The 55,674-nt window shown below is 59.5% G+C and carries 55 protein-coding genes and 1 tRNA gene (2 of these 56 cut by a window edge); 31 read left to right on the forward strand and 25 right to left on the reverse strand.

Going from position 1 to position 55,674, the window contains the following annotated elements:
- Window positions 1-325, reverse strand: partial view of a diadenylate cyclase CdaA gene (gene cdaA / locus ASU33_RS05090; protein WP_059068920.1) — the 5' portion only. The gene continues 521 nt to the left of window position 1, outside the view; only the first 325 of its 846 coding nucleotides appear in the window; the start codon lies at window positions 323-325; the stop codon falls past the left edge of the window.
- Window positions 326-329: 4 nt separating this feature from the next.
- Window positions 330-1,211 (reverse strand): dihydropteroate synthase, encoded by an 882-nt coding sequence (gene folP, locus ASU33_RS05095; RefSeq protein ID WP_059068923.1) that lies wholly within the window; start codon window positions 1,209-1,211, stop codon window positions 330-332.
- Window positions 1,212-1,356: 145 nt separating this feature from the next.
- Between folP and ASU33_RS05100 the strand changes: the two genes are divergently transcribed.
- From ASU33_RS05100 to ASU33_RS05130, 7 genes are all read left to right on the forward strand, one after another.
- Entirely contained in the window at window positions 1,357-1,923 is a 567-nt protein-coding gene (locus ASU33_RS05100) for a DUF1599 domain-containing protein (RefSeq protein ID WP_059068925.1), read from the forward strand.
- Window positions 1,924-1,950: 27 nt separating this feature from the next.
- Window positions 1,951-3,054: a BT_3928 family protein gene (locus tag ASU33_RS05105; RefSeq protein ID WP_059068927.1), complete on the forward strand. Its 1,104-nt coding sequence runs from the start codon at window positions 1,951-1,953 to the stop codon at window positions 3,052-3,054.
- A complete protein-coding gene (locus tag ASU33_RS05110) occupies window positions 3,051-4,121 on the forward strand; it encodes an ABC transporter permease (RefSeq protein ID WP_350308176.1) in 1,071 nt (356 codons plus the stop codon). The genes ASU33_RS05105 and ASU33_RS05110 overlap by 4 nt, the downstream gene beginning before the upstream one ends.
- Window positions 4,122-4,290: 169 nt before the next feature.
- The gene (locus ASU33_RS05115) at window positions 4,291-4,842 is read left to right on the forward strand and encodes a shikimate kinase (protein ID WP_059068929.1); all 552 of its coding nucleotides are present in this window, start codon (window positions 4,291-4,293) and stop codon (window positions 4,840-4,842) included.
- A 71-nt stretch (window positions 4,843-4,913) separates the two neighbouring features.
- Window positions 4,914-5,561 (forward strand): sterol desaturase family protein, encoded by a 648-nt coding sequence (locus ASU33_RS05120; protein ID WP_059068931.1) that lies wholly within the window; start codon window positions 4,914-4,916, stop codon window positions 5,559-5,561.
- 179 nt (window positions 5,562-5,740) lie between these two features.
- Entirely contained in the window at window positions 5,741-5,995 is a 255-nt protein-coding gene (locus ASU33_RS05125) for a hypothetical protein (protein ID WP_059068933.1), read from the forward strand.
- Between the two features lie 24 nt (window positions 5,996-6,019).
- Window positions 6,020-6,424 (forward strand): T9SS type A sorting domain-containing protein, encoded by a 405-nt coding sequence (locus tag ASU33_RS05130; RefSeq protein WP_059068935.1) that lies wholly within the window; start codon window positions 6,020-6,022, stop codon window positions 6,422-6,424.
- 81 nt (window positions 6,425-6,505) lie between these two features.
- Here the strand turns inward: ASU33_RS05130 and ASU33_RS21580 are convergent, their stop codons facing one another.
- From ASU33_RS21580 to pheS, 7 genes are all read right to left on the reverse strand, one after another.
- A complete protein-coding gene (locus ASU33_RS21580; RefSeq protein ID WP_173664829.1) occupies window positions 6,506-6,676 on the reverse strand; it encodes a hypothetical protein in 171 nt (56 codons plus the stop codon).
- 124 nt (window positions 6,677-6,800) lie between these two features.
- The gene (locus ASU33_RS05135) at window positions 6,801-7,634 is read right to left on the reverse strand and encodes a helix-turn-helix transcriptional regulator (RefSeq protein WP_059068936.1); all 834 of its coding nucleotides are present in this window, start codon (window positions 7,632-7,634) and stop codon (window positions 6,801-6,803) included.
- Window positions 7,635-7,945: 311 nt separating this feature from the next.
- Window positions 7,946-8,677 carry a DUF434 domain-containing protein gene (locus ASU33_RS05140; RefSeq protein WP_059068938.1) on the reverse strand — a complete coding sequence of 244 codons (732 nt, stop codon included), beginning with the start codon at window positions 8,675-8,677 and terminating at the stop codon, window positions 7,946-7,948.
- Window positions 8,678-9,161: 484 nt separating this feature from the next.
- Window positions 9,162-9,235 (reverse strand) — tRNA-Asn (locus tag ASU33_RS05145).
- Between the two features lie 96 nt (window positions 9,236-9,331).
- On the reverse strand, window positions 9,332-9,766 hold the full coding sequence (locus ASU33_RS05150; protein WP_149867060.1) for a QcrA and Rieske domain-containing protein: 435 nt from the start codon (window positions 9,764-9,766) through the stop codon (window positions 9,332-9,334).
- Between the two features lie 44 nt (window positions 9,767-9,810).
- Complete coding sequence (locus tag ASU33_RS05155; RefSeq protein WP_059068940.1) at window positions 9,811-10,668, reverse strand: 3-hydroxyacyl-CoA dehydrogenase NAD-binding domain-containing protein; 858 nt, start codon at window positions 10,666-10,668, stop codon at window positions 9,811-9,813.
- A 75-nt stretch (window positions 10,669-10,743) separates the two neighbouring features.
- A complete protein-coding gene (gene pheS, locus ASU33_RS05160; RefSeq protein ID WP_059068942.1) occupies window positions 10,744-11,784 on the reverse strand; it encodes a phenylalanine--tRNA ligase subunit alpha in 1,041 nt (346 codons plus the stop codon).
- Window positions 11,785-11,929: 145 nt separating this feature from the next.
- Here pheS and ASU33_RS05165 point away from each other — a divergent pair, with 145 nt between their 5' ends.
- Window positions 11,930-12,268, forward strand: coding sequence for a hypothetical protein (locus ASU33_RS05165; RefSeq protein ID WP_149867061.1), 339 nt, complete (start codon window positions 11,930-11,932; stop codon window positions 12,266-12,268).
- Window positions 12,269-12,405: 137 nt separating this feature from the next.
- Window positions 12,406-12,993, forward strand: coding sequence for a hypothetical protein (locus tag ASU33_RS05170; protein ID WP_059068946.1), 588 nt, complete (start codon window positions 12,406-12,408; stop codon window positions 12,991-12,993).
- 57 nt (window positions 12,994-13,050) lie between these two features.
- On the opposite strand, the gene ASU33_RS05175 is transcribed toward ASU33_RS05170, so the two are convergent.
- The 3 genes from ASU33_RS05175 to ASU33_RS05185 form a co-directional block, all read right to left on the reverse strand.
- Entirely contained in the window at window positions 13,051-14,334 is a 1,284-nt protein-coding gene (locus ASU33_RS05175; RefSeq protein WP_059068949.1) for a M16 family metallopeptidase, read from the reverse strand.
- Between the two features lie 94 nt (window positions 14,335-14,428).
- On the reverse strand, window positions 14,429-17,011 hold the full coding sequence (locus tag ASU33_RS05180; RefSeq protein ID WP_059068951.1) for a TonB-dependent receptor plug domain-containing protein: 2,583 nt from the start codon (window positions 17,009-17,011) through the stop codon (window positions 14,429-14,431).
- Window positions 17,012-17,092: 81 nt separating this feature from the next.
- Window positions 17,093-17,719 (reverse strand): hypothetical protein, encoded by a 627-nt coding sequence (locus tag ASU33_RS05185; protein WP_149867062.1) that lies wholly within the window; start codon window positions 17,717-17,719, stop codon window positions 17,093-17,095.
- 125 nt (window positions 17,720-17,844) lie between these two features.
- On the opposite strand from ASU33_RS05185, the gene ASU33_RS05190 reads away from it, so the two are divergent.
- The 4 genes from ASU33_RS05190 to ytxJ all read left to right on the forward strand — a co-directional run bounded on the left by ASU33_RS05190 (window position 17,845) and on the right by ytxJ (window position 21,037).
- Window positions 17,845-19,824, forward strand: a complete 1,980-nt coding sequence (locus ASU33_RS05190; protein WP_059068956.1) for an alpha-ketoacid dehydrogenase subunit alpha/beta — start codon at window positions 17,845-17,847, stop codon at window positions 19,822-19,824.
- Window positions 19,825-19,903: 79 nt separating this feature from the next.
- On the forward strand, window positions 19,904-20,347 hold the full coding sequence (locus tag ASU33_RS05195) for a hypothetical protein (RefSeq protein WP_149867063.1): 444 nt from the start codon (window positions 19,904-19,906) through the stop codon (window positions 20,345-20,347).
- A gap of 12 nt (window positions 20,348-20,359) precedes the next feature.
- The gene (locus ASU33_RS05200) at window positions 20,360-20,698 is read left to right on the forward strand and encodes a hypothetical protein (protein WP_059068959.1); all 339 of its coding nucleotides are present in this window, start codon (window positions 20,360-20,362) and stop codon (window positions 20,696-20,698) included.
- On the forward strand, window positions 20,699-21,037 hold the full coding sequence (gene ytxJ, locus ASU33_RS05205) for a bacillithiol system redox-active protein YtxJ (protein WP_059068961.1): 339 nt from the start codon (window positions 20,699-20,701) through the stop codon (window positions 21,035-21,037). It begins immediately after the preceding gene.
- A gap of 101 nt (window positions 21,038-21,138) precedes the next feature.
- On the opposite strand, the gene ASU33_RS05210 is transcribed toward ytxJ, so the two are convergent.
- Complete coding sequence (locus ASU33_RS05210; protein WP_059068963.1) at window positions 21,139-21,546, reverse strand: OsmC family protein; 408 nt, start codon at window positions 21,544-21,546, stop codon at window positions 21,139-21,141.
- A gap of 93 nt (window positions 21,547-21,639) precedes the next feature.
- Here ASU33_RS05210 and ASU33_RS05215 point away from each other — a divergent pair, with 93 nt between their 5' ends.
- Complete coding sequence (locus ASU33_RS05215; RefSeq protein WP_149867064.1) at window positions 21,640-22,437, forward strand: hypothetical protein; 798 nt, start codon at window positions 21,640-21,642, stop codon at window positions 22,435-22,437.
- Window positions 22,438-22,598: 161 nt separating this feature from the next.
- On the forward strand, window positions 22,599-23,501 hold the full coding sequence (lipA, locus tag ASU33_RS05220; RefSeq protein WP_059068969.1) for a lipoyl synthase: 903 nt from the start codon (window positions 22,599-22,601) through the stop codon (window positions 23,499-23,501).
- Window positions 23,502-23,585: 84 nt separating this feature from the next.
- On the opposite strand, the gene ASU33_RS05225 is transcribed toward lipA, so the two are convergent.
- Window positions 23,586-26,003 (reverse strand): T9SS type A sorting domain-containing protein, encoded by a 2,418-nt coding sequence (locus ASU33_RS05225; protein WP_149867065.1) that lies wholly within the window; start codon window positions 26,001-26,003, stop codon window positions 23,586-23,588.
- A 198-nt stretch (window positions 26,004-26,201) separates the two neighbouring features.
- The gene (locus tag ASU33_RS05230) at window positions 26,202-26,810 is read right to left on the reverse strand and encodes a DUF4136 domain-containing protein (RefSeq protein ID WP_059068974.1); all 609 of its coding nucleotides are present in this window, start codon (window positions 26,808-26,810) and stop codon (window positions 26,202-26,204) included.
- 214 nt (window positions 26,811-27,024) lie between these two features.
- On the opposite strand from ASU33_RS05230, the gene ASU33_RS05235 reads away from it, so the two are divergent.
- Both ASU33_RS05235 and ASU33_RS05240 read left to right on the forward strand, forming a co-directional pair.
- Entirely contained in the window at window positions 27,025-27,318 is a 294-nt protein-coding gene (locus ASU33_RS05235; RefSeq protein ID WP_059068976.1) for an SH3 domain-containing protein, read from the forward strand.
- Window positions 27,319-27,405: 87 nt separating this feature from the next.
- The gene (locus ASU33_RS05240) at window positions 27,406-27,702 is read left to right on the forward strand and encodes a hypothetical protein (RefSeq protein WP_059068979.1); all 297 of its coding nucleotides are present in this window, start codon (window positions 27,406-27,408) and stop codon (window positions 27,700-27,702) included.
- Window positions 27,703-27,837: 135 nt separating this feature from the next.
- On the opposite strand, the gene gcvP is transcribed toward ASU33_RS05240, so the two are convergent.
- Complete coding sequence (gene gcvP / locus ASU33_RS05245) at window positions 27,838-30,756, reverse strand: aminomethyl-transferring glycine dehydrogenase (protein WP_059068981.1); 2,919 nt, start codon at window positions 30,754-30,756, stop codon at window positions 27,838-27,840.
- Window positions 30,757-31,069: 313 nt separating this feature from the next.
- On the opposite strand from gcvP, the gene ASU33_RS05250 reads away from it, so the two are divergent.
- Window positions 31,070-32,305: an NAD(P)-dependent oxidoreductase gene (locus ASU33_RS05250; protein ID WP_059068983.1), complete on the forward strand. Its 1,236-nt coding sequence runs from the start codon at window positions 31,070-31,072 to the stop codon at window positions 32,303-32,305.
- Between the two features lie 73 nt (window positions 32,306-32,378).
- On the opposite strand, the gene ASU33_RS05255 is transcribed toward ASU33_RS05250, so the two are convergent.
- From ASU33_RS05255 to ASU33_RS05265, 3 genes are all read right to left on the reverse strand, one after another.
- The gene (locus tag ASU33_RS05255) at window positions 32,379-33,215 is read right to left on the reverse strand and encodes a DUF1206 domain-containing protein (protein ID WP_078062893.1); all 837 of its coding nucleotides are present in this window, start codon (window positions 33,213-33,215) and stop codon (window positions 32,379-32,381) included.
- A gap of 64 nt (window positions 33,216-33,279) precedes the next feature.
- On the reverse strand, window positions 33,280-33,843 hold the full coding sequence (locus tag ASU33_RS05260; protein ID WP_059068987.1) for a hypothetical protein: 564 nt from the start codon (window positions 33,841-33,843) through the stop codon (window positions 33,280-33,282).
- A gap of 144 nt (window positions 33,844-33,987) precedes the next feature.
- The gene (locus ASU33_RS05265; protein WP_149867066.1) at window positions 33,988-34,581 is read right to left on the reverse strand and encodes a hypothetical protein; all 594 of its coding nucleotides are present in this window, start codon (window positions 34,579-34,581) and stop codon (window positions 33,988-33,990) included.
- Window positions 34,582-34,786: 205 nt separating this feature from the next.
- Between ASU33_RS05265 and ASU33_RS05270 the strand changes: the two genes are divergently transcribed.
- Window positions 34,787-36,325: a tetratricopeptide repeat protein gene (locus ASU33_RS05270; protein ID WP_059068991.1), complete on the forward strand. Its 1,539-nt coding sequence runs from the start codon at window positions 34,787-34,789 to the stop codon at window positions 36,323-36,325.
- Between the two features lie 61 nt (window positions 36,326-36,386).
- Here ASU33_RS05270 and ASU33_RS05275 read toward each other — a convergent pair whose 3' ends face one another.
- A complete protein-coding gene (locus tag ASU33_RS05275) occupies window positions 36,387-36,695 on the reverse strand; it encodes a hypothetical protein (RefSeq protein ID WP_059068994.1) in 309 nt (102 codons plus the stop codon).
- Between the two features lie 130 nt (window positions 36,696-36,825).
- Here ASU33_RS05275 and ASU33_RS05280 point away from each other — a divergent pair, with 130 nt between their 5' ends.
- Window positions 36,826-37,281, forward strand: coding sequence for a DUF6799 domain-containing protein (locus ASU33_RS05280; RefSeq protein ID WP_059068996.1), 456 nt, complete (start codon window positions 36,826-36,828; stop codon window positions 37,279-37,281).
- 14 nt (window positions 37,282-37,295) lie between these two features.
- Here ASU33_RS05280 and ASU33_RS05285 read toward each other — a convergent pair whose 3' ends face one another.
- Window positions 37,296-39,335 (reverse strand): WG repeat-containing protein, encoded by a 2,040-nt coding sequence (locus ASU33_RS05285; protein WP_059068998.1) that lies wholly within the window; start codon window positions 39,333-39,335, stop codon window positions 37,296-37,298.
- Between the two features lie 127 nt (window positions 39,336-39,462).
- Here ASU33_RS05285 and ASU33_RS05290 point away from each other — a divergent pair, with 127 nt between their 5' ends.
- Together ASU33_RS05290 and ASU33_RS05295 are read left to right on the forward strand one after the other, a co-directional pair.
- Window positions 39,463-39,864 (forward strand): hypothetical protein, encoded by a 402-nt coding sequence (locus tag ASU33_RS05290; protein WP_059069000.1) that lies wholly within the window; start codon window positions 39,463-39,465, stop codon window positions 39,862-39,864.
- Between the two features lie 85 nt (window positions 39,865-39,949).
- Complete coding sequence (locus tag ASU33_RS05295; RefSeq protein WP_059069002.1) at window positions 39,950-40,960, forward strand: hypothetical protein; 1,011 nt, start codon at window positions 39,950-39,952, stop codon at window positions 40,958-40,960.
- Window positions 40,961-41,057: 97 nt separating this feature from the next.
- Here the strand turns inward: ASU33_RS05295 and ASU33_RS05300 are convergent, their stop codons facing one another.
- Complete coding sequence (locus ASU33_RS05300) at window positions 41,058-41,516, reverse strand: RlpA-like double-psi beta-barrel domain-containing protein (protein WP_059069004.1); 459 nt, start codon at window positions 41,514-41,516, stop codon at window positions 41,058-41,060.
- Between the two features lie 442 nt (window positions 41,517-41,958).
- On the opposite strand from ASU33_RS05300, the gene ASU33_RS05305 reads away from it, so the two are divergent.
- The 8 genes from ASU33_RS05305 to ASU33_RS05340 all read left to right on the forward strand — a co-directional run bounded on the left by ASU33_RS05305 (window position 41,959) and on the right by ASU33_RS05340 (window position 51,823).
- Window positions 41,959-43,155: an SMP-30/gluconolactonase/LRE family protein gene (locus tag ASU33_RS05305; protein WP_059069006.1), complete on the forward strand. Its 1,197-nt coding sequence runs from the start codon at window positions 41,959-41,961 to the stop codon at window positions 43,153-43,155.
- Window positions 43,156-43,406: 251 nt separating this feature from the next.
- The gene (locus ASU33_RS05310; protein WP_059069009.1) at window positions 43,407-46,259 is read left to right on the forward strand and encodes a 2-oxoglutarate dehydrogenase E1 component; all 2,853 of its coding nucleotides are present in this window, start codon (window positions 43,407-43,409) and stop codon (window positions 46,257-46,259) included.
- Between the two features lie 116 nt (window positions 46,260-46,375).
- Window positions 46,376-48,043, forward strand: coding sequence for a 2-oxoglutarate dehydrogenase complex dihydrolipoyllysine-residue succinyltransferase (odhB, locus tag ASU33_RS05315; protein WP_059069010.1), 1,668 nt, complete (start codon window positions 46,376-46,378; stop codon window positions 48,041-48,043).
- A gap of 458 nt (window positions 48,044-48,501) precedes the next feature.
- Window positions 48,502-49,212: a Crp/Fnr family transcriptional regulator gene (locus ASU33_RS05320; protein ID WP_078062894.1), complete on the forward strand. Its 711-nt coding sequence runs from the start codon at window positions 48,502-48,504 to the stop codon at window positions 49,210-49,212.
- Window positions 49,213-49,572: 360 nt separating this feature from the next.
- Entirely contained in the window at window positions 49,573-49,953 is a 381-nt protein-coding gene (locus ASU33_RS05325; protein WP_059069014.1) for a hypothetical protein, read from the forward strand.
- 206 nt (window positions 49,954-50,159) lie between these two features.
- On the forward strand, window positions 50,160-50,600 hold the full coding sequence (locus tag ASU33_RS05330) for a hypothetical protein (protein WP_286130412.1): 441 nt from the start codon (window positions 50,160-50,162) through the stop codon (window positions 50,598-50,600).
- A gap of 85 nt (window positions 50,601-50,685) precedes the next feature.
- Window positions 50,686-51,357 carry a carboxypeptidase-like regulatory domain-containing protein gene (locus ASU33_RS05335; protein ID WP_059069016.1) on the forward strand — a complete coding sequence of 224 codons (672 nt, stop codon included), beginning with the start codon at window positions 50,686-50,688 and terminating at the stop codon, window positions 51,355-51,357.
- 34 nt (window positions 51,358-51,391) lie between these two features.
- Window positions 51,392-51,823 (forward strand): hypothetical protein, encoded by a 432-nt coding sequence (locus tag ASU33_RS05340; protein ID WP_286130413.1) that lies wholly within the window; start codon window positions 51,392-51,394, stop codon window positions 51,821-51,823.
- A gap of 255 nt (window positions 51,824-52,078) precedes the next feature.
- On the opposite strand, the gene ASU33_RS05345 is transcribed toward ASU33_RS05340, so the two are convergent.
- From ASU33_RS05345 to ASU33_RS05355, 3 genes are all read right to left on the reverse strand, one after another.
- On the reverse strand, window positions 52,079-52,444 hold the full coding sequence (locus ASU33_RS05345; protein ID WP_059069019.1) for a group III truncated hemoglobin: 366 nt from the start codon (window positions 52,442-52,444) through the stop codon (window positions 52,079-52,081).
- A gap of 255 nt (window positions 52,445-52,699) precedes the next feature.
- Window positions 52,700-53,113 carry a group III truncated hemoglobin gene (locus tag ASU33_RS05350; RefSeq protein WP_059069020.1) on the reverse strand — a complete coding sequence of 138 codons (414 nt, stop codon included), beginning with the start codon at window positions 53,111-53,113 and terminating at the stop codon, window positions 52,700-52,702.
- A gap of 43 nt (window positions 53,114-53,156) precedes the next feature.
- Window positions 53,157-53,642 carry a hypothetical protein gene (locus ASU33_RS05355; RefSeq protein WP_059069022.1) on the reverse strand — a complete coding sequence of 162 codons (486 nt, stop codon included), beginning with the start codon at window positions 53,640-53,642 and terminating at the stop codon, window positions 53,157-53,159.
- A 254-nt stretch (window positions 53,643-53,896) separates the two neighbouring features.
- Here ASU33_RS05355 and ASU33_RS05360 point away from each other — a divergent pair, with 254 nt between their 5' ends.
- Window positions 53,897-55,674, forward strand: partial view of a heavy metal translocating P-type ATPase gene (locus ASU33_RS05360; RefSeq protein ID WP_286130414.1) — the 5' portion only. The gene runs 676 nt beyond the window's last position; 1,778 of the gene's 2,454 nt are visible here — the first part of the coding sequence; its start codon is at window positions 53,897-53,899; its stop codon lies beyond the right edge, outside the window.

Here is a 55,674-nt window from a genome sequence, read left to right on the forward strand (position 1 = left end):
GCCACGGAAACATGCGCACCCGCTCAAGACTAGTTGCCTTGCCGATGTTGAGCAGAAAGCGCCGAATTTCTTGCTGAAACAGGATGATGCCGGCCAGCACGCCCACACTCATGAACTGACCTAGGATGGTGGTCAGCAGCTCCATGCCGGCGGCTTTTACCACCAAGTAGAGCAAGTAGATGGACAAGAAACCCAGGAAAATACGCAGCGCCACCGAGCCGGTAAGCAGCTTGTAAATCTGGTAAAACAGCACCGTGACCAGCAGCACGTCTACGACGTCGATCCAGCCGATGCGCAGGAAGCCGATGGAGACGGGAGGAAACACGGGATTACGAGCTTAAAGTATTCTGAACCAAGCGCACCAGCTGCACAGCTTCCGCTACGTCGTGCACGCGCAGCAGGTTAGCGCCGCCCATCACCGCTAGGGTGTTGAGCACTAGGGTGCCTGGCAAAGCCGCCTCGGGCGTGAGACCTAGGGGCTTCCAGACGAGGGTTTTACGGGAGAGTCCTACCAACAGCGGCAAGTCCAATATGTTGCGCAGTTCGGGCAGGCGGCGCAGCAGCTCGTAGCCTTGCTGCTGCGTTTTGGCAAAACCGAAGCCGGGGTCGAGCACCACGTCGGCATCGGGCCACAGGGCGCGCAGGGCCGCTACCCGGTCGCGGAAATAGCGCACCAGCTCCTGCACCAGGTCGGTATCGTAGTGGGTAAGCTGCGTCATGGTTTGCGGCGTGCCGCGCATGTGCATCAAGATGTAGGGCACCCGCAAACGCGCCACCGTGGCGAACATTGCCTCGTCGAGCAGGCCGCCGCCGATGTCGTTGATGATGTCGGCGCCGGCTTGCACGGCCAGCTCGGCCACGCGGGCCCGAAACGTATCGACAGACACGAAAGCCTCCGGAAAGTTGCGCCGCACAGCTTCCACGGCCGGTAGCAAGCGGGCAAGCTCCTCATCGGCAGGTACATCATTGGCGCCGGGGCGCGAGGAGTAACCGCCTAGGTCGAGCACGGTGGCACCGGCCTGCAGCATGTGCTCGGCGCGTTGCAGCAGCTCGGTCTCGGCCTGCAGGCGGCTTCCGGCAAAAAACGAATCGGGCGTAACGTTGAGGATGCCCATTACCTGCGGGCGGCCCAAATCGAGCACGCGGCCGCCGGGGCAGCGCAGCGTCTGCCTCACCCGAAATAGCGTATCTTGCGCAACCAGGGCCTTCATGGGTTCAGGGCTTAGAGCAGCAGGAATTAGGGTTTGGCAGAAACCAACAAAGCGTTGCCGCGCGCAACGCTATTAGCCCTGCAAAGAAAGTTCTAAGACCTTAGCCCTAATACCTCCGCTCTGTTCTAAAAATAGCTTTTTCACGTTGAACGACCAAACCCAGCTCCAATACGACCGCATCATTGAGCGGTGCCGGGCGCTGTTTCTGGCCAAGACCCACGACTACGGCACGGCGTGGCGCATCTTGCGTTTGCCCAGCATTACCGATCAGATTTTCATCAAGGCGCAGCGCATTCGCTCCATCCAGGAAAAGGGTACGCAGCTGGTGCAAGAGCCTATCGATGATGAATTTGTGGCCATCATCAACTACTGCGTTATTGCCCTGATGCAACTGCGCCTGCCCACCGATGCGCCCTTGGAGCTGGAGCCGGCTTTTGTGGCCGATGCCTACGACCAAGAGGTGGTCGAAAACCGCCGCTTGCTATTCGCCAAAAACCACGATTACGGCGAGGCGTGGCGCCAAATGCGCGTGTCGAGCATCACCGATATTATCCTGATGAAGCTGCACCGCACCAAGCAAATTGAAGATTTGCAGGGCCGTACGCTGGCTTCGGAAGGCGTAGATGCCAATTACCGCGATATGCTCAACTACGCTGTATTTGCGCTAATTCTGCGCGGTGCCGCGGAACACTCAACTGCCGCCGCAGTTTAAGGCTTTGATTTAAGCTCCATCTAACCCATGCGCACCTTCGTCCGACTCTGCTGGCTGCTGCTCGGCGTGTTGTTTATCTTCTCGGGCCTTGTAAAGCTGAACGACCCCATTGGCACGGCCTACAAGCTCGAAGAATACTTCGAGGTATTCGCCGTCGATTTCGGCTCGTTCTTTCTGGCTTTCAAGAGTATTGCCCGCACCCTCAGCATCACCCTCAGCTCCTTGGAGGTGGTATTGGGCGTGGCCCTGCTGCTGCGCTGGAACCTGCGCTTCACCTTGTGGTCGTTGTTCGTGCTGCTGGTGTTCTTCACCTTCCTCACGTTCTACTCGGCCTTCTTCAATAAGGTAACCGACTGCGGCTGCTTCGGCGACTTCATCAAGCTCACGCCGTGGCAGTCGTTCTCCAAAGACGTGTTCCTGCTGGTACTCTGGGTTATCGTGTTCCTTAACCAGCGCTACCTGCGCCGCGTGTTTGCCAAAGGAACCCTCGGCACCATGTACATCACGTTTGCCGGGGCTGTGGCCGTGGGCATTGGCGTGTATGCCCTAGGTCACTTGCCGTACTTCGATTTCCTGCCCTACAAAGTGGGCAACAACATCGGCAAGCTGATGCAGCCCTCGGCGCCGCTGCGCTACAAGTACATCATGGAGAAGGGCGGCCAAAGCCAGGAGTTTACCGAGTACCCCACCGACACTACCTGGAAGTTTAAGCAGATGGTGGCACTGAACCCCGAAGACGGTCCGAAGATCATCGACTTCCGGGTGTGGGGTGCCGACCAAGCCGACGTAACCCCGGAAGTGCTGAAAGGCAACAAGCTGCTGCTGATTGTGCAAGGCGTGGAAAAGGCCGACCGCGACCGGTTCGAGCAAATCAACGCTACCCTTGCCGGGGCCGATTCGTCGAGGAAGAAGATCGAGTCCATGATCATCACCAGCAGCAGCCCCAACGAGTTCGATGTGTTTCGGCACGAGGTAAACCTCTCGGGCAAGTACTACTTCGCCGATGCCACCGTGCTGAAGTCGATGATTCGCTCGAACCCCGGCTTTATGCTGCTGCAAAACGGCGTGGTGAAGGGTAAATTCCACTACCACGACATCCCCGACCGCGAAAAGCTGGAGGAACTGCTGTGAGCCGCATTCTAGGTTTTGTGCTGCGCCGCCTTGCGCACGGCCTGCTGATTTTGGTGGGCGTGGCGCTTACGGTGTTCGTGCTGTTTCAGGTACTGCCCGGCGACCCGGTAGCCCTGCTGGCCGGCCAACGCTCCGACGTGGCCACCCGCGCCGCCATTGCCGCCGACCTAGGGCTCGACCAACCCTTGCCGGTGCAGCTCGTGGGCTACCTCAACGATGTGTCGCCGGTAGGCGTGCACGCCCGCGACTCGGCCAACGTGGCGCGCTACGGCGGTGTTACGCTGCTGCCCCTAGGTGGCGAGCAAGCCGTGGTGCTCAAGAAGCCCTACCTGCGCCGCTCGTTCCAGTCGAACAAGGATGTGCTTGATATTCTGCTCGACCACTTCAGCGGTACGCTGTGGCTGGCCTTGGCGGCCATGCTGCTGGCCGCCGTGTTGGGCATTGGCTTTGGCATTGTAGCGGCACTGCGGGCGCATACGTGGGTCGATCGGGCGTTGCTTACGGTATCGGTGCTCGGCATTTCGGTGCCGTCGTTTGTGGCCGGTATCCTCATCGCCATGACGTTCGGCTTTTACTGGAGCCGCTACACCGGCCTTAACCTCACCGGCCAACTGTTTGAAACCGACCCCTTCACGGCCGAGTCGCATGTGGTGCTGCGCAACTTGGTGCTGCCCGCGTTTGCCCTAGGTATTCGCCCGCTGGCCGTAATTGTGCAGCTCACGCGCAGCTCCATGCTCGATGTCATGTCGCAGGACTTTGTGCGCACGGCCCGGGCCAAAGGGCTTAGCAAGCGCCGGACGGTGCTGCACCATGCCTTGCAAAACGCCCTCAACCCCGTGGTAACAGCCGTATCGGGCTGGTTGGCGTCGCTGATGGCGGGCGCGTTTTTCATCGAATACATTTTCAACTGGAAGGGCCTGGGTACCGTTACGCTCCGCGCCGTCGAGAACCTCGACTTCCCGGTGGTAATGGGCGCTACCATCTTCGTGGCCTTCCTGTTCGTGGTCATCAACATCGCCGTGGATGTGCTCTACGCCGTGCTCGACCCGCGGGTGAAGCTGGGTTGAGAATTTGCCCGTCTGTCAGCCTGAGGCACTAGCCAAATCGAAGATCGACATAGCCAAGAACCCTCTCAGGGCAGACGGTAGCTACTTCACCTAGTGCGTCCAGGCGGGGAAGGTGCTTGACTACACTGGCTTTGCTCTCCGCTGCTCAGGATGAAACTTTAACCGCATTATGGCCTCGCAATTCAACTTGCCGGGTATCTCCCGAATTCACTTGGTAGGTATGCCCGGCGCGGGCAAAACCACCCTAGGTCGGGCGTTGGCAACGCTCTACAGCTTGCCCTTTCGCGACCTTGACGAGGAAATTGTGCAGCGCCAAGGCCGGAGCATCCCCGAGATATTCGAGACCGAGGGCGAAGACTACTTTCGCCAGGTAGAGGCCGATACCCTGCGGGCCGTGGTGGCCGAGCACGAGCGGCTGGTGCTGGCCACCGGCGGCGGCACGCCGTGCTTTCACGGCAACGCCGAGGCGCTTACCCAATCGGGCGTGGCTGTATGGTTGGATGTCCCCGTGGAGGAGCTACTCGCCCGGCTGCAGCACGCCGCTGGTACCCGCCCGTTGCTGGCTGCCCTGCCCGACGCTGACGCTTTGGCGCAGCGCCTGCGCCAAACATTAGCGGCCCGCGAGCAGTTTTACGCCAAGGCACAATTACGCTGCGCGCATCCGGCGTGCACCCCCGAAACCGTGCACCATATGCTGACACGTTTTCTGCATAGTGCCTAAAACCTTATAGCTGGCCCGGCGTTTGTGCGTTCGTGGTTACTTTTGCCCTCTAATCTTTCTCTACCACTCCTATGGAACAAAAGGCTGCTCCTGCGTCGGGCCAACTGCACAAGCCCAAGCACAAAGGTTCGGCGCGTTTGTTTGAGAACCCCGTGCTGGAGCGCATGACGCACACGCACATTGCCGCGCCCCTCTCCATCTTCTTCGCCGTAGCGGCGGTTAGCCTTTACTACAGCCTTAGCCAAGGGCTGCTCACGGGCCTGTCAGCATTTGGGCTATTCCTGGCAGGCTGGTTTGCCTTTACGCTGGTGGAGTACCTGATGCACCGCTTCTTGTACCACATGAAGGCCGATACACCGGGCAAGGCCAAGTTTCAGTACACCATGCACGGCGTGCACCACGAGTTCCCGAAGGACAAGACGCGCCTGGCCATGCCGCCCATCCTGACGGTATTCGTAACGTCGTTGCTGTTCTTCATCTTTCGCTTTGTGTTCGGCAATGCGGGCTTTGGCATTTTGGCGGGCTTTGTGTTTGGCTACGCGCTGTACCTGTTTGTGCACTACGCCATCCACGTGTATTCTCCGCCGAAAAACTTCCTGAAGTTTTGGTGGCACCACCACGCTCAGCACCACTACCGGCAAGATGAAGTAGCCTTTGGAGTGTCTACCACCATCTGGGACCACATCATTGGCACCATGCCCGAAAAGCGCGGCAACTAACCGCTGAGCTTAAAGCAATAATGGAAACCCGGACGGGTTTCCATTTTTATTTGTACAAACCTCGCACCGGAGTAGGCAGCGCCACTGCGGTATTGGCAAGCAAAGAGAGTATCAGTTAAAACGCGGCCAGCTTTAATCACTTTGGCGCCACAGGCTCCACCGACCGCGCCCTAGGTGGCGTGGCTTCGTTTACGGTGAGCGGCACGGGCTACGTAGGCATTCGCTTCAAAAACAACGCCGGGGCTACCATCCGCAACTTGGCCATTTCGTTTGCCATTGAGCAGTGGTGCAACTCGGGTCTGGGCGGGGTGTTGCCCGTCGAACTGGTAGCATTTAAAGCCGAGCGCCTAGGTGCTGATGTACGCTGCGCCTGGCAAACCGCTACCGAGAAAAACAACCGCCAGTTTGTGGTAGAGCGCTCCATTGATGGCTAGCGCTTTGAGGCTGTTGGTACGGTAGTGGAAGCGGCCATCTCTACCTCGCTGCGCAACTACTCCCACCCCGATGCGGCTGCTTTGCCGGTGCTGAACTACTACCGCTTGCGGCAGCAAGACACGGATGGCACCACGGACTACTCGCAGGTAGTGGCCGTAGGGGCGTACAAGCGCTGCGAGACCAGTATTGCTCTCACGGCAGTGCCCAACCCCAGCAACGGCCAGTTCGAGCTATTCGCCAACAAGGTGCTGAGCACTCCGGCGCAGGTGAGCGTGTACTCGGTGCTGGGCAGCAAGGTGCAGCAGGTGCAGTGGGCTGCCGGGGCCAAGCAAGCGTACATCGACCTAGGGCAGCAGCCCGCCGGCGTGTACTTAGTGCAGGTAGCATTGCCTACGGGTGTGCAAACCGTGCGCGTGCTAAAGCAGTAGCCGCACCGCATCAGCCAAAAAACAAGGCCGGTTCTGTAGCAGAACCGGCCTTGTGTGCTGAAGAGCTAAGTGCAATTAGTACTAGCGCCGAATGCGGCGCAGCACCCACAGCACTAGTATAATCAGCAGCACTACCACGATGATGCCCGTGTAGGCGCCTGCTTTGAATATGTCGCCTACCAGCTCGCAGCCGGTAAGCGGAAGCAGCAGCAGGCACAGCACCAGCGGCAGCCAAGGAAGATTGCGTTTCATGACAGTATGGGGGAAACCGTTGGACTACGAGCCGCCGCACTTGGGCGCTCGTTGATGTTTCCGCATACTAGCCCGGCTGGCAAAAGGTTAGGCTTAGCCCTAGGGCACACTGCCGGGCGCAAGCCTAGCTGCGCGTACTGCTTTGGGTGCGAAAAATTCGGTCGAGCACGCGGCCGTCGGTTTGGTACTGCCGCGGAGTTTCGCCGGCAAAGTCGCGGTAGTCGCGGATAAGGTGCGACTGATCGGTGTAGCCAAAGCGCAGCACGGCATCGGCCCAGGTGGCGTCGGGCTCCTGCAGGTAGGCGTGCGCTGCCCGAAAGCGAACCAGCCGGGCAAACGTTTTGGGCGGCATGCCCACCTCGCGCGAAAAGCGCCGCAGCAGGGTACGCACCGATACCTCGAGTTGCAGCGCTACATCTTCTACCTCCAGCTGGCCTTGGCTGCGCATCAGCAAGGCCGCGGCTTGCCCGCCGAGGCCCAATGTAGCTTGCTGCTTGGCCAGCTGATGCAGAAAAAAAGCGTCGGCGGCGGCACAGCACCCGGCAAAATCCAGATCGGGCCTTAATTGCCGCGCAATGCCATCGGCCATCGGAGCACCTAGGGCCTGGTGCAGCGGCACGGTGGCGTTTTGGTAGCGGCTGACTTCGCAGCGCAGCAAATCGTAGGCGCCGGCTGGCGTCAGCTGCACAATAAAGCCCCGAATGGTGCCCGTGTACTCGTTGCCGCCGCTGCGCGTAAGCTGGCCTACAAACCCGGCCGGCGGCGCTATTTGGTTGGCGGCTGGCCCATCGGTTATGCGAATCTGGCCTTCGTGAAAAAGCACGATGGCAGGACACCCAATGGGTATGATGCGCGCGGCATACCGCTGATCGGGCGGCAAGGGCACAAATACATCGGCGTAGCCAACAATGAACGGCTGTAGAGCAGCCGCCGGCGGTACGGTAACCGGCTGCGACATAAGCGAAAGCAGTATAGAAGTTTCCTGGTGTGAAGAATAGCTTCTGATTGCTGTACACGTCCGCAGCCTAATTGTTTAAATCAGCTAGCGCCTTATAAGCCGAAAACCGGGCTATGCTGCTCGGCAACCCCACAACTCACAAAATAAAACCCCAGCCCAAAGGGCCAGGGTTTTAAGGTGGAGCTATGTCGGCAATGCTGCCGAAAACGAATAAATACCTCTGTGCAAAAAGGATGCCGTTGCTAATTGCTGCTGCTGAGGTTGGCCGCCAGCCCTAGGTGCTTGGCTGCTTATTGAGTGCCAGCAGGTACCTAGGCTGCGTCGCCGTGGCTTAAATCGAGCAGCCACTGCGGTGGCTCAGCCGCTAGCGCCAGGGCGCCTAGATTCAGCCAAGCTCCTGCCCGATCGAGCACTACCGAATCGGAAGTCACGACAACATCCGTGGTATCGGCCAACACGCGGTCGGGGTTCATGACTACCTCGGCCGTCCAGGAGAAGCCGAGCGCGGGCCCCAACTCGCGCAAGCGCGCCGCCAACCGGCCACTGTTCGACACGGGCTGATCGAGCAGCCACCGCACCGGGCCAGGAGCCAGTGGCAGCAGCGCGGCGGCGGCTAGGCGTATGGCTCTATCGGTTTCCTGCACGGCGCGGTAAGTGCCGTGTATGCTCGATAAGTCGCGCAGGGCGCCGTCGCGGCCGCGCAGTACCACTCCGCCGCTCAGGGCCGTTTCGAGGGTAATGAGCAGGTTGAAGCCGTCGATGGATACGGGCCGGCCGCCTAGGTGGACAGCGGGCAGTTGTGTAGCGGCACGCTGGGCGTATTGCTCATCGGTGCAGGCCGCGCGCCCCGCAGCCCAGCGCTGCCGTTCGGTTAGGGCATATCGGTCGCCTACCAGCTTCAGGGTGGCACCGGGTGGGTAGCCGCGTGTTAGCAGCCACGACAGCTCGCCCACGGCGCGGCACAGCACCGGCAGCCACTCGGGCGCAAACAGCTTGGCATCGGAAGGGTGGGGGCCGCGGTGGCGGGTATCGGCTGGGCGCATAGGGCGTGGTGTACGTAGGCAATGCTCGTGAAAGCTTGCGTACGAAATCGTCCCTTTTGCAGTAAAACCAAGCTCCAGCGGCCTGCGCCAGGTAAGGCCGTCCACAAACCAAAGCATCTTACTAGGTAGTTCGAGCAGTGGTGCCCAAAGTAGCGCAATAAACCGCTAGGTTTGGCCGAGTTGCCTTATTTACGCTGCTTGCTCGGCCAAGCCTCATTCTTCAAAAGTACGCTGATACGGAGTCTTGCCTAATGCGTCGTTATGCCAGCGCTTGGCTCTTTTGTGGCCTTCTGAAGGGCTCCTCGCGAGCAAGTTCAATGCCCAGCGACAGGCTCGGTGCGGCGGCTTCTCTGCTGAACGCTATGCTCCTGGGACGTGCTGGCGTTGGCGCCCGGTAGGTGCGTTGTGCTGTTCTCAATTCAGCAAGCCAAGGGCTATGGGCAATAAAAATGCCCACCGGGTTGCGGCGGGCATTTTAATTTTGCGCTCCCTCCTGGGCTCGAACCAGGGACCCTCTGATTAACAGTCAGATGCTCTAACCGACTGAGCTAAGGAAGCGGGTCGCAATTGCTTAGTAGCTGATTGCGGGTGCAATATTACAGCGCGTTACCGGTTCTCACAACCCTTCTGCAATAATTTTTTTCGCAATACAGGTTAGTTGGTGATGTACAGCAAGTTGCCGGATAAGGCGGTGCTGTATTGGCGCAGCGGTCGGCGGGCCGGACCGCTGGTTACTTGGCCGCGCATATCAAAACGTGAGCCGCAGCAGGAGTCGGCCATGAAGAAGCCCGACTTGTCGACGGTGACCTTGGCGCAGGCGTTGTACGGCTCGTAGGGGCAGTTGCGTTCGAAGGCGAGGTACTGCTGGGCGTTCTGCCGCACCACCACAAGGCCGCGTACGCCGCCGCCTAGGTAAACGTAACCGTTGTCGAAGCGCAGGGCGGAGTACTGCTGGTTGGTGAGGTTGAGCTGCTCGCTGACAACCGCCGACGGAATGCCGGGCTCGGCCGCGGTATTGGAGGAGCAGGCCGCTAGCCCGGCAGCTAGCAGCAGGGCAGAAGGCAGGCAGAAACGCAGAAGAGAATCCATACCGGTACTAACGTGCGCCCAGGTAGTTTATGTTCGGGCAGCGGCTAGTATTGGTAGAAACCGCGACCCGACTTGCGCCCGTGGTGGCCGGCATCCACTTTCTGCTGCTGAATGCGGTTGGGGCGAAACTTGGGGTCGTAGTGGAAAGCTTCGTAAAGCGAACTGGTAACGGCAAAATTGGTGTCAACGCCAATCAGGTCCATCAGTTTGAAGGGACCCATGCGGAAACCTGCCGATTCCAGCAGCTCGTCAATGGTTTCGAGCGGGGCTACGTTCTCTTCCAGCGCCTTCAGGCTTTCAACATAGTAATGCCGGGCCACGCGGTTCACAATAAAACCAGGGGCATCGGCGGCCAGCACAGGTTTCTTGCCTAACGCTACGGCGAGTTGGCGCACCCGTTCGCTTACTTCCGGCGCAGTGGTAACGCCCGAAATAATTTCCACGAGCGGCATCAGTGGGGCCGGGTTGAAGAAGTGCATGCCCACCACGCGCTCGGGGTGCGGCACCGGGGCAGCCAGCTGCGTAATAGGGAAGGTGCTGGTATTGGAGGCCAGAATAGTGGCGGTACTGTTGATGGCTGCCAGGTCGATAAACAATTGGTGCTTCACGCTCATCTTTTCCACCACGGCTTCAATCACGATATCGGCCTGCACTTTCTCCAGGTCGTGGGTGATAGCGAGGCGCTCGAGAGCGGCGTCGCGGTCGGTAGCGCTCATCCGGCCTTTTTCCACCAGCTTACCTAGGCCCGCATCGATGCCCTGTTGGCCCCGCAGCAGCATGTTCTGGCTTACATCGTAAAGCAAGGTGCGGTAGCCGGCTTGCAGGCAAAGCTGGGCAATGCCCGCACCCATGGTGCCGGCGCCAACCACGGCGATTGTTTGGAGTGCAGCAGGAGAGGTCATAGCAGGGGCAAAAAAGAAAGCGAGACGCAAGATATTGCGTCTCGCCTCAATGCAGCAGGCAAGTGCACCTAGGGCTTAGTGAATAGCCTCGAACTGGCGCAGGAAGCGCATGTCGTTTTGGGTGAACAAGCGCAAGTCTTTGATCTGGTACTTGAGCATGGTGGGGCGCTCCAGGCCCATGCCGAAGGCAAAGCCGGAGTAGCGCTCGGGGTCGATGCCGCAGTTGCGCAGCACGTTCGGATCGACCATGCCCGCGCCCATAATCTCGACCCAGCCGGTGTATTTGCAGATGTTACAGCCCGCACCTTTGCAGATCAGGCACGAAATGTCAATCTCGGTGCTGGGCTCGGTGAAGGGGAAGTACGAGGGACGCATCCGCATCTTCACGTCCTTGCCGTAGAACTCCTGCGCGAAGTAATAGATGGTTTGCTTCAGGTCGGCGAAGCTCACGTTTTCGTCGATATACAAGCCCTCGATCTGGTGGAACACCATGTGCGCCCGGGCCGAAATGGCCTCGTTGCGGTACACGCGGCCCGGCATGATGCTGCGGATGGGCGGCTTCTGGCTTTGCATCAGGCGCACCTGCACGGTGCTGGTGTGCGTGCGCAGCAAGCGGTTTTGCTCTTCCTCGCCAGCAGCGGGCACGAAGAACGTGTCCTGCATTTCGCGGGCGGGGTGGTTCTCGGGGAAGTTAAGGGCCGAGAAGTTGTGCCAGTCGTCTTCGATTTCGGGCCCTTCGGCCACGTTGAAGCCGATACGCGAGAAAATGCGCACGATTTCGTCGCGGGTGAGGCTCAGGGGGTGGCGCGTGCCTAGGGCACCCGGCACGGGCGGCAGGGTGTAGTCGTAGCCCGGGTCGGCGGGTTGGCTGGCGGCTTCGTCCTCGAGCTGCTGGCGGCGCTGGTCAAACTTATCCTGCGCCAGCTGCTTCAGCTGGTTGAGCTGCTGCCCCACGGCGCGGCGGTCTTCGGCCGCTACCGTCTTGAGCTGGTCGAACAGGTCGGCCAGGCGGCCTTTACGGCCCGTGTAGGCAATGCGAAACTGATCGAGTTGCTGCGCCGTCGAAACGTCGTAGGCCTCTATTTCCTCCCGAAGCTGTTGAATCGTGTCCTGCATAACAAGAGCAAAGATAGGTTGCGGGTGGGCTTTTGCGGCCCTAGGTGCACAATTGCCCGGCGAGCCGCGCTAAACCATTGACCCTTTGTGGCGCGGGTACGTATCAGGCTGGTAAGCATTTTATTCACCTAAACCCGCCCGTTGCATGGTACGCCGTTTACTTCTGCCCTTGTTCCTGATGCTAGCTGGCGTAGTAGCCGAGCTACCAGCCGAAGCTCAGTCCCGCACGGGCCGTGGTTACCGCGCCCGCACACAACCCCGCTCCTCCGACGACGTGAAGCTGGCCCCCGGCATGCGCCTAGGTAGGCCGCTGGCCCTTACCACCGATTACATGGGCCGGCCCATCAAGCCCAAAGCCAAGCTCACGTCCACGCCTGTAAAATCGAAGGTTACGGGCGCCACCTCCATGTCGGCCAGCAGCCGCGGGGCGGCCACTCCTGCATCCAATGCCAAAGCACCCGTCGCCAAGCCACGCCGGCGATGAACTGTTTTTGGAAGGGTGCGGTTGCGCATGAAATTGCCAATTGGCGCAGCGGGTTAATGAACTGATTGTCGGGCTTGTACCTGCTTAACCAGAACCGTAAATTCCCTCTCCACCCCCACGTACTCCTTTAACTCGCTATGAAAAGCTTAGCTTTCCTTGTACTAGCCATGGGTTTGACTGCCGTATCGGCCGAAGCCCAGCAAAAAAAGACATCCAGCAAGGGCAACGACGGCTGGGGCAGCTCCAGCGGCAGTGGCTGGGGTAGCTCGAGCGGCTGGGACGCACCGGCACCGAAGCCCGCGGCCAAGCCCAAAACCACGACTACCAAAACCACTACCACCAAGGCCGCTACTACTCCCAACGCTGCTGCTACCAACGGCGCTGCTGCTACGCCAGCCGCAGGCAACGCCACGGCTACCACTCCTGCCAGCGGCACCGGTGCAACGGGTGATGCTTCGCAAGCCATGGGTGGCCAGCAGGGCGCAGCCGGCGCTACGGGCAATGCTGCCAACGGTGGCTTTGGCGACATGGGTCCCGGTGACCGTACGCCCGAGCGCATCGAAGGCATGAGCGTGGCTCCGGGCCGCCCCTTAATGCCCTCCGGCCGCACCCGCTCCGACTACATGGGCCGCCCGATTCAGCCCAAGCCCTCGATGCGCCCCCGCAGCATCGACAACACGCAACAAACCGACCTGCTAAACACTGCCCCCGGCCAGCGCCCCTAGGTGGGGCCCCAACCGGGGGCAGAGCAACACCCAGGGCAACGGCCCTAGGTGGTGTACTTAAGCCGAGGCTGTTTCAGCCTCGGCTATTTTTTTGGGCGCTGCGGCCGGGCGGGCCTGGTAGCGCAAGGTAGAGCAGTTGTCGGAACGCAATACCTCACAAGCAGCCTCCAGCACGTCGGCGGGGGTTACGGCCTGCACGCGGGCGCTTTCTTCGTTTACTAGGTTAGCGTCGCCGATGAGCTTGTAGTAGGCTAAGTTCATGGCGCGGTGCAGCAGTTCTACTTCGCTGAACACGATGCTGGCCTCGGCTTGGTTTTTCACTTTTTCCAGCTCTTCGGCGGTTATTTCCTGTTGGCGTAGTTCCTCTACAATCTCCGTTACGGCCGCGTCGGCTTCTTCCAGGCCCACGCCTTCGTTCAGCTTGCCGCTGATTACAAACAAGCCCGGCTCCAAGGACCCCGATACCGAAGCCGAAATGGAGTTGAACAAGGGCCGCTCTTTTACCAAACGCTGGTACAAGCGGCTCGATTTGCCCCGGCCCAGTACATCGCTCAGCAGGTCAGCGGCTTGGTAAGCATCTTCGGCGCGGCTGGGCATGTGGTACACCTTGTAGAGCGCACTGAGCGGCACATCGGCCTCTACTGTGAGTAGGCGGGCTTCGGTTTGGCGCGGCTCTTTGGGTAGCTGCCGCTCGTAGCGCGTACCGGCCGGAATGGGGCCAAACCACTTCTCGGCCAAGCGTTTTACTTCATCGAAGCTAACTGCGCCGGCCACCACCAAAATGGCATTGGCGGGTGAGTAGTGCTTAGCAAAGAAGTCGCGCACCAGCTGCATGCTGGCGTTTTCGATGTGGCTGATTTCCTTGCCGATGGTAGCCCACTGGTAGGGGTGGTGCTGGTAGGCCAAGGGGCGCAGCTTCAGCCACACGTCGCCGTAGGGTTGGTTGAGGTAGTTCTGCTTAAACTCCTCTACCACCACTTTGCGCTGTACCTCCAAGCCGTTCTCGGAAAACGCCAGGCTCAGCATGCGGTCCGATTCGAGCCAAAAGCCCGTTTCAACGTTTTGGGCCGGAACGGTGAGGTAATAGTTGGTAATGTCGGGCGAGGTGAAGGCGTTGTTTTCGCCGCCTACGCGCTGCAGCGGTTCGTCGTAGCTCGGAATGTTGACGGAGCCCGAAAACATAAGGTGCTCGAACAGGTGTGCGAAGCCGGTGTGTTCGGGCGATTCGTCGCGCGAGCCCACGTTGTACAGCACGTTCAGCACGGCCATTGGCTGCGTGAAATCCTCGTGCACAATGCAGCGCAGGCCGTTGGTGAGGGTGAATTCCTGGAATTGTATCATGAGAAGCGGTAGGTGCGAGCCGGAAAGTAACGTATCAAGAAGATTAACCTACGAAATCGGTAGCAGGTTCGGCCGGAACCCGTGCGCGTGAGGCTTACAGCGTGGCCTGCACGCCCAATACGATTGTGCGCGGCACGGGGTAAGCGCCCGCGTCGAGCCCCGCCTGCTTGCTATCGGAGCCGGCAGAACTTACGTTGGGGTCGTAGCCGCGGTACCGCGCAAGTACCAGCAGGTTGTGGCCGCCGGCCCATACGCTCGCTTCCCGCGCTGCCGTGCTCCATATTTTACAGCGGAACACCAGCGAAGTGAGGCGCAGGTGGTTGCCCGATTGCAGCGCGTAAGTGCTGAGCGGCATATTGTACAAGCTAGCGTCGGCTCCAGGAATACTAGCGTTGGGTGCAGAAGAGCGCCAGCGATTACGCACGCGGCCCGAGGCATTTGCTTCGCCGTTGGGCATATCAAGGTACATCGCCGTAGTGTTCAACACTTGGTAGCCAAACATGCCGTCGAGCTGTGCCTGTACCTTTATGCGCTTAATGCTGACTTCCTGCTGCAGGCTTAGTAGTTGCCGGGGTAAGCCGCTACCCAAAGCCTGCCGGTCGTCGGGCTGAAAGCGGCCGTCGTTGTTGCGGTCGAGGTACCGCGGGGCACCCGTGGCCGGATCGGCTCCTAGGTACTGCCACCCTTGAAAGTTGGACAGCGTTTGGCCAGCGCTAAACTCGTGGTAGCGAAAGCCGAGAGTAAGGGGGCTGTTGGCCTCGAAATGATTTTGGTTAACCGAAGCCGCAACGGTTGAACGTGCCTTTACCTGCCCTAGGTGCCACCGAGCGGCCACCGAAACCTCCACCCCTTGGTTGCGGATGTACTGATCGGCCGATTGGGTGCCAATTGCAATGCTGGTGTTTCGCTGGTATGCGCTAAGGGTGGTTGTTACTTGGTTTTGGCACAGCCCTAGGTGCAGGCCCGCGTCGGTGTGCCTGGTGAGTTCGGTTAGCAGAAAAGGGTAAGCTGCTTGGCCAGGTACGGGCAGCAAGATGAAATTGCTGCTGCCAAAGTCGCCCGCGTTGCTGGTGCTGCCCCAGCCAACCCAGGCATCGAGGTAACTAACAGCATTTTGGTTGGCCAGAAAACCCTCTTGAGCGGCGTGCCAAGTTACTTGCGCGCTTGGCAGCCATTGCCAACGCTTCGTGGGCAGGCCTCGGCTGCTGGCAGTGCGCTGAATACTGGCTTGCAACTCGTAACGGCTGGCATAACTGTAGCTGCCTCGCAGACGCGCACTCATAAAAGTTTGCCCAATGCTGAAAAAGCCGGAGCTACTCGCAATGCCACCGGTTGCGGTACGCGGGTCGACCAACAGGTAGGTCGTAACCGAGTCTGCCGTGGTGTTGCTCTGGTGCATCAACTCCAAATCGGCTGCCACAGCATGGCGTCCGGCAAATTGCCGGCTGTAACGTAGAGCTGGGTTGAGTACCCATTGCCGATAGCGCGAAACCTGCCGCTGCGCCAAACCCAGCGGGTGCCGTTCGTAGGTGTCGTAGGTTTTCTGCCGGAGGTAGTCGCGCTCCAAACTGCCACGCACCTCAAGCTGCAAGTTGGTGCTTAGTTCGTAGCGGGCACCTAGGCGCACTAGCAGCCGCTGCTGGCGGGGCGTGCGGTTGCTGCGCTCAGCCATGGCTATCGAATTGTACTCGCCGGCGTACTGCCCGTCGGGGTTGCGCAAGGGCAGCGTTGGCAGGGCAAGCAGCGTATTCTGCAGGGCGTTGTAAGCTAGCTGGTGCTGATTGGTTAGGCTGGCGCTTACGCCGCCGTCGAGGTGCCAGCGGCCTAGGTCCTGGGCAAGGTTGGTGCGCAAGCTATAGCGCTGCAAAAACGAATTAAGCAGTACCCCACCCTGGCTTAGGTAGTCCAGACCCGTGAAGTAGCGGGTGCCGTGGGCGGTGCCGCCGCTCAGGCCTAGGTGGTGCTCGTGCAGCGGCGCGGTGCGCAGCAGCGCGCCTTGCCAATCCGTTCCCGGCCCGAGGGTGTTTAGTTGAGTGGCCGAGTAGGCAGCCGGCTCATTGGCCTTAGCGGCAGCTTCGTTGGCTAACTCGGCAAACTCGCGCGCATCAAGCAAATCGTAGCGCCGCCGCACCTGCTGCATGCCGCCGTACCCGGTATAGCTTACCCGCAGCGGTTGGTTAGCTGAGCCTCGGCGAGTGGTTATGCGCACTACACCGTTTTGGCCCTGAGCACCGTATTGAGCTGTTTCAAAAGCACCTTTTAGCACCTCTACCGATTCAACATCGCCGAGCGGCAAAGCCAATAATGGGTTGTTGCCGGCTTGCGCTGCTTCGGCCGGCGTAAATCGGCTTTGGCTGCTCGTGTATCCGGAGAACTGATACTGAAATACGGGCACGCCATCTACTACGTACAGCGGTTGCGCGTTATCGCCAAGGCTAGCCGCTCCCCGAATACGCACTACCGCATTGGCGCCTGGTGCACCCGAGTACGGCGTTACCTGTACGCCCGCCACCCGGCTAAGCAGCGGTTGAATGGTGGTAAAAGCAGGCGTTGCCGTGGCGGAGTCTGTGGCGAGAAAAATAACCGAGCTGCGGCGGGTAAGCAGCGAATCGGGTTGCTGGGCCTGGGCAGTAGCGGCACATAGGAATAACGCACACGCGGGTAAAAGTCGAGGCATAGAAAGGATAAAGTGCAAACGACAAGGCGCGAAGATAGGCGCCCATTAGGCCAGATTATTAGTAAACCGAGCACCCGCAGTCTACCGATACCAATATGGGCTGATGGTCACGTTGAGGCCGATGTGGCGCAACTGCTGCGCGCTATAGCGGCTACCTCCCGGTGAGTAGCTGTATTCGTTGACGGCGGGCGTGAGGCCATAGTACAAGTAGGTGCCGAGCGCGGCCGTGCGCCGCTCCTGGTGCAGATAGTCCGACTCTAAGCCGAGCAGTACAAAGGTGTCTTGCCGTTTTACTTCTCGGAACTGCGTAGGAGCGGGCGGCCTCTTTAGCGTTCTGGTAAACCCACCTCCTATTAGCACATGAAAGCGCGCTCCACCTAGGCCGGTGCGCAGAAACACCGGGACTGTAAGCGAGGGGCGGGTTCCCTGTTCCAGGTTATTGCGCACCTGGTACGTCAGCTCGGTACTTAGCCAAGAGCGCAACTGCCCAATGCGGTAGCCGGCAGTCAGGCTTGCAGCGGGGCGCAGGGTGGCGGTGCCTTCGCCGTTGTGGTAGGCCGACAAGCCAGCTCCCAACCGGAAGCCATAGTAAACGCGGTGCGCAGTTGATAACTCAATTTGAGCAGTAGCAGGCGTAGGAGCATCTTGAGCCGCCGCAGCTGAAGTAAATCCGATCAACAATAAACCACTGGTACAGTAACGGAGCATAGCCCAAAGTAGCGTAAACCCGGCAGTTGGCGGCTATTTCTGAGCGACTTTGGGGCGGGCAATGCGCGCAACGGCCCAACCTTCTACCTTTGCCGCCACCCATTTTCCCGAATCCTCTCCACCCGATGACATTCGACCGCAAAGACTACTCGAACGACGAGCTGCTCCGCCTGTACGAGGGCTTGCTGAAGCCCCGCATGATCGAAGAGAAAATGCTTATTCTGCTGCGCCAAGGCAAAGTAAGCAAGTGGTTTTCGGGCATTGGGCAAGAGGCCATTTCGGTGGGTAGCACCCTGGCCCTGCACCCCGACGAGTACATTTTGCCGCTGCACCGCAACCTAGGCGTGTTTACGTGCCGTCAGCTGCCGCTTGATCGGCTGTTTGCGCAGTGGCAGGGCAAGAAAACGGGCTTCACAAAAGGCCGCGACCGGTCGTTCCACTTCGGCACCAACGAGCACCACATCGTGGGCATGATTTCGCACCTAGGGCCGCAACTGGCCGTGGCCGATGGCATTGCCCTGGCCTCGGTGCTCGATAACGAAGGCAAAGTAACGGTAGTGTACTCCGGCGACGGCGGCGCTTCCGAGGGCGACTTCCACGAAGGCCTGAATGTGGCCGCCGTGTGGCAGTTGCCCGTCATCTTCATCGTCGAAAACAACGGCTACGGCCTGAGCACGCCCAGCAACGAGCAGTTCCGCCACGGCTACTTCATCAACAAAGGCCCGGCCTACGGCATCGAGGCCGTGCAGGTAGATGGCAACAACGTGCTGGAGGTGTACGACACCGTGCGTCGCCTTGCCGAAGACCTGCGCCAGAACCCGCGCCCCGTGCTGCTGGAGGCGCTTACTTTCCGGATGCGCGGCCACGAAGAAGCCTCGGGCACCAAATACGTGCCGCAGGAGCTGTTTGAGGAATGGGGCCAGAAAGACCCGGTGGAAAACTTCGAGCGCTACTTGCTGGAGCAAGGCGTGCTCGATGAAGAAGCCAAGCAGCGCTACCGCCGCACCATCAAAGACGAAATTGACGAGGCGTGGCGTGTGGTGTTCGACACGCCCGAAGTAACCGCCGACACCGCCGAGGAAGTGGCCGATATGTACCGCCCCTTCGCGGCACCCGACCAGGCGCCGGCCCTAGGTGCGCCCACTACCGAAAAGCGCTACGTAGATGCCATTTCCGACGGCCTGCGCCAGAGCATGGAGCGCTACCCCGAGCTAGTGCTCATGGGCCAGGACATTGCCGAGTACGGCGGCGTGTTTAAAGTCACCGACGGCTTTGTGCAGCAGTTCGGCAAAGGCCGCGTGCGCAACACGCCCCTGTGCGAATCGGCCATTGTGGGCGCGGGCCTGGGACTGAGCATCCGGGGCAAGAAGGCCATGGTAGAAATGCAGTTTGCCGATTTCGTTACCTGCGGCTTCAACCAAATTGTAAACAACCTCGCCAAAAGCCACTACCGCTGGGGCCAGAACGCCGACGTGGTGGTGCGTATGCCCACCGGCGCCGGTTCGGCCGCCGGGCCGTTCCACTCGCAGTCGAACGAGGCGTGGTTTGTGCACACGCCCGGCCTGAAGGTAGTATACCCCAGCACGCCCTCCGACGCCAAGGGTCTGCTGGCCGCCGCCATCGAAGACCCCAACCCGGTTATTTTCTTCGAACACAAACTGCTGTACCGCTCGGTAAGCGAGCCGGTGCCCGATGAGTACTATACCGTGCCTATTGGCAAGGCCCGCCTAGCGCGCGAAGGTGCCGACCTAAGCATCATCACCTACGGCCTAGGGGTGCACTGGGCAACCAAGCTGGCCAACGAGATGCAGCTGGATTGCGACATCCTGGATTTGCGCAGCCTGCTGCCCTGGGACCAAGACGCCGTGCGCGCTACCGTCGAGAAAACCGGCCGCGTCATCATCCTGCACGAAGACACGCTCACCGGCGGCATCGGCGGCGAAATCGCCGCCTGGATTGCCGAGCACTGCTTTACCTCCCTGGATGCCCCCGTGCAGCGCGTGGCCTCGCTCGACACGGCCATTCCGTTTGCGCCGGCCCTGGAGCAAAACTTTCTGGCCGAAAGCCGCCTGCGCCAGTGCCTCGAAAAGCTGCTTGCCTACTAAATCAGGCGCAAAGGCCGGGGATATTCTCCGGCCTTTGTATTTTTCGAACTGATTGTACTTTACTTACTCCCTGCCATTTGTGATGGAGCTGCTTCGGGTGCGCCGGCTGGGCTGGCTGTTGCTGGTGTTGATATTGTTGGCTGGGCCTGGGCTGCAAAGCTGCCGGCCTTACCGTTTGCCCAACCCCTCGGGCCCCGTAACCAAGAAAACCAAGACCAAGAAGAAAGACCCGAACGCCACCGAAATGGCCGACGGTTCGACGGGCACGGCCAGTACAGAAGCTCCCAAAATTCAGAAGAACAGCTACGACAAAAACGGGCTGCTGAAGAAGCCGAAGTACAAGCGCCGCCGCCTAGCCAAGCCGGGCGAAAAGTTTGTTCTGGGTGTGCGCATTCCGGCCTGGCCTTGGATTTCGTTTAAAAAGAAAAACAAGAGCCGCGTGCCCAGCACCGTGCCTTCGCGCTCGAGGCATTACCCCAACAAGGCCAAAAACGCACCGGCCGATACCCCCGATAGCAATTAACCCATTCGCTCTATGCTGCTTCGTTACGCATTAGTGCTTACCCTGTTGTGCGGTGCCGCCACGGCGGTTTCGGCCCAGGAGTCGGTTGTTAGCCCAAACCCTAAGAAAGAAGCGCGGCGCTCGTTGCGCGATGCCCGCAAGTACCCGGCCGCTGAGGATTTACGCGAGAGCCACCTAGCCGTAACCAAGCAAGACCTGCGCCCCGGCGAGAGCGGCCGCTTGCGAAACCCAAAAGATGGCAGCGAGCGTTACAAGTTCGATAACACCGGCACGCCGCGCGTCAGCGACCAACGCCAGCGCGTAGGCCTGGGCTTATCGAAACCCAAAAGAAAAATTAAAGCAACCGAATAAATGCAGTGGCATCAGCTTACCCAGCCCGAGCAGCTCGACGACATCGTGCGCGAATCGGCCGAACACCCCGTCGTCATTTTTAAGCATAGCACCAGCTGCTCCATCAGCGCCATGGCCAAAAGCCGATTGGAGCGCCAGTGGGCCGATGCGGGCCTAGCTGACGTGAAGCCCTACTACCTCGATCTGCTGCGCTTTCGGCCCATTTCCAATCAAATTGCCGAGCAGTTTGGCATCCGGCACGAGTCGCCGCAGCTGCTGCTGATCCGCAACGGCGAGTGCCGCTACGATGCTTCGCACATGAGCATTCAGCTTGGCGAGGTAAAGAAAAAGCTCGCCTAGGTAGCCCCGGGTTCAACACACCAAAGGCCGCCTTTTACCGTTCTGGGCAATGCACCAGAAAAGCGGTAAAAGGCGGCCTTTTGGCGGTGTAACGAAGGCAATTAGCCTTCGTAGGAGAACTGAACCGACTGACGGATTTCCGGGTTCAGGCTAAGAGCAACGGGGCAAGTGCGGGCGGCGTTTTCCAGCACCGTGCGGTCTTTGGGCGAAAGGCCGGCCGGCATGCGGAAACTCACCTCGATTTCGGCAATGCGCCGGGGCTCCGAAGCCATGTGCTTGGTCACCTCGAACGTAACGCCGGTGAGGTCGAGGCTGCTGCGCTCCGCCACGATGCCCATGATGGTCATCATGCACGAGCCCAGCGCCGCGCTTACCAAATCGGTGGGCGAAAACGCTTCGCCGCGTCCGTGGTTATCTACCGGGGCGTCGGTATGAATGGTAGTGCCCGAGGCCACGTGTTGGGCTTCGGTGCGCAGCTGGCCGGCGTAGCGGGCGGTGGCAGTGCTCATATATTCTAAAAAACTTACAGACGGATGCGTTCAAATTTACGTACTTTCGGAATGGCCCGCTCCGTGGGCACAGCCCTTTCTCATTCGCACCCTATGCCAGCTTCTACTGCCGTGCGTACTCCGCTTTTGTTTGCTGTGCTGCTCGCGGCTGCTTGCTTGGCTGCGCCGGCTGCCCGCGCGCAGGAGGCGCAAGATGGCCCCTCGTATCAGAAAGAATTTACGTACGGCATCAACCTCAACTCCAACGCTGGCCTGATTGGTGGGGTAGCCGTGCGCTCGACGCACCTGCTCAACAACGATTGGTCGCGCTTTTGGATGATTGAGGGCGTGGAGGTGAAAAACCGCAAGGAGCAGCGGGCGCAAACCTACGTAGGCGGGGTGTACGTGCTGGGCAAAAGCAACTACCTGTTTGTGGTGCGCCCGAGCGTAGGCCTGCAGCGCGTTATCTTCCGCAAAGCCGCCGAATCGGGGGTGCAGGTAAACGGCTTGGTAGGCGCCGGCCCCTCGTTGGGCCTGCTGATGCCGTACTACATTTACTACGACTACACGCCCGCGCCCGACCCCAGCAACCCCAGCCCGCGCGAAGACATTCGCTCGGAGCAGTACGACCCCGGCAAGCACAACGACCCAAACCGCATTTACGACCGCGCGCCGCTGTTTACCGGCATCAACGAGCTAAAGCCGAACATCGGGGCCCACTTGCGCGGGGCTTTTACATTTGAGTACGGCCGCTACCGCGACGCCGTGGCGGGCCTCGAGGCCGGTGTGCTCCTCGAGGCGTACACCAAGCGCCTCACGGTGCTGCGCGCCCTCAACACGCCCGATCGGCAAATCAACGACAACGTGTTTTCGTCGGTGTACGTGACGCTGTACATCGGCCAGCGTAAGTAGTTGCAGCGCCGGCTGTTGGCTTCTGAAGCTGCTCCTGGCACCTAGTGTTTTGAACCAGCTATTACGTGGGTTTGGTTGCGGCTATACGGCCAGCGGCCAAACCCACGCTTTGTTGGGTGGTTACTGACTACCAACTACCCAATACCAACTACCTTTGTGGTATGGATACTCTCCTGACCTTACCCGTAATACAACCCGAAGCGGCTGCCCCGGCCAAGCCCCGCAAGCCCGATTGGCTGCGCGTGAAGCTGCCCGTAGGCGAATCGTACGCCAACGTGCGCCGCCTCGTGGACGAACATAAGCTGCATACCATCTGCGAAAGCGGTAACTGCCCCAACATGGGCGAGTGCTGGGGTGCCGGCACCGCCACGTTCATGATTCTGGGCAACATCTGCACGCGCTCGTGCTCGTTTTGCGCGGTGGCCACGGGCCGCCCCACCGAGTACGACCTCGATGAGCCCCGCCGCGTAGCCGAGGCCATTAAGCTGATGGGCGTGAAGCACGCCGTAATTACCTCCGTAAACCGCGACGAACTGAAAGACCGCGGCGCCAGCGTGTGGTACGAAACGGTGGTGCAAACCAAGCAGCTTTCGCCCGAAACCACCATCGAAACGCTCATCCCCGACGTGAAAGCCAACTGGGATGCGCTGCACACCATGATTGCCGGCGGCCAGGAGGTGGTGTCGCACAACATGGAAACCGTGGGCAGCCTCTACCGCTTAGTGCGCCCCCAAGCCAAATACGACCGCAGCCTGGAGCAAATTCGCCGTACCAAGGATGCCGGCAAGCGCACCAAATCGGGCATTATGCTGGGCCTGGGCGAAACCAAGGACGAGATGTACAAGGCCATGGACGACCTCGTAGCCAATGGCCTTGATATCCTAACCCTGGGTCAGTACCTGCAGCCTACCAAGCGCCACATTGAGGTAGCCGAGTTCATCCACCCCGATTTGTTTGCGCACTACCGCGAAGAGGGCTTGCGCCGCGGCCTGAAGTACGTAGAGAGCGGCCCGCTGGTGCGCTCGAGCTACCACGCCGAGCGCCACGTAAACGTGCCGATTTAAGTTTCTGGGTAACTCCATACGTGATGCAAGCAAAAGCCCCGCTCCTCGGCCGAGGAGCGGGGCTTTTGCTTGCGGTGGGTTTCGCTAGCGTACTACGCGCAACACTTGCTGCTTGCCATCGGCCGCGACAAGGCGCAGCAGATACGAGCCGGGCTTGAGCGCGCCTAGGTCTTCCAGCGTTACGGTTTGGGCGGCAGGTGCCAGCGCCGTGGTGCGCACCGTACGACCTAGGGCATCGAGCAGCTCTACCGTGGCTGCCATACGTAAGGGACGCTCTAGGCGCACTTGCAAGCGGTTGCCGAAGGGCACCGGATAGGCCGCCACGCCCAGGTCGGCAGTGCGGGGTGCTTGCGCCGAAAGCACCGTGAACTCGTAGGCGCCTAGGTCGGGGGTGGTGCTGTGCCGCAAGGTGCCCATAACATCGGAGGTTACCTCGGCTAGCGCAACGCCTTTGCCTTTGAGCAAGCCGCTGGTAGGGCGCAAATCGGTGGCCGATACAAACCTGGGGTTTTCGCCGAGGCTGTTGGCATCTTGGCTGGTAGCGGTGCGCCACTCGGGCAAGGCAGCGTGCTCGAAAGTAGTGGTGCGGCCTACAAACCCGCCGGTGCTGTTGGCCAAGTGCAGGTTGTTGTAATCGACCACCGAGCCCGTACTGCCCGCCGTGCTCGTGAGGAAGTACAGCACGTAATGCTTGCCCGAGGTCTGTGCGCCCGTGAGGTTGGCGAAGATGTTGTTCCGGATGTCAACCTTGCCGCCCGCAGCAGCCGAACCACTCGATTCGAAAGCCGCGCTGATGAATTTCGCGTCGGTGCCGGCATCAACCTGCACGGTGTTGTGCCACAAGGCAATCTTGGTGTCGGCGTTAGAGCCGGTAGTGGTCACGTGAATGCCGCGCAGCAGCCGGTTGGCTGGCGTGGTGGTAGCGTTGAAATCGCGCGCAATGCCCGAAATCACGTTGTTGTAGATGTAAACCGCCTGCGTGCCCGCGGTGTGCGGCGCTACGGCCAAGCCGTTGGCCGAGATGGTAGTGGAGGTGCTGGTAGCGCTGGCAAAGCGCACATCCAAGATACGGTTGTTGTAGAGGCGGCTGGCTGCGGCATTGGTACCCTGCAGGCCTAGGGCCTGAATACCGTATACCGCTGCGTTGCTCGAGTGTACGCCCCGGATCAGGTTGTCGTACACGAGCGCGTGGTATTGGTTCTCTAGCTGAATGCCGTAGCTCAGCGTGGCATTGCCGATGTCGCCGGGTGTGCCGTTGCCTACCTGCACGTTGGCTACCTCGTTATCCATGTCGGGGTAGGCGGTTTCGGCGCCCAGCAGCCACACGCCGCTGTTGGCATTGCTGATCTTCAGATTGTGGTAGTGGTTGCCGATGTTTACGCCCGTGCCCGCCGTGGGAGCACCAGCGCCGTAATTTGCGCCCGTGCCTTGTAGCAGCCCCACCGAGTTGATGGCGCGGTTAAGCGTAATGTTGGCGTTGCGAATGATGTTGCCCTGCGTACCATTGGTAGGAGAGACATTGCGCACGCGGTAGCCGTAAAGCGGGCCGTTGCCAGTGCCGGCTTGCACGTCGAGCCCGTCAAACGTAACGTAATCGGCACCGGCTAAGTCGATTGCCGCAGCACCGGTGTTTAATTGCACTACCGGGTTGGCACCGGTGCCCGCCTTGCGGAACACAATGCGCGCCGTGGCGCTGCCGCTGGCCTGCAGGGGCGGCAAGGCTTCGCTGAAGACTTGCCCTGCAGCTACGTCGAAGGTTATGGCACCTGCTGCGCCTGCTTGGTTCAGCCGCTCGAAAGCAGCCCGCAGCGAGGCGAAGTTGGTGGCGCTGATGGGCAGCGAATTGTCGATGGTGTAGGTACCGGCCGCCAGCGGCTGTACCGTGCTGGCTGTAAGCACCACGTTGTCGATGGCTGCTGGCATTTGACTGCCCGAAGACGAGTTGTTGCTCCAGGTAAAAATCAGGCGGCGCGTGGTGCCGGCTAACGCAGCACCGCCGGGCAGAGGCAGCGTAAGGCGAGCGTAGCTATTCTGTTGGCTGAGCGGGGCCGTGGTTACTAGTACCGCATTGGCGCTGGCCGGTGGCTGAGCTCCGGCAGTGGGCGTAAAGTCTTCGGGAGCCAGGTACACGCGTAGCACGTCGTTGGGAGCCACATCGCCCTGGTTTTTCCAGTCGAAGGAAAGCTCGAACACGTTGTTGCCGGCAGGCAGCGCTACGGTACGGTACAAGTGCGATACCGACGTGGTGCTGAGGTCGTACTCGTGCGTGGTGCCGTTGTCTTTGGTTATAAAGGCCGCTTTGCTACCCGCAGTAGTAGGGCCGTTGCCGGGCACGCTGCCGGCAAACCACTTGTTGGCAATGGCGTTGGCAGCCGTAAAGGAGCCAAAGTCGGCGCCTTCAAAGTCCTCGGAAAATACGGTGGTTTGAGCATGCGCCGCTAGTGGAAAAAGCAAGCCGAGCAGCGGCAGCCATAAGCGCCGGGTTGGTAGATATGTTGTCATGCAGGGTAGGGAAGCGCAGATTAGTCAAGAGTAATCAGCGCAAATTAGCCTTTTTACTGCCCAGCTTCGCTGCTGCCGATGGTACAATGCTGTATTACCTGTGCGCCCTAGGTGCCCAATGCGGGTACCGGCTAAGGCACAAAAAAAGCCCCGCCGGTGGTGGCGGGGCTTTTCAAAAGTTACGTGGTGTGCTTACGCTTAGCGGCGAGCGGTGTTATCGGTAGGAGGGTAGGTGCCCAGCACACCCGAAACGATGCGGTTCACTTCCTCATCCGACAGGTTCTGCTCGTCTACCTGGCTTTGGCCGTAGCCACGCCATACCAGCTCTTTGCGCTTGGCATCCACGATATCGATGATAACGTTGCCGGCCTTGTACTCCACTACAGGCTGCTGATACAGGCCGCGGTTCCAGCCGTAGCCCCAGTACGGATACCAGCCGTAAGGGCCGTACGGTACGGCCGTGTTGGTGCGCTGCTTATCCTCTACGCGCGCCGAGTAGGCCACGTACACGTCGGGGTTCTTCTCCACCTTCGCCATGCCTTTGCGTACCATCTCGGCTTCTACCGAGCGGCGCATGCGCTTGTCGAAGAACGAGTTGTATCCTTGAGCAGGGCCGCCTTCAGCGTCGGAGGGTTGCTGGGGGTACCACGCCCACGTTTTGTAGTTGCGGAAGTTAACGGCATGATCGAAGTCGGAGGTGACGCCTACACGCGGAATGGAGGCACAGCCAGCCGAGCCCAACAGCAGGGCAAGCCCAACAGCAGCCAGCGCCGCCGGACGGATGAACAATTGAGTGATGGATTTCATAAGAAGGTGCATAGTGAAACGCGCTCAAAACCGCCGCTGCGTACTGCGTTGGCCCATTTTGCTGGCGCATTAGTATAACACCTAGGGTAGGGCGTACGTTCCCCATTATTGTATATCCCGAAGAATGTAGTAGAATAAAAAGACAGGAATATTTTGATATAATACTGACGAGTTACATATTGTAGCACAGCTCTGTTTCCCCAAAATCCTACCCATGATCCGCCTATTGTTTGCTGCGCTCCTGCTGACGCTCGGGGCCTGCGCCACCGCCAAAGACGATGTGGCTAAAATCCCAACGCTGCTGCCGGTAGCCATCGACCGCACCACCGGCACTACCTGCGGCCTCTACAGCCAAGCCTCTACCCAGTCCGAAATGCTGGCCATGGTTGATGAAGGCGCCAAGGTTCAAGTGCTCGATTCGGCCAATGCCCACTTTGTGCGCGCCCGCATGAGCAAGGACGGCAAAACCCTCACGGGCTTTATGTACAAAGCCTGCCTAGGTAAGTAAAGTATTTATGTGGGCGCCGCTCGCCAGGCATTTTTTCACTTTTCGGCACCCAATCAATTTACTATCTTCCTGACATAATTCAGTTATATGAAAAAAGCTCTACTGTTCTGTTCCCTCGTAGCCCTAGGTGCCTGCAGCGCCGCCAAAGATGATGGCAGCTCGGCATCGCGTGGCAACCGCACACCCGTAGCACACAACACCGTAGTAGAATGCGCCCTCTACGACGGCATGAAGAAGGAAGCCACGCAACTGATGACGGTGGCTTCGGGCATGGAAGTACAAGTGATGGATACCGTCGATACGTACTTTGTAAAGGCCCGCGTTACCAACCCCGCCGGCGAAGCGCAGGTGGGTTACATGTACCGCTCTTGCTTTAGCCGCTAACCCTAGGTGCCTCGCAACAAAAAGGCCCGCTGCCATCTGGCAGCGGGCCTTTTTGTTGGTAGTTAGTACTCAGTATTTGGTAGTGGGCACTCAGCTCTGCTCAATCAGTACCAAGTGCCCACAACCGTTTACCGGTTAGTACGACGGACCTTTGTCGGTGGGCACAAGGTGCTCCTCCTGGTCGGCGTAGGCCTCGATGGGCGTGCAGGCGCAAATCAGATTCCGGTCGCCGTAAGCCGAGTCGATGCGCGACACGGTGGGCCAGAACTTGAAGCGACGGGCAAAGTCGGTGGGGTAGGCAGCCTGCTCGCGGGTGTAGGGGCGCGTCCACTCTTCGTGCAGCAGTACGGCCGCGGTGTGCGGGGCGTGCTTCAGCACGTTCTCCTTGGCATCGGCGTGGCCATCTTCCACGGCCCGAATCTCCTCGCGGATCTTGATCATGGCCTCGCAGAAGCGGTCCAGCTCCTCCTTGCTTTCCGACTCGGTCGGCTCCACCATCAGCGTGCCCGCTACCGGGAACGATACGGTGGGCGCGTGGTAGCCGTAGTCCATCAGGCGCTTGGCAATGTCCTCTACCTCAATGCCGGCTTTCTTGAACTGGCGGCAGTCGAGGATCATTTCGTGGGCGCAACGGCCGTGGGCACCGGTGTACAGCACGGGGTAGTGCTCCTCCAGGCGAGCCTTGATGTAGTTGGCGTTCAGGATAGCCGTTTCGGTGGCCGCCTTCAGCCCTTCGCCGCCCATCATGGCAATGTAGGCGTACGAAATGGGCAGAATGCTAGCCGAGCCCCACGGAGCCGCCGAAACCGCGCCTTCGGTGCGGCCGTCGGCGTCTACCAGCACGTGGCCGGGCAGGTACGGAGCCAAGTCGGCCACTACACCGATGGGGCCTACGCCGGGGCCGCCGCCACCGTGCGGAATGCAGAAGGTTTTGTGCAGGTTCAGGTGGCACACGTCGGCACCGATGTTGGCCGGCGACGTCAGGCCCACCTGGGCGTTCATGTTGGCGCCGTCCATGTACACGCGGCCGCCGTGCTCGTGAATCAGGTTGCAGATGTCGATGATGCTCTCCTCGTACACGCCGTGCGTGCTGGGGTAGGTTACCATCAGGCAGCTCAACTTATCCGAATACTGCTCGGCCTTAGCCTTGAGGTCGTCGAGGTCGATTTCGCCGCGCTCGGTGCTCTTCACCACCACGATCTGCATGCCCACCATGGCCGCCGAAGCGGGGTTGGTGCCGTGCGCCGAAGCCGGAATCAGAGCTACGTTGCGGTGATGGTCGCCGCGGGCGTCGTGGTAAGCCTTAATTACGAGCAGGCCAGCGTATTCGCCCTGTGCACCCGAGTTCGGCTGCAGCGAAACCGCATCGAAGCCGGTAACCTCGCATAGCCAGGCTTCCAGGTCTTTGAAGATCTGGGCGTAGCCTTGGGCTTGCTCGCGCGGCGCGAAGGGGTGCAATTGACCGATTTCGGGCCAGGTCACCGGAATCATCTCGGCGGTGGCGTTGAGCTTCATGGTGCACGAGCCCAGCGAAATCATCGAGTGCGTCAGCGAGAGGTCTTTGTTCTCGAGCTGCTTCATGTAGCGCAGCAGCTCGTGTTCCGAGTGATGCGTGTTGAACACCTCGTGCTTCAGGAACTCCGACGTGCGAATCAGGCCAGCGGGCCAAACCAGCTCGGCGTCGGCTGGTACTTCAACCGAAGCCGTTGCCTGCTTGCCCAGTACTTTGCCAAACGCACCTAGGATATCGGCTACGTCTTGCGGCTCGGCGTTCTGGTGCAGCGAAATGCCCACGTTGCTCTCGCCGAAGTAGCGTAGGTTGATGCCTACGGCTTCCAACTCGCGCTTCAGGGCCTGCTGCAGCTCGGCGCTTTCCAGCTTCAGCGAAACCGTGTCGAAGTAATTCTCAACCAGCAGCTCGGTGCCCAGGCCGCGCAGGCCCTCGGCCAGCTGGCGGGTGAGCAGGTGCACGTTGGTAGCAATTTGCTTCAGGCGCTCGGGACCGTGGTACACGGCGTACATGCCGGCAATAACGGCCAGCAGCACCTGCGCGGTGCAAATGTTAGAGGTAGCCTTTTCGCGACGGATGTGCTGCTCGCGGGTTTGCAGGGCCATGCGGTAAGCACGGTTGCCGGTAGCATCCACGCTCTGGCCGATGATACGACCCGGAATTACGCGCTTGTAGGCGTCTTTGGTGGCGAAGTAGCCGGCGTGCGGGCCACCGTAACCCATCGGTACGCCAAAGCGCTGCGAGTTGCCTACCACGGCGTCGGCACCCATCTCGCCGGGCGAGGTGAGCAGCGTGAGGGCCAGCAGGTCGGCCGCTACGGCCACAAACTGGCCGCGCTCGTGCGCTTGGGCAATAAAGTCGGTGTAGTCGAACACCTCACCGTCGGCGGCGGGGTACTGCACCAGCGCACCGAAGATGCCCTCATCGGAGAGGTCGGCAGTGCGGTGGTCGCCCACGATCAGCTCGATACCTAGGGGCGTGGCGCGGGTGCGCAGCACGTCGAGGGTTTGGGGCAGCACCTGCTCCGACACGAAGAACTTGTTGGCGTTCTTCTTTTTGGTGAGGCCATGGAACATGTTCATGGCTTCGGCGGCGGCGGTGCCCTCGTCGAGCAACGAGGCGTTGGCAATTTCGAGGCCCGTCAGCTCAATCACCATGGTTTGGTAGTTGATGAGGGCTTCGAGGCGGCCTTGCGCAATTTCGGCCTGGTAGGGCGTGTAAGCCGTGTACCAGCCAGGGTTTTCCATGATGTTGCGCAGAATTACCGGCGGCATCTGGTTGTCGTGGTAACCCAGGCCAATAAAGGAGCGGAACACTTTGTTTTGGCCGGCAATCTGCTTGAACTTCTGCAGAAACTGGCGCTCGGTGAGAGCCGCGGGCAGGTTCAGCTCGCGCTTCAGCCGGATGCGGGCCGGTACGGTTTCATTGATGAGCTGATCCACCGACTCAACGCCGATGGTTTGCAGCATCTCGGCCACGGCCGCCGCGTCAGGACCGTTGTGGCGGTCAACGAACACGTCGGCGGGCTTGAAGGACAACTTCATACAGGGAAACAGATGGATGGCGGGAAATGGGACCTCGTTAGGCCCTAACAAAGGTAGCTTGAAATGGATTGCCCCTTAAACCAAAAACCCGATGAAAATGTGCAAAATGAGGAAGCATGGGTTTGGGCCGAACGGTAAATGCGCGGGTGCACCAGCAAGGGGCCCCGCGCAAGCAGGCTACCTAGGGGGCTTGGCAGCGGGCAGTGCATGCGGCGCCGGGCAGCAGGGCTTGTAAGGGCAACAGGGCGTAGCGACGCATTTATGCCTGAAAACAATAGCTTTGCCGTTACCACCCACCCGTTCTGTTACTGCTATGCCACCCATCCGTTTAGGCCTTATCCGCGAAGGCAAAGTACCCGTCGACCGCCGCGTGCCGCTTACCCCCAAGAAGTGCGTAGAGGTGCAGCACACCTGGCCCCACGTGAAAGTGGTGGTGCAGAGCAGCGACATCCGCAGCTACGACGACCAAGAGTACCGCGACCTAGGCATTGAGGTGCAAGCCGACGTATCGGACTGCGATATTTTGATGGGCGTGAAGGAGGTGCCCGTGGCGCAGCTCATTCCGCACAAAACCTACCTGTTCTTCTCGCACACGGTAAAAAAGCAGCCGGCCAACCGCGAGCTGCTGCGCCAAGTGTTGCAGAAAGACATCACGCTTATCGACTACGAAATGCTCACCAACGCCGAGGCCGAGCGGATTGTGGCCTTTGGGCGCTGGGCTGGCATTGTAGGCGCCTACAACGGGCTGCTCACCTACGGCCGCAAGCACGGGTTGTACCAGCTTAAGCCTGCCTACCAGTGCACCGACCTAGGCGACATGCAGGAGGAGTACTTTAAGGTAAAGCGCCTGCCGCCCATCAAAATTGCCGTTACGGGCTCGGGCCGCGTAGCCAAGGGCGCTTTGGAAGTGCTCGATTGCATGGGCATCCGGCGCGTGAGCGTGTACGATTACCTCTACCACGATTTCGCGGAGCCGGTGTACACGCAGCTGCGCTCTTCTGATTACAACGCCCGCCTCGATGGCCGCGTGTGGGACACCCCCGATTTCCACCGCAACCCGCAGGAGTATAAGTCCACCTTCGACAAGTTTCTGCCCGTAACCGACTTACTGATTGCCTGCGCTTACTGGCACCCCACGGCACCTAGGCTGTTTTCGGAAGACGACACGCGCCGCCCCGACTTCCGCATCAATACCATTGCCGATGTTACCTGCGATGTCGACGGCTCGATACCGGTAACCAAGCGCAGCACCAGCATCCCCGATCCAGCTTTCGACTACAACCCCACCACCGGCGAGCTGGAGGCCGCGTACTCGCGCCCCGGCAACATCACGGTAATGGCGGTGGACAACCTGCCGTGCGAGCTGCCCCGCAACGCCTCGCGCGACTTCGGGCGGCAGCTTATTGATAATGTGTTCCCGCACCTGTTCGGCCCCGACCCTGATAAGGTAGTGGAGCGGGCAACCATTGCCGCCCACGGGCAGCTCGCTCCTAGGTTCGAGTACCTGCACGATTACGTGGGCGAAGACGTGCTAACCGGCGTGCACTAGCCCAACTAAACGCCAACAAAAAAGCCCGCTCGGCATTGCCAAGCGGGCTTCGTTGTGTTTTGACCTAGGCGGCTTACACGCCGCGCAGGATGGGGTACTTGGCCCGGACAAACATGTACAGGCCGTAGGCCACCAGGCCCAGTGCCACTACCAGCATAATGCCCGAGCCCATGCTGGCCAAAAAGTCGAAGGCGCCTTCGGTGCCTTGCGCTTCGTTGGCGTTGCTGTGCATGGCTGCCTGAATCAGGAAATAGCCCAGAATAGCCCACACAATGCCACGCGCCGTGTAGCCTAGTTGGCCCACGCGGTGTACCATGCGCTGCTGATTAGCCGGAATGCGGCTGGAGTTTACGTGCTTGGCAAACGAGCCGGAGTAAGCCCGCATCAGTTGGTAAATGCCAATGCCGATTACCGTCAGGCCAATAGCGCCTACCAGCCACTGCCCATACGATTGCTCGAGCAGGGTGGCTACAAACGACTGCCTAGAGTTGCCGCCACTGTTGGCTGAGGTATTTTCGAAAGCTGCTTTGCCGGCGATGTAGGCCAGCACGCCATAACCCAAAGCGCTGGCTGCATACGCAAGGCGCTTGCCCATGCCTTTGGCGTCGTTGCCGTGGCCCTCGGTGTCGCGAATGGCCTGCACCAAGCGCCAGATAACGTAGCCCGCCAGCCCCAGGGCTACAAGGCCCAGCAGCCAGCGGCCCATGGGCATGTCCTGAATGGTTTGCAGCACCTGCGTTTTGCTGGCGGTGCGGCCGCCTTCGGTACCGGTGGCCGCCATTACGGCCAGCACGCCAAGAACGGTGTACACAACACCTTTCGCGGCAAAGCCTAGGCGAGCCAGAGTACGGATGCCATCGGAGGGCGAAGCCGGAAGGTGAGTAGGAATATGAGACGCTAGAGTAGCCATGGTGTTTGGGTCGGAAAAGTGAACACCCTAGCATACGCATCAATTACGCCGAAAGGTTAGGGTACTACAGCTTATTGCTAAGCGCAAGCTGTGGCCGGAACACGGTGGCCCCTAATGCTTTAAGCGGGTAGTTCTCGGGCAGATCGAGCGTTACGACCGGCTTTTGCCGGAAGGCCGCGTGTTGCAGCAAGTCGTTGAGGTTGCCGCCCGGCGTGAGGTAGGGAATGAAAAATGAGTCGGCCAGATCGGCAATCAGTAGGTTGCGGATGTTGGCCGTGTCTTGGGTGATGGTGTGCACATCCTCGGCAAAGGGCGTGATGAACAGCAGGCGCCCGGCCGCAATCTGCATTTCGTACTCGAAGCGCGTGCTGGGCTGAATGCCGCGGGCCAGTGCATAAACCACAGGTTGCCACAAGCCCTGCAACAAATAGCGTAGCACCTTTTGCTCGAGCCTGGAGTGGAACCCCGACAGCACGCAGGTACCTAAGGAGCGCTGCTCGAGTGCCCACAGGTATACTTGGCGCTCAATGGCGCTTGGATAATCGCGCGAGCAGAGGAACGCGGTTTTAGGCAGTCGCAGCAGGGCTTTGTTGCCTAAGGTTAAAAATTGTTCTGCGCTGGTAATCATCGAGATACAAAACAAAATAAGGACGTATTTGGATGTGCATAGCGTGTGTTTATAGCAGTAGAAAGCCCCGCAGCAGCGCTGCGGGGCTAGGATTGGTAGCATGCAGGTAAAATTTCTTACGGCTGGGTGCAGTCGAGGTTGCTCCTACAAGCCCTGGGTAGCCAGCAGCAGCACCAGCGCGGCCTGCATGCCAATAGCCACGCCAAAGCCCGCAGCGGCCTTGCCCGTGCGCCGGGCTTGTGCCTGCTTGCGGTAGCCGCGGTAGTAATCGGCATCCTGAAGCAGCTCGGGGTGCGGGGCGTTTAGCTTTGCGGCCCCAGGGGGCGTAGCCGCTATGACAGTGCCGCTAGCCAAGCCCAACAGCGGGCCGGCCCCGAACGGGGCAATGGAAGTAGCTCCGAACGTAATCCAGAACGCTCCTTTGCTGGGCTTGTAATGTTTGCGCGCATCGGCCTGGCCTAGCTGGTAACGCTCCTTGGCCGATAAACCTACGAATTGGCTGCTGGCGGCCGCCTCGGGGCTACTGAGAACCGGTTCAGCTAGGTTGTGGCCCAGGGTGTCGGCTAACAAGAAAGCATCCAGCTCGGCATCCGAGAGCAGAGTTGCCTGGGCTGCAGAGCTGGCAACAGCTACAGTAACAGGCGTTGCGGCATCGTGATCAGCCGAAGAGCTTTGCGCAAACGAAGCAACGTGGCCGAGCAACAGGCCGACGAATAAGAGTACTGAACGGCGGAGCATACAGGGGCTTGGAAATAGTGTTTTGATGCTCCGAAAGTAGGCGCCCGCTCGGCTACACTGCCAACGAATAGTTGGCATAACCTGACTTTATAACACCTTGATATTTGATGTTAAGTGTTTGTTTACTAAAAAATTGATAGAGTATAAACTGACCTTGTAAACACGATATAGGTAAGGCTCGAGTCATTTTATGCATCTTTCATGCATGGATGATCTGCGCACCACCTTGGCTACTTTCTCGCCCGACGACCGCAAAGAGTTTTTGCGGTTTTTGCAGCGGCAACGACGCAAGGAAAAAGGCCGAAAAGATGCCCACCTGTGCGAGCTGCTCTGGCAAAAGCAGGAGTACGACACGCCCGAGCTGTTGCAGCATCTCTACCCCAACGAGCCCAACGCCGTGGCGTATTACGCCCTGCGCAAACGCCTGCTGCGGCAGGTAACCGATTTCTTGTTGCTCAAGCAGCGCGACCAGGACCTTACGGCAGCCTCCACCGTGCGCGGGCAGCTCAGCTTAGCGCAGTACCTCTTCGATAGCGGCATCGCACGCCTGGCCTGGAACATCCTGCGCAAAGCCGAAAAGCTGGCTGCCCAAAATGAGCAGTACGAACTGCTGAACACAGTGTACAACCTGCAGATTGAATACGCCCACAGCGAGCATGCCGAGCCCCTAGGTGAAATTTTGAAGCGACGTAACCGCAACAAGCCCGCCGCCGAGGAAGAAGAACGCGCTGCCATTGCCTACAGCCTAATGCGCCAGCGCCTGCGCGAGGCGCGCACCCACGGCCGCTCGGGCGCGGCTTTCGATCAGATAATACAGGATATCCTGCGCGAATACGACCTGCAGGAAGCCTTTGCCCGTCGGCCCTCGCTGTTGTACCGCCTGCTTAGCATTGCCCGCTCGGCCATGCTGGTGCGCCGCGATTTTGCGTCGTTCGAGCCGTTTGTACGCCGCTGCTACCACCTCATGGAAAAGCGCCACGGTTTTCAGGCCGCTCACCGCGAGTACCAGTTGGGGCTGCTCTACATGATTGCGCACGCGCTCTACCGCAACCGGCGCTTCACCGAGTCGGTGGAGTACCTAGGGCAGTTGCACCAGCTGCTGAGCACGGGCTCGCGCAGCCACCAGAACGAGTTTTACCCCCGGTATATCTTTCTGCTGGCCGCCAACCTGGCTTTTTTGCGCCGCAACGCCGAAAGCATTGCGCTGCTCGAGGAACTGCTGCGCACCCACCAGCTCAGCCCGCGCGACCACCTTACGGCTCGCCTGGGGTTGGGCTTTCATTACTTTGCCGAGGGGCAATACCAGCGCACCAACCAGGTACTGCTCACCATTGGCCGCTCCGACCACTGGTGCGAAGAAAAAATGGGCGTGGAGTGGCTGCTGAATAAGAACCTAGGCGAAATGCTGACGCAGCTTGAAATGGGCCACCACGATGTGGCGGCGCACCGCCTGCGGGCCATCGAGCGGTTGGTGCGCGACCGGTTTGGGGCCGATGGCGGCGCATACCGCTACGTGCTTAGCTACTTGGCTTTGGTGCGCGACATCATCGAGAACCCCACCGCGGCCCGGCAGCCGGCTTTTGCGGCCCGCGTGGCCGAAATGCCGCGTTTTCTGCCCCTCGAGCGCGAAGACCTGCAAGCCCTGAGCTTTTATGCCTGGCTGCGGGCGCGCATGATGAACCGGCCCTACTACGACGTGCTGGTAGAGCTTACGGCCCCGCAGCCAGCCGCCGCAATAGCCTAAAAAGCACAAGCGCCTGCTCCCGGGCTGGGAGCAGGCGCTTGGTATGCTAAGCAAGAAAATACTACTTCTTCTGAGTTTCGTCAACTACGCCGTTGGCGGGCTTGTTTTGTACGGTAGCGGTGTCGCCCTTCTCAGGAGCAACGGTGTTTTGGCCGTCGCCGTCGGGCGTTACTGCGTCAGCAGCGGCGTTGCCGGCCGCATCAGCAGCGTTCGAAGTGGCATCGGCCGCGCCCGAAGTAGCATTAGCAGCGTCGTTGGCTGCGCTTTCGGTCGTAGCTTCGGCGTTTTCTTGGGTTTTTTCGCTGCACGAAGTGGTAGCGAAAGCGGCGAAGGCAGCTACTGCCAGCAGGGTTTTAAAGGAGAATTTCATGATGTTTGGCTGTTTTAGGTGGACAAATCGAAGCTTGATACAGCATTCGTCGAAAGGTAACCCAGTGCTGCACCAACGTTTGGCAACCGGGCGGCGTAAAAGCGGCTTCGCTTACGTTTCTGCCCCACCGATGTTGCCTCACTTGCTCTCCTTTGTTTTGCGCAAAACCTGGGTTGGGGCGCTATTGGCTTGCTTGCTGAGTTGGCCTGCCGTTGGGCAATCGGGTGCCGCCAACGACGGCTTTCTGCGCCAAAACGGTACCACTTATGTAGTGCGTCATGGCCAATTGCGCCCCCTCTCCCGCGAAGTGCATCTGCCCAACGGCCGTACCGTTACGCCCGAGGGGTTTGTAATTGAACCCGATGGCAAGCGTCAGCCACTGGCCGAAGGGCAAGCCTGCGACCTGCAAGGTACCCTGCGCAGTGCCCGCCGCCAGCCCAACGGCACCTGGGCCGTGGTGGGCGGGCGTTCGGCACCTAGGGGCAGCCAAACCGTGAGCCTTGATGACGAAGGCCGTTGGGTGCCGCCGGGCGTGCGCAAAAAATGGCAGAAGCGCCGGGGCAAACGCAAAAAGCACGACGATTAATCAGCTTACCGCAGCTATTCGGCTACCTCATCGCCGTCTTCGTCGATGAAGAAGCTACGGCCATCTTGCCGTACGCGGGCGCGGCCATCCACAAAGTCGGTGGCTTGCTCGTAGCGGCCAAACGGCTCCAAGCTGCGCTCGGGGTCGGTAAGGTGCTTCGGCGTGATGAACGTGTACGTACCATTCAGCCGCACCCGTGCCAGCCCGTTGCGGAAGGGGTAAGCCTCCTGAAACAGCCGCGGATTGTCGGGCACGCCCGCATCAGGCCCACTGATGTAAAACCAGCCGCGGCGGTCGAGCACTGGGGCATAGCCCTCGGCAAAGTCGTAGGCATTGTAGAAATAGTGGCTGAACTCCTGGCCGTCCTCATCAATAAAGGTGTACAAATCGCCGACGCGCACTCGAGCATAGCCGCCGGCGTAGGCGTTCAGAGCATCGTAGGTGGGCGGCACTACCTCGGTACCGTCGGTATCCACAAAGCCAAAAGCACCGTCGCGCTCCACCACGGCCAAGCCTTCCTGAAACGGCTGCACCGAGCTGTACTTGGCTTCAACTACCGGCTCATCGCCCTTGGCAAAGCCCCAGCGGCCGTTGGCTTGGTAAGGCTCGGGCGCACTGCTGCTGAACAGCTTGCTGCCGAGCCATACCAGCAGCACAACCCCTAGGGCACCACCCAGCAGCTTCAGCAAGCCGGGCGTGAGGCGCGGGCCCAACCGCTCGCGCAAAGCCGCTACACTTAGGGCCAGCCGATCCGCGAATTGTCGGGCACCGGCCTTGGCGGCTGCACTATCAAAAGCCTTAGCCGCTTGGGGTGAGCTGGCAGGAGCCTGGGCCGGGCGAACGGGTGGGGGCGGAACTGCAGCCCTAGGTGGTGCTTGGGCAGGCTGCGGAGCAGGAGGCGGCACCGTAGGAGCAGTAGCCTCGGCCGCGGCTGGTGCAGCACTGGGCTGCTCAGCGGCGGTTGGGGCAGCCGGCGCTGGTGGAGCAGCCTGCGAGGGGACTGCCTGCAACCGCTGAATCAGCTGCTCCAAGGCCTGAATCTTGGAGTCGAGGTCGTGGTTGCGTTGCTGCCACTCCTGCTGCGACTGCCGCAGCGCGGCTTCCTCTTCCTCCTTGGCTTGGTTCTCGCGCGCCAGCCGCGCCTGCAGCTCGGCTGTGTTCGGGGCCGATTGGGCCTGAGCTTGCGCCAGTTGGTTGCGCAGCTGCGCCATGCTTTGCTCGCGGGCCGATTCGCGGGCTTCCAAGGCTCGCACTTGGTCGGCGAGTTGTTGTTGCAGCGCTGCTTGCTGCTGCTCCAGCTCGTGCTTGCGGTCTTCGGTTTGGGCGGCTAGCTCGTACGTGTCGGGCGAAAGCGAGTCGATGTCTTCGGCTCCAATCCACCGCCAAAGCTGCCGGGCCGAGTTTTGCATCAGCGAGCCAAACGAACGACGGTTGCCGTCGGCCCCGGTCCCCGCAGCCTGCCCAGCACCTAGGGCGCTGGGCAGGGCTTCGGCCAGGTGGCGGATGTCGGCGTCGGTCAGCTCAATTTCGGGAGTGGCCAACTGGGCTAGGCGCCGCGGCAGGCGGGCCACTTCGGGCAGCAGCTGAAACTGCCGGGCCTCCGGCGCTTCGGCCATGCTGGCCTCCACATCGGCGCCAAAACGTACGGAGCCAGTAGGCACCCACAATCCCGTTACGAACTGGCTGTTGATAGCATCGGGGGGCAACAGTGGGCCGATGAGCTTCAGCAGTGCCTCCCGCTGCTCCTGAAAAGCCACGTAAGGATTGATGGCCGAGCCAGTGGGTAGGGGTACCCCATCGAGCCGCCACCCGCTGGCCGCAAACGACGGAATACTTAGCTCGCCGGCGCCGGGGTGCAGCGTCAGCAGGGTTAGGCTGTGCGGGCGCACCAACAGCGCATCAACCAACGAGCCGTTGGGCAAGCGCAATGGCCCGGCCAGCAGGGCATCGGCCTGGCTGGTTTGGGCTGAAGCCCGAAGGGCATCCTGCACGGCTTCGAACAAAGCTTGCCGGGCCGAATCGGAAAAAGAAGCGGGCTGAAAAACGTGTAGCATAGAAAGCCACCGCAAATTGGTGGCGCGGAAAGGAATTGGCGGCCTCTGCCGGCCAACTTTTTGTATTCAGCCGAAGTATACGCAAGCGGTTGCCGTTTCTGTTTGTTTGATTTTCCAGCCCTCTTGTATGGATTCGCTTACGCCCACTCCCACTCACACGCCCGAATTTCAGGCACCGCTCGAAGTAACTGATGGCCAGCACTCCGCGCTTATCGATGATACCCTGGCCCTGCTCAACAACGGCGTGCCCACGCAAGCCGACCAATACGGCCTCACCGAAATCGGCCGGTGGACGGAAGTACTGCGGGCCAGCGAAAAAACCGGCCTCGCCAAAATCATTCAGGAGCTGACGTCTTTGCGCGAGCAGCTCACTTCCGACAGCATCGACTCGCACACCCTGGCCGAAACGCTGGCTACCCTAGGTGCCGAAACCAGCAAAGTAGCCGATGATGCCTCGAGCGGCTACGGCCCGCCGCTGGCCCAGCTGGGCAAGCTGCTCATTAAGCTTGGCTCGTCGCTGTCGCGCTAAGTTTCAGCCGGATCCGGTATATAATAGTGCTGCCCGCCGCGGCCGGTTCGTTCCGGCTGCGGCGGGCAGTGTATTTTTGCGGCCTATGGCAGCTGTTCCTACGCCCGATCTTACGCTCTACGACCCCTTTGTGCGCATGCAGTTGGTAGCGCCCAACTGCTTTTTGTGCGGTACCCCCGTCGACCCGGCCGTTGATAAAGTGCCGGTGTTTGCACCGTGGTTGCGCGAGCGTTACCAGCTAGGCAGCAAGCCCATCCAAATGCTCGACCAAAGCACCAGCAGTTTTGATGAGCTGAGCATCCCGTGCTGCGCCAAATGCCACCACGAGCACGTAAACGCGCTGGAAGCGCGCGTAGAGCAGGCCACCGCCGAAAGCCCGCAAGGCCTGCGGACGCTCGACGAGCAAACGCTGTTTTTGTGGTTGGGCAAGATGTTTTATGGCATCTTCGTGAACGAGCTGGCGCGCGAGCTGGAGCCCCTCATCAAACCGCGCTACCCACTGGCCGAAAACCGCACGCTGTTCAGCCGCTTCCGCTGCTTTTTTCAGGTGCTGCAGGCCTTGCGCGTACCCATGGAGTACGACGACTTTACGCCTGGCTCGGTGTTTTTGCTTGATGTGAACCTAGGGCCCGACGACGCGCCGTTTGCCTACGACGACGACCTCGCTACCATGGTGTTCAGCATTCGCCTCGGCAACGTGGCCGTGGTCAGCTGCGTGCTCGATAACGCCATGCTGCGCGACGTGATGGAGCGCGTTTACGCCGATGCGCAAACGCGGCCCTTGCACCCGGTGCAGTTGGCTGAATTTAAGGCGCGTGTGTACTACGGGGCTTACCTCATCAGTGCCATTCCGGAGTACTTCCCCCGCCCGGTAAAGCCTGGCGACGAAGTGCTCGTGATGGACACTTTCCTAGATGATGTAACCGGCTCGGTGTTCAACCCTTGGGATACCATGGCTTACGCCCAAACGCTCGAGGAGCTCTGGCTGCCCTGGCAAATAAGCCTGCGCGATATCTTGCGCGACCCTCGGCAGCCGCTTAGCTACCTCTACGATGAGGCTGGCAACCCGCGGGTGCTGACACAGTTTCCGGAATAATACACGCACTGCTTCAAGAAAATAGGAAGCAGCTAATTTTTGATAAGACGCTGCAAAGCCTAGCTAGGCATGAGCGGGCTTAAGCGGTGCAAACGGCTTAGCCGGCTTGCCACTGCGGGATTACCACCGGGCGCTTAGGCACCGGGCTAATGCGGACGTCCGTCCAACGGCCGTAAAAGTCTTCGTGCTTGGCCACGAGCAGATCGATGCCGTGCTTAAAGCGACGATTCATCGTGTCGTGCACCACGTACACGCCATCAAGTTCGGGCGAAACGCCCCGAACCTGCACGGAATCGCCGAAGCGGAACGGGCCGCCCCACTTGTCGAGCAGGTCGCGCGAAAGGGCCATCCAGCGAATTTTGCTTGTGGCACGGCGTGGAATACGGGAATTATCGGCCGTTACGAGCGGATCCGAATCGGTTTGACGGGCTTCGGCCATGTACACGGTGGCCGTTACGCGGTATGTCGGCAGCTTACGAGGCGGTTTTTGGTAAGCCACAACGGCTGGCGTTGGTTTCACTTTCACCACGCGCGGTGCCAGGGGCGCAGTGGGCAAGTTCCGGGGGGCAAAATCTGAGGCGGAGGGGAAGAATAAATACAGGAGGAAAAGTGCGATAGACATCTCTTTAGGGTTCGTGCACTCCCTCTTTCACCTGGGGAGGTTAAGGTCCGGCCGACGCACGGCCAGAATTCATATGAGTAAGAAGGCGCAAATAGTGGCCTTGCTTGCCAGTGTCCATTGATGTTAAGGTATAGAATATAATTTGTTTAGTTTAAATTTTTATGTGTTAAATTATATAAATAGCTGCATTAGGTAGTCGAATAGGGGGCAGAGGTAGCTTAAACGGGAGCAACCTTGGAGGGTTATGGTAGAGGCTTGCAAGCTGCCCAACAAGCCATGAGTAAGGCAGCACACCAACAACTGAAAGGTTGCTACGTACCTGCACAACAAATGCTTGTACGCTTTGGGCTTTTGCCGCAATTCTTACCCAAATACCATGAAAAACATACACTTACCCAGCTTGACTGGAGTGTTGCGTTGCTTCCTAGGTGCGGCCGCCCTGACTATATCCCTGGCAGGTTGCTCCTCGCGCCAGCAGCCCGAAGAAACCGCCGCTCAGCAAAACGCGGATGGTACTAACCCGGCCACCGATGCGAAAGTTCCCGCCAGCTCGGCGCTTCAGGTAGTGGCCGAGTTTCAGGAGCCGCAGATTGTGGGCGTGGCCGTTACGCCTGATGGCCGCGTGTTCGGTGTATTTCCTAGATGGGACGACAACCCCGTTAACCCCATTGCCGAGGTAGGCCCCAACAACAGCGTTAAGCCATACCCAAACGCCAGTTGGTGCATGTGGAACGACTCGGTGAAGAACGAGCCTGCCAAGCACTGGATTTGCCCGCAGGCCGCCACCGTTGACCGCAACGGCATGCTGTGGGTGCTCGACCCCGCCGCACCCGGCCTGAAAACCGTGGTGAACGGCGGCGCCAAGCTGGTGAAGATTGACCCGAAGACAGATCAGGTGGTGCAAACCATCGTGTTCGACAAGCAAGCCGCACCCGAGAGGTCCTACCTCAACGACGTGCGCATCGACACCGACAACAACTACGCCTACATCACCGAATCGGCGCAGGGCGGCATTGTAGTAGTTGATCTGAAAACCCAAAAAGCGCGCCGCCTGCTTACCAACCACCCCTCCGTAAAGCCCGAGGATATTCGGCTGAACGTGGAGGGCAACCCCATGATCGACGCACAAGGCAAGCCCATGAAAATTGCTTCGGACGGCATTGCCCTTAGCCGCGACAATAAGCATCTGTACTACCAAGCTCTCACCGGACGCACACTCTATCGCATTCCTACAGCAGCCTTGCGCAACGCCGCTCTGTCCGAAACCCAGCTTGGCGAGCAGGTTGAAAACCTAGGGAAGACCACTGCCACCGATGGTATGGAAATTGATCAGGCGGGCAACGTGTACCTAACGGCTTTCGAGCAAAACGCCTTGGTGCGCCGTACGCCCGATGGCAAGGTGAGCGAATGGATCAAAGATCCACGCCTGCAATGGCCCGATACGTATTTTCTGATGCCCGACGGTACCATGTACGTCACCACTTCGGCCATTCACAAAACACCCACTTGGAACAAAGGCGTAAGCAAAAAAGACCAGCCCTACCGCATTCTAAAGACCTCGTTGCCGCAATAACCTAAACTGCGCAGTTACCTAGGGCCTGCTCAACCATGAGCAGGCCTTTTCGTTTACAATCGTTTATTATCGAGAATTGGAGGAGTCCTTTTCGCAGCTCCAACCAGAGTCAAAATGCCGCATAAGTCAACCATAAGCTACTTGATATAAGCTGAGCTTATTGTATATCAGGTGTATTTGCGTATGCGCATATGTATTTGCGCTTCTTTCGGTACTACTTACATTTGCCTTTTCCAACATAGCCGTTCTCCATGGACGCATACTCTTATATCGCCAACGCCCACGGCGACTACATCGACCAGCTGTACCAAGCCTATAAAAACGACCCCGAGTCGGTTGATTTCGGCTGGCGCAAGTTTTTCGAAGGTTTTGACTTCTCGCAAGCCTACCCCGAGGATGGCCAGAACGGCCAGGAGGTAGGCACCGGCGTGCTTACCAAAGCTGCCTCTACCATCGGCACCACGGCCATCAGCTCGTCGGACGCGGTATCGGCAGACAAGGAGACGGCCGTGCGCAACCTCATTCATGCGTACCGGAGCCGCGGCCACCTAGTGGCCCGCACCAACCCGGTGCGCGAACGGAAAGACCGTAAGGCCCGCTTGAGCCTGTCGGATTTTGGCCTGAGCGAAGCCGACCTCGATACCACCTTTAAAAACGGTGAGCTGCTAGGCCTGGGTAGCGGTGCTAAGCTACGCGACATCATCGATGCCCTGCAGAAAATTTATACCCGCACCATCGGGTTCGAGTACATGTACATCCGCGACCCGCAGGTGCTCGACTGGTTCCGCAACAAAGTGGAGCGCGACTCGCTGTCGTTTAACCCCGGCGTTGAGTACAAAAAGCGCATCCTCAGCAAGCTGAACGAGGCCGTAGTGTTCGAGAACTTCTTGCACACGAAGTTCCTAGGTCAGAAGCGCTTCTCGCTTGAAGGCGGCGAAACCACCATTCCGGCGCTCGATGCCATCATCCAGAAGGGTGCTGAGCTGGGCGTAGAGGAAGTTGTGGTGGGCATGGCGCACCGCGGCCGCCTCAACGTGCTGGCCAACATCATGGGCAAAACGTACGAGCAGATCTTCTCGGAATTCGAGGGCACTGCCGTACCGGACCTGACCATGGGCGACGGCGACGTGAAGTACCACATGGGCTACTCGTCGGAGGTGGATACCACCGCCGGCAAGAAAGTGCACCTGAAGCTCGCTCCTAACCCCTCGCACCTTGAGGCCGTGAACCCCGTGGTGGAAGGCTTTGTGCGCGCCAAGCTTGATACGCTCTACAAAGGCGATTTCAACCGCGTGCTGCCCATCCTGATTCATGGCGACGCGGCCGTGGCTGGACAAGGCATCGGCTTCGAGGTGACGCAGATGTCGCAGCTGGAGGGCTACAAGACTGGCGGCACGGTGCACTTCGTCATCAACAACCAAGTGGGCTTCACCACCGACTTCGAAGATGCCCGTTCGTCGATTTACTCGACTGACCTAGCGAAAATTATTGACGCGCCGGTGCTGCACGTGAACGGCGACGACCCCGAAGCCGTGGTGTTTGCCGTGCAGCTGGCCACGGAGTACCGTCAGCAGTTCCACGCCGATATCTTTATTGATATGGTGTGCTACCGCCGCCACGGCCACAACGAGTCGGATGAGCCGAAGTTCACGCAGCCTTCGCTGTACAACGTCATCAGCAAGCACAAAAACCCGCGCGAGGTATACAACGAAACGTTGGTGCAGCGCGGCGAAGTGGATGCCAAGCTGGCCGAGCAGATGGACCGCGAGTTCCGCGACTTGCTGCAAGCCCGCCTCGACATGGTGAAGCAGAAGCCACTGCCCTACAACTACCAAGCCCTCGAAAACGAGTGGCGCAACCTAGGCCGTGCCAAAGCCGAAGACTTTAACCAGTCGCCGGAAACGGGCATCAGCGAGGCAGTAGTTGAGAAAGTAGCCAAGGCTCTGACGACCATTCCGGAGAGCTTTAAGCCCATCAAGCAGATTGAAAACCTGCTGAAGGAGCGCCGCAAGATGTTCTACGAAACGCGCGTGCTCAACTGGGCGGCCGGCGAACAGCTGGCCTACGGCTCGCTGCTGCTCGAAAACAAGATTGTGCGCGTGAGCGGCCAAGACGTGCAGCGGGGCACTTTCTCGCACCGCCACGCCGTGCTGCACGATGCCGTTACCTCGGCGCCGTACACGCCGCTCAACCACATCGAGGGTGAGCACGAAGAGTTGCGCATCTACAACTCGCTGCTGAGCGAGTACGGCGTGCTGGGCTTCGAATTTGGCTACGCCATGGCCAACCCCTCGGCGCTGGTTATTTGGGAAGCTCAGTTTGGCGACTTCGCAAACGGCGCCCAAACGATGATCGACCAGTTCATCTCATCGTCGGAAAGCAAGTGGCAGCGCATGAACGGCCTCGTGATGCAATTGCCTCACGGTTATGAAGGCCAGGGCCCCGAGCACTCCAATGCCCGTCCCGAGCGTTTCCTGCAGCTGTCGGCCGAGCTGAACATGGTGGTGGCCAACATCACCACGCCGGCCAACTTCTTCCACTTGCTGCGTCGCCAGCTGGCCTGGAATTTCCGCAAGCCCTGCGTGGTAATGTCGCCGAAGTCCTTGCTCCGTCACCCGCTGTGCATGTCGCCGGTAGAGGAGTTTACCTCGGGCGGCTTCCGCGAAGTGCTGGGCGATACCTACGCCGACGCCAAAAAGGTGAAGCGCGTGCTGCTGTGCTCGGGCAAGGTGTACTACGACCTGCTGGAGGAGCAAACCAAGAGCGAGCATAAGGATGTAGCCATTGTACGCCTCGAGCAGCTGCACCCCTTCCCGCAAACGCAGCTGGCCGCCGAGCTGGCCAAGTACCCCAAGGCCGAGCTGATCTGGGTTCAGGAAGAGCCCGAAAACATGGGCTACTGGAACTACATGCTCCGCTACATGCGCCGCGAACTGGCCGATGTGGTGGCTCGTAAGCCTTCGGCTTCGCCCGCTACCGGCTACAACAAGGTGCACGTGCAGGAGCAAAAGCAAATCGTGGCCCGGGCCTTCGGCATCAAGCAAAACGAAGTCGAAGACCAGAACATCAAGACCACGGCCGCCACGGCTAAGCGCGTAGACTAAGCCGAACGTAACGCGGCAGTAGCGCAGATTGGTAAATCCGCACTGCTGCTGCGCTACATTCAGCGGAGCTTCCTACTTTCCCATATCCAACGACATCCTTTCCCACCAGCTAGTACATGGCTCTGGAAATCAAAATACCCGCCGTCGGCGAATCCATCACGGAAGTAACCATCGCCAAATGGCTTAAGAAAGACGGCGAGGCCGTGAAGCGCGACGAAGTAATTGCCGAACTGGAGTCGGACAAGGCTACGTTTGAGCTGCCTGCCGAGGGCAACGGCACCCTGACGATTCGCGTGGCCGAAGGCGAAACCATTGGCATCGGTACGGTTATCGCCGAAATTAGCGGCGATGGTGCTGTGGCCTCGGCTCCGGCGGCTGCACCTGCCGCTGCTGCTACCACCTCGACACCCGCTGCCGACCCGGTAACGCAAGGCGAGCAAAACCCGCAGGCCAGCAACCAGTCGGGCTACGGCGGTTCGCAAGCCGGCTCGGCCAATACCCCCACCAACGCAGCTACGGCTGATGGCGGCAACGCTGGTGGCGGCACCGTAGAAATGAAAATCCCGACCGTCGGCGAATCCATCACGGAAGTAACCGTAGCCAAGTGGCTTAAGAAAGACGGCGAGGCCGTGAAGCGCGACGAAGTAATTGCCGAGTTGGAATCGGACAAGGCTACGTTCGAGCTGCCTTCGGAGGCTAGCGGCACGCTGCGCCACGCCGTGAAAGAAGGCGAAACCATTGGCATTGGAGCGGTAATTGCCCGCATCGAGGGTGCTGGCGCTTCGGCTGCCGCGGCCCCGGCGGCTGCTCCGCAGGCAGCCGCTGCTGCTCCGGCCGCTTCGGCCACGGTAGGTGGTAGCTCAGCTTACGCTGCTGGTACGCCTTCGCCGGCTGCTGGCAAAATCCTCGACGAGAAAGGCATCAACGCTGCCAACGTGCAAGGCACCGGCCGCGATGGTCGCATCACCAAAGAGGACGCCCTGAAAGCCCAGCCCCAAGCGGCTGCTCCGGCAGCTGCCCCGTCGCCGGCCGCTGCTGCCCCTGCACCGCAGGCCCAAGCTGCTGCTCCGGTTGCTGCCGGCAACCGCAACCAGCGTCGCGAACGGATGAGCAACCTGCGCAAAACGGTTTCGCGCCGCCTGGTAGCCGTGAAAAACGAAACGGCCATGCTCACCACGTTCAACGAGGTGAACATGCAGCCCATCATGGACCTGCGCAACAAGTTCAAAGACAAGTTCAAGGAGAAGCACTCGGTGGGCCTCGGCTTCATGTCGTTCTTCACCAAGGCGGTGTGCGTAGCCCTGCAAGAGTGGCCGGCCGTGAATGCCCAGATCGACGGTACCGACATCGTGTACAACGATTTCTGCGACATCAGCATCGCCGTATCGGCTCCGAAAGGCTTGGTGGTGCCGGTAATCCGCAACGCCGAGCAGCTGTCGTTCGATGGTATCGAGAAGGAAATCGTGCGCCTGGCTACGCTGGCCCGCGACAACAAGCTCACCATCGAGCAGATGACCGGCGGTACGTTCACCATCACCAACGGAGGGGTGTTCGGCTCGATGATGAGCACGCCGATTATCAACGCGCCGCAGTCGGCCATCCTGGGTATGCACAACATCGTGCAGCGCCCCATCGCCGAAAACGGCCAGGTGGTAATCCGCCCGATGATGTACCTAGCCCTGAGCTACGACCACCGCATTATCGACGGCCGCGAGTCGGTGTCGTTCCTGGTGCGCGTGAAGGAGCTACTCGAAGATCCGACCCGTTTGCTGCTAGGGGTGTAAGTCACCTAGGCACCTTTGCAAGAGCCGCACCCCTGTGTAGGGGTGCGGCTCTTGTTTTATGCGCCTACTACTTGGCTAGAAGGTGATAGGAGAGAGCTATCGTAACAGGAAATGGTGGGGTTAGTAGTCTAGGGTGATTTATTATAATTGAATATTGCTAAGACTGGTCGAAACCATGAAAAACGAAGTAAACAAGGCTGATGTAAGTTATTATTGCGTGTAGGCTGTATTTGCTACGTATTATCCGCAATATCTTTGCGGTTGGGTTCGGTGGTAATGTTGTATTATATCGCGCTGTTTGAATGTTTACTGGAGTTGATGACGGACAGTTGGCCGGGTATCTAAGGAAAGTAACAGGCAGTGTTTATGCACCATTAGCCGCTTGGGCTTCGAGCAAGCTATCCGGAAAACAAGCCTATTGCCTACCCAACTAGTAGGCGGCCAACGCAAACCTTACTATGAGAAAAGTGCCCCAGCTGGCACCAAGTAATTGCCAGAACTGCCCGCGCCGACAACAATCTGTGCTGGGGTGCTGCCAATTACCCGAGCTAAACCTGATCGAAGGCGGAAAGTCCTTCCAGGTGTACCAGAAAGGCCAGATCATCTTTCGGGAGGGCAGCCGCCTCAACAGCCTATACTGCATCTTCCAAGGCAAGGTGAAGATGATAAAAACGGGCGGCGACGGCAAGGAGCAGATTATGCGCTTCATGACGGAAGGCGGTACCATGGGCTACCGTGGCCTGATCAGCGATGCGCCCAAATCGTGCTCGGCCGTAGCGCTGGAGGATTGCGTGGTGTGCACGGTGCCCAAGGCCGACGTGCTCAGTATTATGGAGCAAAACTCGCAGTTTACGCACGCGCTGCTGCGTCAGCTTACGCTGTTGCTGAACGAGGCCGAAGCCCGCATGCTGCACATGACCTACAAGCCCGTGCGCGAACGGCTGGCCGAAGCCTTAATGCTGCTGCACCGCACTTTCTGCCAAGAAGACCGAGCTTCCGCCATTCCCATTTCGCGCGACGACTTAGCTTCGTTGATCGGAACGGCAACCGAAACGGCTAGCCGCCTTGTATCCGAGTTTAAAGAGGAAGGCCTTATCACCACCAAAGGCAGCAAAATCACCATCCTAAACGCCGCTACGCTAACGCAGATTTCTACTCAGTACGACTAACCGACCTAGGCCCTTGCTGCGCAGCAAGGGCCTAGGTCGCTACCAAAGCCCGTAAGCCTTGCAACCTGTAAGACTTACGGGCTTTTTGTGTTTGCGTAACCAGGGGTGTAAATGGTATAAAAGGCAGTACTGGGACTGCCAATATTGACGAGAATCAAAATTGAATTTGATCTAGGTCATTTTTTTAGGGGTAATCTTTATGGACCTTTGAAGTGTTATAAGTGCTGATTAACAAGTCGTTGGAAGCAAGTTGAGCTGGTTCTGTATGCCGTAGTACAGTGCAAGCAGCAGCCAGCGGATAGATAACGTTAATAGTACTTTAAGTAGACAGCACTTCAACCACTTACATAAACAACCCTCGTGGCTTACTCAGTAAACAACCCCGCTGGCAAAATTGTACAAGGCGTAATCGACGACCTGCCCACCCTTATGGCTATTGCCGTAGTTGACACTACCTCGGGTATGTCGTTGGCGTCGCACACCAACTCGCCCGGCATTAACCCCGATACGGCTGCTGCCTACAACACCGAAGTAGTAAAGCAGAAGCAAAAGGCCATGTCGGCCCTGAAGCTGTCGGGCGAAATCATTGAGGATATCCTGATTACGCTCTCCAACCAGCTGCACCTGATTAAGCTGAACAGCACCGGCTCGAAGTTCATTTACCTGGTAGTGAACTCGCGCGATACTAACCTGGCAATTGCCCGCGAAGTGCTGCGTTCGCACTCGGCTCAGCTGAACTAAGCTCTTGATTTCTCCTGCTTCGCAACATCTGCGACGCGCCGCGCTCCTGCACTACTAACTCACATAACAATGCCGCCATGGCAGGCGGCCAGGCCTAGGTTGCTGGCAGCGGTTGCGAAAGCTGCTGCTGGTAATCTAGTGCCGCTGCTACGCGCAGCTCCCTCCTCTCTCCGAAAGCTCCGCTCTGCCACCCAACGCGAGGCTGCATGAATATTCCTTTTCTTCAGAAGCTAACCGGGCCGGTGCTCCACAAAGTGGTGGGCGCGGGGCCTGCAAGTGCCGAGCGCAACGCCGCCGAGCACGTGCTGCAGCGCGTGTTGGCCGGTTTGCCCGAGCTCTTGGCTGCTGCCGTAGTGCGCATCGATACGGGCCAACTGCTGGCGTGCTATACCACGGCCCGAGAGCTAAACCCGGCGAAAGTAGCTGCCTTCAACGCCGAAGTAGTCAAACAGAAGCGCATGGCGTTGGCTGCACTGCAGCTCGAAGGCGAGGTGCTGGAAGATATCCTTATCACCCTTACCTCGCAGCTGCATTTACTGCGGGTGTTGGCCGATGGCGAGCGGGTGTTGTATGTAGCCGTGGACTGCCGCGATACCAACCTAGGCATTGCCCGGGATGTACTGCGCAACTGCGAAGAAGGCGCCTAACGGATTACAACGGGGCAGCGAGGAGGCTGAGCAGCAGGCGCACATCAACGCTGTATCTACCCTTCTCCATTTAAATGCTTCTTGTATGAAACTAACTGCTTCACCCTTCGATCCGAACACGGGTGAACTGTTGCCGGTGTACCGCGACGCTTACCTGCGCGGCGACCTAAGCAAAGCCTCGGCCCGAGCCGTGGAAGAGTACCTGCGCCGCGACGCCGACCAAGCCCACGAAACGCTTACGCGTTGGCACCAAATCCAAAACGAAGCCGATGAGGCGGCGCCGGGTTGGGTGCGTCGGCAAATTCAATACATCCAGGCCGAGCCGCAGCGCTTTCGCCGGCGGGCTGCTAGCATCGTGACGGGTGCTGCACTGCTGGGCGGCGCCGTGTTTGCTGGCACCAACCTGCCTAACCGCAACCTGCCTACCGAATCGTTGCCCAACTTCGAAGCCGAGCCGATGATGTCGCCGGCGGCTGAAGCTGCCAGCGCTATCCGGATGGTAACGGTGAAGGGCCGCATTTTGGGCGAAGATGGTAAACCGCTGGTAGGGGCTACCGTGCTGCAGAAGGGCACGCGCTTTGGCGTGAGCACCGATGCCAACGGAACCTACGCCATGCGCGTGCCAGCTGGCCAAAATACGCTGGTGTACGGCTATGGTGGCTACAACGACCAAGAGGTGCAGGTGCAAGCCTCAGCTGCCTCGGCCAACGTAACCCTGACGCCCCGCGCCAAGCACCGCCGCTGGTTTTTGTTTTAGTCGGCGGCAGGCGCGGTGCCTAACGCTACTTTTTGTGAAACCGAAGTCTTACCGTAAAAAAACTGCTACCAAACGTGCCCGCTTGGCCGCCCAGGATGCGGCGGCCGGAGCCGGCGAGGTAGTGCAGAATGTACTGGCTGAGCTGCCCGACTTGTTGGCCGTAGCCGTGGTTGATGCCCGCACGGGCACCAGCCTGGCTGCGCACTCCAACACGGCAAGTATTGCGCCGGCTACCGCAGCGGCTTTTAACGCCGAGGTGGTGCGCCAAAAGCAGAAAGCCCTAACGGCGCTCAACCTCATCGATGAGCACATCGAGGACATTCTGATTTCGCTTTCGAATCAGCTGCACCTCATGAAGCTCGCCGATGGTGGCCGCAAGTTCATTTACCTCGCCGTAAGTGCCCACAATACCAATTTGGCTGCCGCTAGAGAGGTGCTGCGGGTGCAAGCGGGCCAGCTCGAATAAGGGCACCGGCTGCTAGTGTTGGCGGCCGAAGCCCTGCTGATGATGTTGCCGCGACGGCCTAGGCAGCTGCCTACGTGCCGTCCTGTTTGTGCACGACGTGTTTGGCTCCGATTTGGGTAGATAGGAAGCCAGGCACGTCGTGTTGCTGTTTGTGGCGGCTGGCGCAAATGGTTAGCTGCAAAAGCGAACAGCGGCTACCAGAGGGGTTAGGTCTGGGCAGCCGCTGTGCAAAGCTGGTAGTAGTAGGATGCGGTGTTAAGAGCCCGATGCCAAGTTTACGGCTGTGGCTTTGGCTTCTTCGGCTTTGGGGCCGGCAAAATGCTCTTGCACGGTGGCGTTAAACAAGTTCAGCCAACGCCCCGAGTGCGGCCCGGCAAACGACAGCCCGGCTTCTTGGGCAGGAGCCTCGGCTGCAGGAGTCGGCTTCGAGCCCAGCAGTTTGGAGCTCCAGAAATCGTACATCGAGAACAGGTGCTGCGGCCAGTACACGCGGGCCACGGCATTGAACACCGGGCTCAGAACCTCATCGTGATTAACCTTCTCGCAAAAGCAATCCACAAGCGTCTTAATGTCGGCTTCGCGGGTGATGTCGGTGAGGGCAGAAGTCGGAACTGTTTTCATAGAACGAGGTAACTAGGGGCTCGAAATACGGTGGAGGTTGGGCGCAGGTTGGGCGAAATTAGTGCAAACGTTTGCACGTTGAGTTAAGCCTATAGTATTTAGTTGATAATCAATACTAAAAAATGCACTTGTTGAGGTAGGAGCGGTGCTTTACCGCCAAAGAAAAGCAGCAGTATTCGGCACTGCCTAGGTAGGCACGAAGGTGTAACAAACCACGGGCCCCGCACCAAGTACTTTGGTGCGGGGCCCGCGGCATTATAGGATCGAAAGCGGCGAGTTGGCAGTCTTCATTTTGTACTCGAACATGGAAGCAATGTTCAGGGCCTTTGCTTTGGCTTCCTCGGCTTTGGGTCCGGCGAAGTTCTCCTGCACAGTGGCGTAAAACAGCTGCAGCCAGCGCCGGAAATGCTCGCCCTCAATGGGCAGCGGCAGGTGCTTCGGAAAGGGGCGGCCTTTATAGCGCATGGTGCCAAACAGCACCGAGCTCCAGAAATCGTACATGGTGGGCAGGTGCTTGGCCCAGTGCACCTGCGCAATCTGGTTGAACACCGGACCTAGGAGCTCATCCTGATTGACCTTGTCGTAGAACGTGTCAACCAGCTTCTGAATGTCGGCTTCGGTGGTGATATCGGGAAGGGCGGCGGCAGCAGGGGTGGTGGGGCTCGGCATAGAGCGGAAAGCTAAAGCGGGCAGTGCCCGGCGGAAAAGCAAGTTAAGCGGTAACGCGGCGGTGGTCTTCGCGCCGGCGGGCCATGCGCATAGCCCAGCCAAAAGCCATGCTACCGCTGGTGAATAGGGTGAGCAGTTTAAGGGCCTCCAGTACTACATAGGTAAGGTGCTGGGAGTTCGGCGGGTTGGGAGAGCCGGCCAGCAGAGCGGCGGCCCGAACATCGAGAGCTGGTAACAGCCACAGCGTTTGGGCAAGCAAAATGGTTACTGCGGTGAGCAGCGTCAGCCAAATGCGCGAGGGCACACCCAGCAGGCCAGCGCTGAGCAGGGCCACTAAGCTTAGCGCCAGCTCGGCTTTGTTGAGCGCATGAAATACAATGCGGCCAATGCCTACGCCCAGCACTACCGTGATGTTGGGGGCCGTGAACTTCAGCGGGGCCTCCATAAAGGAAATAGCCGCCACCATGCCGGCCCACACGAACAAGGCCAGTACCAGCAGCAGCGAGAGAGTATGATGAGAAGGGCGCATAACTCGAAAGGTAGCGAGCGTAAAGAGGGCGTTGAGCAGTAGCGTGGGTTTTGGCCCGCGTTTGCATAAACTGTGTCGTTGAACCGGGAACGTACCAACAAAGTCGTTCGAGCAAACGCGGGCTAAAGCCCACGCTACAGGCAGCCGGAACAACAGCTCAAAAGTCCGGCTTGGTTCGCGCCGGAGTGCTGACTAGTATCAGCCCAAGCGCCTGATTTTCGTCATCTTTTGCCCTAGGTAAGCAGGGGAAATTTGTGCAGCCACCAGAGCTGACCAACCGCGTGAACATCACCGCTGCCCATACCCATACCCACACGGCTTGCACCCACTGCGGCGACGACTGCCCCGAGCAGCCCGTTGTGCTGCACGACAAGCCGTTTTGCTGCCAGGGCTGCAAGGCCGTGTACGAACTGCTCGAGGCCAACAACCTCTGCACCTACTACTCGCTATCGGAGGAGCACCCCGGCCAGAAAGTAAAGGAAGTGGAGCTGCCCGGCCGCTTCGATTACCTCGACGAGGAATCGGTGCAGGCGCAGCTGCTCAGCTTCCACTCCGATAAGCTGGCCCGCCTCACGCTTACGCTGCCGCAAATGCATTGCGCTTCGTGCATTTACCTACTCGAGAACCTGTACAAGCTCAACCCCGGCGTGTCGGAGTCGCGGGTGAACTTCTTGCGCAAGGAAATCAGCATCAGCTACGTGCCGTCGGAAACCTCGCTGAAGGAGGTGGTGAAACTGTTAACGGCCCTAGGTTACGAGCCCCAAATTACGCTGGCCGAGCTGGGCGCGCAGCCCAACCACGGCTCGCGTGCCATTTACTACAAGCTGGGCTTGGCGGGCTTTTGCTTCGGCAACGTAATGCTGCTGGCTTTCCCCGATTACCTCTCCTTCACCGACGAGCTGGCCCGCGAGTTCGGCCGCTTCTTCGGTTACATCAGCTTGGTGCTGGCGTTGCCGGTGCTGCTCTACAGCGCGCAGGATTTTTACCGCTCGGCGTGGGCGGGTATTCGGCAGCGGTACATCAACCTCGACTTCCCGATTAGCCTAGGTCTGACGGCGCTGTTCGGCGTAAGCACCTATGAAATTCTGTCGGGCACCGGTCCGGGCTACCTCGATTCATTTACGGGCCTCGTGTTCTTTATGCTGATTGGCAAGTGGGTGCAGCAGCGCACTTACGAAGCCCTGCGCTTCGACCGCGACTTCACCTCGTACTTTCCCGTTGCCGTTACGCTGCTCACCAAAGAAGGGGAGAAGTCGGTTTCGGTAAAGGACCTGCAAGTGGGCCACCGCATTGTGGTGCGTAACCAGGAGGTAATTCCGGCCGATGCCATGCTGATGCGCGGCACCGGGCAAATCGACTACTCGTTTGTGTCGGGCGAGAGCGTGCCGGTGGCCAAAGTAGCCGGCGAAGTGGTGTACGCCGGCGGCCGGCAAGTAGGCGAAGCCGTGGAGCTGGAGGTAGTGCGCGAGGTGTCGCAGGGCTACCTCACCCAACTCTGGAACAACCCCGCCTTTCAAAAAGCTGAAAAGCAGACGCTCGAAACCTACGCCAACAAAGTGGGCCGCTACTTTGTAGGAGCCACGCTGCTCATTGCCGCCGGCGCTATTGCCTACTGGCTGCCCCGCAACCAGCACATGATGTGGCGCGCTTTTACCTCGGTGCTGGTTATTGCCTGCCCGTGCGCATTGTCGCTGGCTACGCCGTTTGCCCTAGGTAGCGCCCTCACGGCGTTTGGCCGCCGCAAGTTCTTTCTGAAGAACTCGGCCGTGGCCGAAATTCTAGGTCGGGCCACCACCATTGTGTTCGACAAGACGGGTACCCTCACCGACGTAAAGCAATCGGCGGTGGAGTACCTAGGGCCCACGCTTACGCTGCGCGAGCAGCAAGCCGTAGCGGCCGTGGTGCGCCAATCAACGCACCCGCTTAGCCAGCGCTTAGCGCAGGAACTACCCCAAAGCTCCTTTGCGGTAGTTGATTTTCTGGAAGTGCCCGGGCAAGGCCTGCGCGGTACCGTTGATGGCCTGGTGGTGAA

The organism is Solirubrum puertoriconensis (assembly GCF_001483135.1).
Classification (GTDB): domain Bacteria; phylum Bacteroidota; class Bacteroidia; order Cytophagales; family Hymenobacteraceae; genus Solirubrum; species Solirubrum puertoriconensis.

Excerpts from the sequence above, each read along its gene's own strand:
- folP (WP_059068923.1), bottom strand. The coding sequence starts at position 1,211 with ATGAAGGCCCTGGTTGCGCAAGATACGCTATTTCGGGTGAGGCAGACG.
- ASU33_RS05105 (WP_059068927.1), top strand. The coding sequence starts at position 1,951 with ATGCGCACCTTCGTCCGACTCTGCTGGCTGCTGCTCGGCGTGTTGTTT.
- ASU33_RS05115 (WP_059068929.1), top strand. The coding sequence starts at position 4,291 with ATGGCCTCGCAATTCAACTTGCCGGGTATCTCCCGAATTCACTTGGTA.
- ASU33_RS05120 (WP_059068931.1), top strand. The coding sequence starts at position 4,914 with ATGGAACAAAAGGCTGCTCCTGCGTCGGGCCAACTGCACAAGCCCAAG.
- ASU33_RS21580 (WP_173664829.1), bottom strand. The coding sequence starts at position 6,676 with ATGAAACGCAATCTTCCTTGGCTGCCGCTGGTGCTGTGCCTGCTGCTG.
- ASU33_RS05135 (WP_059068936.1), bottom strand. The coding sequence starts at position 7,634 with ATGTCGCAGCCGGTTACCGTACCGCCGGCGGCTGCTCTACAGCCGTTC.
- ASU33_RS05140 (WP_059068938.1), bottom strand. The coding sequence starts at position 8,677 with ATGCGCCCAGCCGATACCCGCCACCGCGGCCCCCACCCTTCCGATGCC.
- ASU33_RS05150 (WP_149867060.1), bottom strand. The coding sequence starts at position 9,766 with ATGGATTCTCTTCTGCGTTTCTGCCTGCCTTCTGCCCTGCTGCTAGCT.
- ASU33_RS05155 (WP_059068940.1), bottom strand. The coding sequence starts at position 10,668 with ATGACCTCTCCTGCTGCACTCCAAACAATCGCCGTGGTTGGCGCCGGC.
- pheS (WP_059068942.1), bottom strand. The coding sequence starts at position 11,784 with ATGCAGGACACGATTCAACAGCTTCGGGAGGAAATAGAGGCCTACGAC.
- ASU33_RS05165 (WP_149867061.1), top strand. The coding sequence starts at position 11,930 with ATGGTACGCCGTTTACTTCTGCCCTTGTTCCTGATGCTAGCTGGCGTA.
- ASU33_RS05170 (WP_059068946.1), top strand. The coding sequence starts at position 12,406 with ATGAAAAGCTTAGCTTTCCTTGTACTAGCCATGGGTTTGACTGCCGTA.
- ASU33_RS05175 (WP_059068949.1), bottom strand. The coding sequence starts at position 14,334 with ATGATACAATTCCAGGAATTCACCCTCACCAACGGCCTGCGCTGCATT.
- ASU33_RS05180 (WP_059068951.1), bottom strand. The coding sequence starts at position 17,011 with ATGCCTCGACTTTTACCCGCGTGTGCGTTATTCCTATGTGCCGCTACT.
- ASU33_RS05185 (WP_149867062.1), bottom strand. The coding sequence starts at position 17,719 with ATGCTCCGTTACTGTACCAGTGGTTTATTGTTGATCGGATTTACTTCA.
- ASU33_RS05190 (WP_059068956.1), top strand. The coding sequence starts at position 17,845 with ATGACATTCGACCGCAAAGACTACTCGAACGACGAGCTGCTCCGCCTG.
- ASU33_RS05200 (WP_059068959.1), top strand. The coding sequence starts at position 20,360 with ATGCTGCTTCGTTACGCATTAGTGCTTACCCTGTTGTGCGGTGCCGCC.
- ytxJ (WP_059068961.1), top strand. The coding sequence starts at position 20,699 with ATGCAGTGGCATCAGCTTACCCAGCCCGAGCAGCTCGACGACATCGTG.
- ASU33_RS05210 (WP_059068963.1), bottom strand. The coding sequence starts at position 21,546 with ATGAGCACTGCCACCGCCCGCTACGCCGGCCAGCTGCGCACCGAAGCC.
- ASU33_RS05215 (WP_149867064.1), top strand. The coding sequence starts at position 21,640 with ATGCCAGCTTCTACTGCCGTGCGTACTCCGCTTTTGTTTGCTGTGCTG.
- lipA (WP_059068969.1), top strand. The coding sequence starts at position 22,599 with ATGGATACTCTCCTGACCTTACCCGTAATACAACCCGAAGCGGCTGCC.
- ASU33_RS05225 (WP_149867065.1), bottom strand. The coding sequence starts at position 26,003 with ATGACAACATATCTACCAACCCGGCGCTTATGGCTGCCGCTGCTCGGC.
- ASU33_RS05230 (WP_059068974.1), bottom strand. The coding sequence starts at position 26,810 with ATGAAATCCATCACTCAATTGTTCATCCGTCCGGCGGCGCTGGCTGCT.
- ASU33_RS05235 (WP_059068976.1), top strand. The coding sequence starts at position 27,025 with ATGATCCGCCTATTGTTTGCTGCGCTCCTGCTGACGCTCGGGGCCTGC.
- ASU33_RS05240 (WP_059068979.1), top strand. The coding sequence starts at position 27,406 with ATGAAAAAAGCTCTACTGTTCTGTTCCCTCGTAGCCCTAGGTGCCTGC.
- gcvP (WP_059068981.1), bottom strand. The coding sequence starts at position 30,756 with ATGAAGTTGTCCTTCAAGCCCGCCGACGTGTTCGTTGACCGCCACAAC.
- ASU33_RS05250 (WP_059068983.1), top strand. The coding sequence starts at position 31,070 with ATGCCACCCATCCGTTTAGGCCTTATCCGCGAAGGCAAAGTACCCGTC.
- ASU33_RS05255 (WP_078062893.1), bottom strand. The coding sequence starts at position 33,215 with ATGGCTACTCTAGCGTCTCATATTCCTACTCACCTTCCGGCTTCGCCC.
- ASU33_RS05260 (WP_059068987.1), bottom strand. The coding sequence starts at position 33,843 with ATGATTACCAGCGCAGAACAATTTTTAACCTTAGGCAACAAAGCCCTG.
- ASU33_RS05265 (WP_149867066.1), bottom strand. The coding sequence starts at position 34,581 with ATGCTCCGCCGTTCAGTACTCTTATTCGTCGGCCTGTTGCTCGGCCAC.
- ASU33_RS05270 (WP_059068991.1), top strand. The coding sequence starts at position 34,787 with ATGGATGATCTGCGCACCACCTTGGCTACTTTCTCGCCCGACGACCGC.
- ASU33_RS05275 (WP_059068994.1), bottom strand. The coding sequence starts at position 36,695 with ATGAAATTCTCCTTTAAAACCCTGCTGGCAGTAGCTGCCTTCGCCGCT.
- ASU33_RS05280 (WP_059068996.1), top strand. The coding sequence starts at position 36,826 with ATGTTGCCTCACTTGCTCTCCTTTGTTTTGCGCAAAACCTGGGTTGGG.
- ASU33_RS05285 (WP_059068998.1), bottom strand. The coding sequence starts at position 39,335 with ATGCTACACGTTTTTCAGCCCGCTTCTTTTTCCGATTCGGCCCGGCAA.
- ASU33_RS05290 (WP_059069000.1), top strand. The coding sequence starts at position 39,463 with ATGGATTCGCTTACGCCCACTCCCACTCACACGCCCGAATTTCAGGCA.
- ASU33_RS05295 (WP_059069002.1), top strand. The coding sequence starts at position 39,950 with ATGGCAGCTGTTCCTACGCCCGATCTTACGCTCTACGACCCCTTTGTG.
- ASU33_RS05305 (WP_059069006.1), top strand. The coding sequence starts at position 41,959 with ATGAAAAACATACACTTACCCAGCTTGACTGGAGTGTTGCGTTGCTTC.
- ASU33_RS05310 (WP_059069009.1), top strand. The coding sequence starts at position 43,407 with ATGGACGCATACTCTTATATCGCCAACGCCCACGGCGACTACATCGAC.
- odhB (WP_059069010.1), top strand. The coding sequence starts at position 46,376 with ATGGCTCTGGAAATCAAAATACCCGCCGTCGGCGAATCCATCACGGAA.
- ASU33_RS05320 (WP_078062894.1), top strand. The coding sequence starts at position 48,502 with ATGAGAAAAGTGCCCCAGCTGGCACCAAGTAATTGCCAGAACTGCCCG.
- ASU33_RS05330 (WP_286130412.1), top strand. The coding sequence starts at position 50,160 with ATGAATATTCCTTTTCTTCAGAAGCTAACCGGGCCGGTGCTCCACAAA.
- ASU33_RS05335 (WP_059069016.1), top strand. The coding sequence starts at position 50,686 with ATGAAACTAACTGCTTCACCCTTCGATCCGAACACGGGTGAACTGTTG.
- ASU33_RS05345 (WP_059069019.1), bottom strand. The coding sequence starts at position 52,444 with ATGAAAACAGTTCCGACTTCTGCCCTCACCGACATCACCCGCGAAGCC.
- ASU33_RS05350 (WP_059069020.1), bottom strand. The coding sequence starts at position 53,113 with ATGCCGAGCCCCACCACCCCTGCTGCCGCCGCCCTTCCCGATATCACC.
- ASU33_RS05355 (WP_059069022.1), bottom strand. The coding sequence starts at position 53,642 with ATGCGCCCTTCTCATCATACTCTCTCGCTGCTGCTGGTACTGGCCTTG.